Consider the following 57034-nt stretch of genomic DNA (forward strand, 5'->3'; position numbering starts at 1 on the left):
TCCTTTTCTACTTATTATTCACATAACCTTTTCATATTACAATATTTTTTGTAAAAATTGTTGCGCACGTTCACTTTTCGGCGCTGCAAAAAATTCTTCTGGCGCACTATCTTCTACAAGCTTTCCTCCGTCCAAGAAAAGAACACGATCTGCCACTTCTTTTGCAAAGCCCATTTCATGTGTAACGATAGCCATCGTCATTCCTGTCGTAACTAACGATTTCATAACTTCTAACACTTCTTTCACCATCTCTGGATCTAGCGCCGATGTCGGTTCATCAAATAACATAACTTCCGGTTCCATCGCTAACGCTCTTGCAATTGCTACACGTTGCTTTTGTCCTCCCGACAAACGATTCGGATACGTATTTTTTTTATCTACTAATCCAACCTTTTCTAAAAGTTTCTCAGCTTTCTTTTCAGCTTCTTGCTTCGTTACCCCTTTTACATTGATAGGAGCATACGTAATATTTTCTAATACAGTCATATGAGGAAATAAGTGAAAATGCTGAAATACCATACCGACATTTTCACGAACATGCATAACATTCGTTTTCGGATTCGTTACTTCTTCCGTTCCAATCCAAATGTGACCATCCGTTGGTGCTTCTAACATATTCATACAACGTAAAAATGTTGATTTTCCTGATCCAGAAGGTCCTATAATTGCAACTACTTCCCCTTTTTCAATCGTTGTTGTAATTCCTTTTAATACTTCGTTTTTACCAAATGATTTATGAAGGTTTTCAATTTTAATCACTTTTCTTCATTCTCCCTTCAATTGCCTTCCCGACTAATGTAAGAATAATGACTAACATATAATAAATCAGTCCAACAAAAAGTAATGGTTCAAGATATTTAAATGTCTCACCGCCTACGATGTAAGCACGACGCATTAAATCAGTCGCGCCTATTACTGTTACTACAGCTGATTCTTTCGTAAGTGTCGCAAATTCGTTCACAAGCGCTGGTAATATATTTTTTAATGCTTGAGGGAAAATAATATTTCTCATCATTTTTCCGTATGGTATCCCTAAAGCCATTGCTGCTTCTGTTTGTCCTTTATCAACTGCTTGAATACCAGCACGAATTACTTCTGACATGTATGCACCTGAATTCAAGCTAAATGCAAGTACAGCTGCTAAGAATGCTGGTATTTCATAACCAATTATTTGCGGGACACCGAAATAAATAATCATTAATTGCAATACAAGTGGTGTACCACGAAAAATTGATGTATAAAAATCTGCTGCTATATTTAATGCTCGTATTCTAGCAATTTTACAAAGTGCTAATAACGTTCCTAAAATAAATCCTGCTAAAGCTGATACCGCTACAATTTTCAAAGTAACTTCTAAACCTTTTAGTATATATGGTATCGAAGGCGTAATCGCCGAAAAATCTAAGTTCATTCTTTTCATTCCCCTCACAGAAAAGTGAAAGGCAGCTTATTTTCCGCTGCCAAACCATTTCTTCACTAATTTATCCATTTCTCCATTTTCTTGCATTTTTTTAATTACTTTATTAAATTCAGCTGTTTTATCACTGTTTTTCGGAAGGGCAATTGCTGCTCCAACTTCTTCTGGCGCTTCTTTAATTTCAATTCCTTGTAAATCTTTCATTTTCTCTAAATAATTTTTAGCAACTGTGTCTTCTATAATTGCAGCGTCAAAACGACCAGCTTTAATTTCTTGTACGATTTCTGGTATACGGTCACGTCCCTCAACTTGGAAATCTACTTGTTTTTTAAATTCTGCCGCTTTCTCTTCTTGAATAGATCCTGTTTGTACCCCTACTTTTTTCCCTTTTAAATCCTCTACAGATTTAATGTTAGAATCCTTTTTAGAAACAACCATATTTTTCGCAACAAAATAAATATCTGTAAAATCAACATTATTTTTACGCTCTGCAGTTGGCGTCATGCCTGCCATTACGAAATCAACTTTTCCTGAACTAAGAGATGCTAATAAACCACCAAAATCCATATCTTTCACTTTCACTTCATACCCAAGTTCTTTTCCGATATATTTAGCAACATCAACATCAAAACCAATAATTTCATCACTTTTTGAAGCTTCCACGTATTCATATGGTTTATAATCTGCTGAAGTCCCCATTACGAGTACTTTCTTATTTCCTTTTGTTTCTTTCGATTCCCCATTACTACAAGCGCTGAATATACTTACAATTAAAATAAGTGCAAACGATATTGATACTAACTTCTTCATCTTTCTTCCCCCTAATGATGTATATTTAAAAGTTTAATAGAATATTTATTCGATGTTTGTATTGTATCAGCACTTTTATTTTTATGCAATATATAAAATAAAAATAAATAATAAAACAATATAAACGCTATTTGTTATGTATAAAATGATGCATAAAACAACATAACTATGCATATCTCTGAAATTTTAATAATAAATAAAAAAGGCGGCACATCCACTTGATTGTGGATGTGCCGCCTTTTCTCTTATTTTTTATAGTTCTTCACAATTCTCTTCAAAATATGATTGTAGTTTCGCAATAACTTGCATCGGTTCATGACCTTCAATTTCATGACGCTCTACCATCGTTACAATTTTTCCATCTTTTAATAAAGCAAATGATGGAGAAGAAGGTGGGTACCCTTCGAAATATTCACGCGCTCTTGCTGTCGCTTCTTTATCTTGACCTGCAAACACCGTTACAAGGTGGTTAGGACGTTTATCATAATGTACGGAATGCGCAGCAGCAGGACGAGCAATACCACCTGCACAACCACATACAGAGTTTACCATTACAAGTGTTGTTCCATTTCTTTTAAACGCTTCTTCTACCGCTTCTGGCGTCGTCAATTCTGTATATCCAGCAGAGACAATCTCTTCACGCGCTTGGCGGACAACATCATTCATAAAAAAGTTAAAATTAATCACTCTTTTCCCTCCTCTAAAACTACCTATTTGTATCTTACCAGTTAATGTTTATGAAATACAAGTAAGTTTACTTGTATTTAAGTATAGAAAAGGTGTTAGAGCAATTGCTCTAACACCTTTTCTTTAATGACCACGATGTTTTTGCTTTGCTTTTTGTACTTTAATTAAACGTCTTCTTTCTTTTTCAGCTTCTCGCTTCTCCTTAGACTGCACTTTCTTTTCTTGTTTATGCAATTCATAAGATAAACTAATCGCCTCTTGCGCCTTAGTAAAACGTTTAACATTTGTTTCTTTTGCTGCTTGTCGTATGATACGCTTTATGTTTTTAGGACGCTGTTTTTCTTTAACTTCTACACCACATTTTGCAAAATGCTGAAAATGCTCTAAAAGTGAACCATTCACAAACATAAGCACTTCTTCATCTGACGGTTCCGCTCCAAAAATATACCTCGCTCCATACAATTTCCCTTGTTCTTTGCATGTAATAATTCCAACAAAAAATTGGCCATCGTGATATACTGTCAAATCCATTGACAGCCCCTCCTTTAAAAAATTAGAAATACGGGACATCCCGGAGGGGAAGGTTACTGACATGAAATCATGCGTCTGGACTACCAACCAGAACTGTGTTTTTGTATTTCTTTCACTATTATTATATCTTTTTTTCCATAATCTTCATATATTCAGCAATCATTTTTTTATGCGATCCTACAATATAGTCAGGTAGTTCTGTTACTGAAAAGAATTTAAGCTGAACTGCTTCTTCTTTATTCATAACAAAATCCCCTTCGTATTCATCCGTATAATAGGCGGTTGTTACAGATTGAAATTCATCACCGTTTGCTAATTTTGTAAAGTAGTTCGCTCCAGAAAATACATTGATTAGTCGCAAGTTCTTCACTTTTATTCCTGTCTCTTCATATACTTCACGATAAGCTGTTTCTTCTGGTGATTCACTAAGCTCCATTAGCCCGCCAGGTAGCCCCCATTTTCCGTACGGCTCTGTCCGCTGCTGCAATAAAACATATCCATTTTCATTTATAACGAGTACAACAGCACCAACTAAAATTAAAGGGCGATGACCAACTATTTTTCGTAATTCTTCTACATATCCCACCGTATCGCCTCCTTTTTCGTTGTCCACACTATTGTATCATATGTACGAAACGACAAAATGCGTATATTTTTCATTTTTTTAACAAAATATTTATTTTATGTGATTCATCTACTGTAGCTAACATAATGGATTCGACTTCTGTACTCTCCTCTAGAAATTCTCTCGCCCACGCTTCTGTTTTTCCTAATAATGCAAGAACATCTTTCTGAATCCTCCCATCCTTTACTAATACAAAAGAAACTGGAGATTTTCTTCCCGCCACTTTAAGATCAAGCCGCGAAACTGCTTCATATTCTGGATACCGAAATATAGAAACGACACCGTTCGCTTCCCATAATGCTAATTTAATCGTTTGAATATCGCTCACATTTCGCATGCGAAGTTCCGAAAACAAATATTCCACGGTAATTCTCGCCTTTTTCAAATTGCTAAAATCAATGGAACCATTATGTATAAGAATGATAGGTGCTGGCTCTAAAAAGCGTCTCCATCTATCCCATTTCAGCATTAAAACTGAGCTTATAATATGAAGTACAACGAGTATGAACGTTGTAATCATCGAGCCCAGTAACCCTACTTTTTCATCAGACAATGCGTTAGAAATATTCCCACCAAGCAATAACACTAATACAACATCTAAAAAACGAAGTTGTGCGATAGACCTTTGCCCCATTGCTTTCGCAACTAATATTAAAAATATGTATGCTATAATAGCCCGAATAACCCATTCACTATTAGAAAGATGCCGTGCTCCTTCAAAAATATGCATATGCATCACTTTGCACTCCTTACCCGTCTCAAACTGCTATCCTGTTTTAGTTTGCAACGTTTATGAGCATATATGTAAAAAAAGCTGGTTCGTTTAAAAACGAACCAGCTTTTTTTACTTAACTGAAAACATATATTTTTTATAAGTTTTCCGTACCGATAGTATGAGCCCCATCATAATCATATTCGAGAATAAGGAACTTCCCCCATACGATAAGAAAGGTAATGCAATACCTTTTACAGGCATTAATCCAACGATCATACCGATGTTTTGGAATATTTGAACTGTTAATATACCGATCGATCCAGCGCATAATAATGTACCAAATAAATTATCAGCGGAATAACCAATAATAATTGTTCGATATAGTAGTAATAGGAACAAGAAGACAACTAACGCTGCTACGATAAATCCACCTTCTTCGGCAATTGTAGCGAAAATAAAGTCAGTATGCTTCTCTGGGATATAGACGCTTCCTCCCCCAAACCCTTTACCTTCCATTCCTCCACTACCTACAGCTAAAATCGATTGTTGCGTTTGATAACCTTGATCTGCATTTTCAAATGGATTTAACCAACCTACAATACGCGACTGTTGGTGAGGTTTTAGTAAAGTAACTAAATTATTATAGAAAAAATCTTGATACTTAAAGAAAATAAATATTAAAGCAGATAATATGGTCAACGGAATAACTGTACATAATGCTATCAATTTCTTTTGAATACCTGACATAAATAAAATACATGCAATAGCAGCAGCATATAAGAACACCATACCTGTATCAGGTTGACTATATACAACCGCCATAGGTGGAAGTGACACTAGCATAATTTTACCTACTAGCTTTAAATCTGTTTGGAATGTCCTTGCCATATACTGTGCATTATGTTTTACTGCTATACTCGCTACTACAAGTAGCAATGCAATTTTGAAAAACTCAGACGGCTGAATTTGTCCAAATACTGGGAAAACAAACCATCTTTTTGCACCTAATTTTTCAGGTGTAAAACCTGATGGTGGTAATACTTTCAAAAGAATAAGTGAAGCAAACCCAGCAATATAAAGCGGCCAAGATAATTTTTGTAACTGATCTAAATCAATGCTTGCAACAAGAAGTAACAATACAACCCCAATTATGTAGTTAACACCTTGTTTCATAGCAAAGTTTGCAGCTCCATACTGTCCCGTTTGCTGACTGCTATATATAGCAGCTATACTCGTCACACATAGTGCACACAAAATTAAAATTAATTTTACATCTAAACTTTTTAGAAACTCGGTACTTCTTTTCATGACATCCTCCTGAAACATTGTTACGGCAAAAATAAAAAACCAGGAGTCAACATTCTTCATGTTTTGACGACTGATTACACATTATCTATAAAACACTTATATAGAATAACTCTCTTTTTCATACAATACAATATATTATACTACAGTTTCATCAGTAAGATTTGCCAAAAAAATTATTCTTTTCTTATTTTATATCCATATACCATATATCAGCAATGTATTTTCGTAAATTCCTAATACATAATCGTTTATTGTAAGATTACTGGGAAAGGTATTTATACATATAGTAGGATGTAGATGAAGAAATAAGATAATAAAAAGCTCGCATAAGCGAGCTTTTTATTAATATACAGATGTATTATTTTCTGACATGTTTTCCAAAATTTCTTTAACACGTCCTAAGAACTTACCACAAATTAAACCATCAAGTACTCGGTGATCAAGTGATAAACATAAGTTAACCATGTCACGAGCACCGAACATACCGTTATCCATAATTACTGGGCGCTTTACAATTGATTCAACTTGTAAAATAGCCGCTTGTGGGTAATTAATAATACCCATAGATTGAACAGAACCGAATGATCCTGTGTTATTAATTGTAAATGTTCCACCTTGCATTTCGTCTGCTTTTAACGATTTCGTACGTACTTTTCCTGCAAGTTCTGTAATTTCACGAGCGATACCTTTAATTGTTTTCTCGTCCGCTTGCTTAATTACTGGTACAAATAGTTCTTCCTCTGTTGCAACAGCGATAGAAAGGTTAATATCTTTCTTCTGAACAATTTTATCGCCAGCCCACATTGAATTGATTTGAGGATACTCTTTTAACGCTTGTGCTACTGCTTTTACGAAGAAAGCAAAGAACGTTAAGTTAAAGCCTTCACGCTTCTTAAAGTCACCTTTGATTGAGTTACGGTATGACACAAGGTTTGTCACATCTACTTCAATCATCATCCAAGCATGTGGTGCTTCATGTTTACTACGTAACATGTTTGCTGCGATTGCTTTACGCACACCTGTGACTGGAATTTCGATATCTCCAGGCATTGTAGGTACAGAAACTGGTTTCGCAGCTTCTACTTTTTGCGCTACTGGTGCTGCTTTTGGTGCTTCTGGGCGAGCTTCTACTACCGCCGCTACAGCTTCCTCTTTCTTCGCCGCACCTGCTTGCGGAATATTTCCAGATTCCACTAGCTTTAAAATATCTTTACGAGTGATACGGCCGTTTGCTCCCGTACCCTCTACTAGATCTAAATCAACGTTATGCTCACCCGCAAGTTTTAACACAGCTGGTGAAAAACGTGGTTTTCCATCAGTTGGTTGTTTTACTTTCGGTGCTTTTCCAGGCGTAATTGCTGCTGCCTTTGGTTCTTCTTTCGTTTTTTCCTCAACAGCTGTTGCTGCTACTTCGTCTGCGCCTTCTACTTGAATCACACAAACTACTTCACCTACAGCTAACGTATCACCTTCACCAGCGATTAACTCTTTCACAATACCAGTGAAAGAAGATGGTACTTCAGCATTTACTTTATCAGTCATTACTTCTGCAAGCGGATCATACTTGTTTACGTGATCGCCAACATTAACGAGCCATTTACTAATTGTGCCCTCTGTAACGCTCTCCCCGAGCTGAGGCATTGTAATATTTTCTACAGCCATGTATAGTCCCCCCGATTAAAATTCCGCAAGTTCACGCATTGCTTTTTCAACTTTATCTGGATTTACCATAAAGAATTTTTCCATTGTTGGTGCATATGGCATTGCTGGAACGTCTGGACCTGCAAGACGTGCGATTGGCGCATCTAAATCAAATAGACAGTTTTCAGCAATAATTGCTGCCACTTCACTCATAATGCTTCCTTCTTTATTGTCTTCTGTTACAAGAAGAACTTTACCTGTTTTAGAAGCTGCTTCAATGATTGCTTCTTTATCTAATGGATATACAGTACGTAAATCAAGAATGTGTGCAGAGATGCCATCTTGTGCTAACTTTTCAGCTGCTTGAAGAGCAAAATGAACACATAATCCGTACGTGATAACTGTAATATCATCACCTTCACGTTTTACATCTGCTTTTCCGATTGGTAATACGTAGTCATCCTCCGGCACTTCACCTTTAATTAAACGATATGCACGTTTATGTTCGAAGAATAATACTGGATCTTCATCACGAATGGCTGCTTTTAATAAGCCTTTTGCATCATATGGTGTAGAAGGGATAACGATTTTTAAACCTGGCTGGTTTGCAAACATCGCTTCTACAGATTGTGAATGATACAATGCACCGTGAACACCCCCACCAAATGGTGCACGGATTGTAACTGGACAAGTCCAATCATTATTAGAACGATAACGAATTTTTGCTGCCTCAGAAACAATTTGGTTTACTGCTGGCATGATGAAATCAGCAAACTGCATTTCAGCGATTGGACGCATACCATACATTGCTGCACCAATTGCTACCCCAGCAATTGCAGATTCTGCAAGCGGTGCATCAAGCGCACGATCTTCACCAAATTGATCATACAAACCGTGTGTCGCTTTAAACACGCCACCTTTTTTACCAACATCTTCTCCTAAAACGAATACTTTCTCATCGCGTTCCATTTCTTCGCGCATTGCTAATGTAATAGCATCAATATAAGACATTACAGCCATGAAACGTTCCCCCCTATTCTGCGTATACGTGCTTCAATGCATCTTCAGGTGCTGCATACGGAGCATTTTCTGCATATTCTGTTGCTTCATTTACGATATGCATAATTTCGTCTAACATTTGTTTTTCCGATTCCTCAGTTAACACACCAGCTTCTTTTAAATAAGCCGCGAATGTTATAATTGAATCTTTTTTCTTTGCTTCTTCTACTTCTTCTTTATCACGATAAACACGATCATCATCGTCACTAGAATGTGCTGTTAAACGATATGATACTGTTTCAATTAAAGTTGGGCCTTCACCACGACGACCGCGATCTGCTGCTTCTTTTACAGCTTTATATACTGCAAGCGGATCGTTTCCGTCTATTGTATATCCAGGCATACCATAACCAATTGCACGATCTGATACGTTTTTACATGCTAATTGTTTTTCAACCGGAATAGAGATTGCATATTTGTTATTTTCACACATAAAAATAACAGGTAGTTTGTGTACACCAGCAAAGTTTGCCCCTTCATGGAAGTCACCTTGGTTTGAAGAACCTTCTCCAAATGTAACGAACGTTACTAAATCTTTCTTCTCCATTTTTCCAGCTAGTGCAATACCAACTGCATGTGGTACTTGCGTTGTTACTGGAGATGAACCTGTAACAATACGATTTTTCTTTTGACCGAAGTGACCAGGCATTTGACGACCACCAGAGTTTGGATCTCCAGCTTTCGCGAAAGCAGACAACATAAGCTCTTTAGCTGTCATACCAAATGCTAGTACAACACCCATATCACGATAGTATGGTAATGCATAATCTTTCTCTCTATCAAGAGCGAACGCCGCTCCAACTTGTGCAGCCTCTTGTCCTTGACAAGAAATTACGAATGGAATTTTACCAGCGCGGTTTAATAACCACATACGTTCGTCGATTTTACGTGCAAGTAACATCGTACGGAACATTTCTAATACTTGCTCATCACTTAAGCCAAGCTCTTCATGGCGCTTTTCTTTTACTTCTGCCATTTTTCATAACCTCCTAAATCCACATTTTTATGCGTGTAACGCTCTTCCATCTACAGCAAGTGCTGCTTCACCAATCGCCTCAGATAATGATGGATGCGGATGAATTGTATGTGCTACTTCCCAAGGTGTTGCATCAAGTACTCTTGCAAGACCAGCTTCAGAAATCATATCTGTTACATGTGGTCCAATCATATGAACACCAAGAATGTCATTTGTCTCTTCATCAACTACAAGTTTTACGAAACCATCTGATTCTCCGTATACAAGTGCTTTTCCGATTGCGCGGAATGAGAACTTACCTACTTTTAACTTATAGCCTTTTTCTTTCGCTTCTTGTTCTGTTAAGCCAACAGAAGCAACTTCTGGACTGCTATATACGCATTTTGATACCATAGAGTAATCAATTGGTGTAACTTCTTTCCCTGCAATATGTTCTACTGCAGCAATTCCTTCATGAGAAGCAACGTGAGCAAGTTGCAGGCCACCAATTACATCTCCAATTGCGTAAATATGCGATTCTTTCGTTTGATAAAACTCATTTGTTTGAATGTATCCTTTTTCCACAACGATATCTGTGTTCTCTAAGCCAATATTTTGCGTATTCGCTTGTCTTCCTACAGATACAAGCATTTTTTCTGCTTTAAATTCTTTATTTTCGCCGTTGTGTTCAGCTTGGATTGTTACTCCATTATCTTTTACCAATGTTTCTGGTAATACTTTTGCACCAGTTACCACTTTAATACCTTTTTTCTTGAATAGACGTTGCATTTCTTTTGAAACGTCTTGATCTTCTAGTGGTAATATCGTTTTTGCATACTCTAATACTGTAACTTCTACACCGAAGTCAGCAAGCATAGATGCCCACTCAATACCGATTACACCGCCACCAACGATAATAATCGAACTAGGAAGCGTTTCCATTTTTAGGGCATGATCCGAAGACATTACGTATTCTCCATCTAATTCTAAACCTGGTAATGAATTTGGACGAGAACCTGTTGCAACAAGTACATTTTTTGGAATTAACATTTCATTCTCTTCTCCACTTGCAAGTTCAACTGAAATTGTCCCTGGCATAGGAGAGAAAATAGACGGGCCAAGAATACGACCAATACCTTCAAACACATCAATTTTACCTTGTTTCATTAAATGTTGAACGCCTTTATGAAGCTGCGTTACAATCTTCTCTTTACGCTCTTGTACTTTCGCAAAGTTTAGTTCTACATTGCTTGCAATAACTCCGAACTCTTCGCTTTTTTTAGCAGTTGCATATACTTCCGCACTACGTAAAAGAGCTTTACTAGGAATACATCCTTTGTGTAAACAAGTACCACCAAGATTTTCTTTTTCGACTAGTGCTGTTTTTAAACCTAATTGTGATGCACGAATTGCAGCAACATATCCACCAGTACCGCCGCCAACGATGACTAAATCATATTCTTTTGCCATTATCTCAACCCCTAGCTACCGTTTCTTTTTCACGTACAACGTATTCTTTTGGAGCTTCTTCTTCACGTAATACACGAAGTGCTCCTTCTGCTAACGCTTCTAACTCATCTTCGCCTGGATGTACGATAACATCTGCAATCCAGTCCACTCGCTCTTTTATTTCATCGACAAGAATTTTACTGTATGCCAGTCCACCAGTTAATACGATTGCATCGATTTTCCCGTGAAGTACAGCGCTAGCTCCGCCAATCTCTTTTGCAACTTGATATGCCATTGCTTTATAAATAAGAGTTGCTTCAGGATCACCTTTTTCAACCATTTGCTCTACTTTAATCGCATCATTTGTACCGATTAAACTTACAAGTCCACCTTGTCCGACAAGTTTTTTAATCATTTCATCACGGTAATACTCACCAGAGAAACACATTTCTACTAGTTGCCCTACTGGTACTGTACCAGCGCGCTCTGGACTAAATGGTCCTTCTCCGTTTAAACCGTTATTCACATCGATTACTCTTCCTTTTTTATGAGCACCAACTGTAATACCGCCACCCATATGTGTAACTAATAAATTTAAATCCTCGTATTTGTGATTTAACTGTTCAGCTACTTTACGAGCAACTGCTTTTTGATTTAATGCATGGAAGATACTTTTGCGTTCCATACCAGCAATACCACTTATACGAGCAACCGGCTCCATCTCATCTACAACGACAGGATCCACAATGAATGCAGGAATGTTTAATCCAGAAGCAATTTCATATGCTAAAATGCCTCCAAGGTTTGAAGCGTGATGACCGCTAAAGCCATTTTTCAAATCTTCTAACATCGCATCGTTTACTGTATACGTACCGCCTTCGATTGGACGAAGTAATCCACCACGCCCACAAACAGCGTTTAATTTTGAAATGTTAATACCATGAGAATGTAGAACTTCTAAAATCGTTTCTTTTCGAAACTCATATTGGTCGATAATTCTCTTATATTTTCCAATCTGTTCTACGTCATGACGAATCGTTTCTTCTAGAACGGGTCTTTCATTATCAAAAACACCAATTTTTGTGGATGTACTACCTGGGTTAATAACAAGAATTCGATTTACAGACAATGTTGCTACCTCCACTAATAAATTCAAAAGGAAGCGGAAACCTCATAAGAGGTAACCACACCTTTTGTAAAAGTTATATATGAATGATTAGCGACGGCTAATAATATCGTGACCGTTGCGTAAGTAAGTGCTACGAGAATTTTTCAAGCTTGCAATGCGCTCTTCAGCTAGACGATCTGCCGCTACATAAGTTGCTATGCCATCGCGTTTTGAAATTTCGATTACTTTTGCAATCGTGTCATAAATAGACTCAACACGTTTTAGTGCACGTTCTCTATTGTATCCATATAATTCGTCTGCTACGTTAATTACGCCACCTGCATTAATTACATAATCTGGTGCGTATACAATACCCATTTCATGAATGATGTCACCGTGACGATCTTCTTTTAATTGGTTATTTGCAGAACCTGCGATTACTTTTGCTTTAAGTTGTGGAATAGTTTCATCATTAACTGTTGCGCCTAATGCACATGGTGCGTAAATATCGCATTCCACACCGTAAATTTCATTTGGTTCAACTGCTGATGCACCGAATTCTTCTACAGCACGTTGTACAGCTTCTTTATTAATATCTGTAACGATTAATTTTGCTCCTTCAGCGTGTAAATGTTTGCATAGATGATACGCTACGTTACCAACGCCTTGAACAGCAATTACTTTTCCTTCTAAATTGTCAGTACCGAAAGCTTCTTTTGCAGCTGCTTTCATACCACGATAAACACCGTATGCAGTTACTGGAGATGGGTTACCAGAAGAACCGAATGATGGTGAGATACCTGTTACAAAGTCAGTTTCTTCGTGGATAATATCCATATCATCTACTGTTGTACCAACATCTTCAGCTGTAATGTATCGTCCGTTTAGTCCTTGGATATAACGTCCTAGTGCACGGAACATTGCTTCGCTCTTATCTTTACGAGGATCACCGATAATTACTGTTTTCGCACCACCTAAGTTTAAACCAGCTGCTGCGTTTTTGTATGTCATCCCTTTTGCAAGACGCAATGCATCTTCAATCGCCGCTTCTTCAGAATCATATGTCCACATTCTTGTTCCTCCAAGAGCCGGTCCAAGTGTTGTATCATGAATTGCAATAATTGCTTTTAAACCAGATTCTTTATCTTGACAAAATACCACTTGCTCATAATCATATTTTTCTAAGTATTCGAAGATTTCTAATGTCATTGTCGTTTCCCCCTAATGTTTTACCCTTTTTGGTTTATTTTGAAGCAGTCGCAACTGCCAATGCTAATGAATATACTTTTGTTTCTGCTGAATCAGCACGAGATGTTAAAACAATCGGTGCTTTTGCGCCAGCAATCATTGCTCCTACTTTTGCATCCGCAAAGTATACGAGTGATTTATATAGCACATTTCCAGCTTCAATCGTTGGGACGAGTAAAATATCTGCCTTACCTGCTACATCACTTACTATGCCTTTATGCTCTGCTGCAATTTGTGATACTGCATTATCTAAAGCAAGTGGTCCATCAACGATACAATCTTTAATTTGTCCGCGGCGATTCATTTGTGTTAACATCGCTGCATCAATTGTCGCCTGCATCGCTGGATTCACAACTTCTACTGCTGCAATTGGTGCCACTTTTGGCAAGTCGATTCCTATTGCCCGGGCAACTTCTACAGTATTTTGTATAATAGCAGCTTTTTGTGTTACATCAGGTGCGATGTTCATCGCTGCATCTGTAACGAAAATAAGACGATCATAATTTGGAACTTCAAATGCTGCTACATGTGAAAGTACGCTACCTTTACGTAGGCCCCACTCTTTGTTTAACACAGCCTTCAAAATATTCGCTGTTGGGATGTTACCCTTCATAAGCACGTCTGCCTCACCATTTCTCACAGCTTTAACAGAAAGTTCTGCAGCCTCTGCATTAGACATTGCTGCAATCACTTCAACATGTTCTGAAGTTTGTAAACCATGTTCTTGTAGCATCCCCATTATTTTTTCTTGATTTCCATATAGACGAAATTGAGCTAGCTGTAATTTAATTGCTTTCGCTACAGCTTCAATTACTTCATGATCTTCAGCTACTGCTACAGCTACAGTTTTTTTAGGCTTTCCCGCTGCTTGATCAATTAAGTATTCTAACTTCATATTTTGTAATCAACCCTTTCCGTCGTCCCTCGTCTATTTATAAAGCAAATACCGTGCCAACTTTTAAAAGTGGTCTTACCAATAATGAAAACGCATTCAAAATGCAGTAAAATCAATACTTTGGAAAATAACGAAATATTCTGTCTTATTTTGTCGCTTTTTGTATACCATGCAATAAATTGCACGGTGCGCAATTTATTGCATGCTATTTTTTGCATGGTCATACTTTTCTAGCTTATAATATAAATTTCGAACGGAAATTCCTAACGCTTTTGCAGTTTGTGTTTTATTCCCATCAAATCTCTCCAAATATTCATGAATAATATTCCCTTCAAACTCTGTTACTAAATGTTCAAGTGGCTTTTCTTCTAATTCAGGTAATAAATGAGATTGCTTTGACTCCACCTGCTCTTCATTATGTAATGGTGGTAAATGTTGTACATCAATATAGATCTCGTTATAATTCATAAAAATAATCGCTCGTCCTAAAATATTTTCAAGTTCTCTCACATTTCCTGGCCATTCGTATGATTGTAAATATAAAATAGCTGAATCAGTGAGCCCTTCTACATTACGACCATAATCTTGATTAATTTTTTGAATCAACCTGTCCGCAATTTTCGGTATATCTCCTTTACGTTGACGAAGAGATGGAATTTGAATTGGAATTTTATTTAATCGATAATATAAATCCTCCCTAAACTTCCCTTCTAGAATAGCCTTTTCTAAATTCACATGTGTCGCTGCAATTACTCGAACATTAATGGGTATCGCTTTCGTCCCACCAACTTTTACAATTTCTTTTTCCTGCAATACACGAAGGAGTTTCGCTTGTGTATTTGCAGATAACTCCCCTATTTCATCTAAAAAAATACTACCGTTATTCGCTTCCTCAAAGAACCCACGTTTCCCGCCTCTTTTCGCTCCAGAAAACGCCCCTTCCTCATAACCAAATAATTCACTTTCTAACAACGTCTCCGAAATGGCCGCACAGTTTACACGGACGAATTTATTGTATTTTCGATTACTTCCATTATGGATTGCATGTGCAAACAATTCTTTACCAGTCCCAGATTCACCGCGTAACAGTACCGTTGCTGGTGTATTCGCTCCTAGCTTCGCCTGTTCGATAGCTGCCGTTGTTTCATCTGAATTTCCGACAATATCATCAAATGAATATTTTGCTTCTAATGTGCGAATAATTTGCCTTGCTCTATTCAATTCATTTGTTAACTTTTGAATTTCCGACACGTCACGGATAACGCCAACGCTTCCTTTCAATATTCCATCCACAATAACTGGCGCTACGTTTACAATTACATCGCGCTTTTTTTGCCCAATCTTCATATGTATTCCGCGCACCGCACGACGCGTTCGAAGTACTTTCATATGCATACTTTCGCCTTCTACAATATCAGTTGTAGCAGGCTTCCCAATAATATCTTCTTCTGTTAGACCCGTTAATTTCGTATATGCCGGGTTAATGACTAAACCTCTTCCTTTTTCATCCACAACCGAAATCGCTTCTTCAGATGAGTTGATAATTGCCTCTAATAGTGTTTGAATTTCTTTTAAGTCTGTAACTTCTTCCGCTAAATCTACAACTTCTGTTATATCTTTAAAAATTGCAAATGCCCCTTGTACCTCTCCGCCTTCTTTTAATATCGGTATACGCGTTGTAATAATTTTCTTTCCATTCTCTAATGTTAGTTCATAATTTACTTCTATTTGTTTCGTACGTATAATGCGAAGTAATTTACTAGTGGGAATGACTTCTAAAATATATTTTCCTATCGCCTCTTCTTTTTTATATCCGATAATACGCTCCGCACTTTTATTAAAAAGACGAACTTGTCCCTCTCGATCAATTACGATCATGCCGTCATGCGTAGAATTTAAAATTAATTCTCCTTGTTGCGTTTGTTCCTCTAACCGCCCAATTAACCCTTCCTTCTCATGCGCTAATCCTGTAACAATTTTTGCAATATCACCTGGTATAAGAAGAGTGTCTTTTTTCTTTTTTTCCAATAAAACTTTATGTACATCATCTTCACCTGTCATATCAAATATTACATCGATATGCATAGAAAGAAATGGAGTTACACTTTCTCCAATTGCAATTCCATATTCCTTAGCAATTTGTAATCCTTTTGCCAACGGATTTATATCAATAATCCCTATAATTTGAAATATATTCGAACTATGTAACAGATTCAGCAGTGCGCTCCCGCCTTCACCTGCACCAACAATTAATACTTTTTGTTTCATATATTACACTTCCTCTCGAAGTAACTCTGCAAATTTTTTCACACCCTTATCTTACTCGTTCAGCACCCTCTTGACAAACCCCCTTTCCGTATAACATCATTAAAATATACGAAATAATCTGAAAAGGAGAGTTATGTATGCAGCGTTACGTTGCTCTACTATTAGCACTCATCCCTATTTCATTAGCTGTGTTTGGTATAAAGTTAATGAGAGATACTGTATTCGGGATTCTATTTCCACCAATCTCTATACTGTGGTTACAATTTTTAATCGGTGCTCTCTGCTTCGGGCTCGGGTTTTATATCTTCGGTGGCTTCGTCTTGCACCGAGACCGTAAACGAAATAAAGTACAAGCTCGCTTTAGAAGATAGGAAGGCCCCACTATTTATAAATAAAAAAATGAGACCGTTACACGCGGTCTCATTTTTTTATTGGCAACAACGTTCTTGCCGTTTCAGGGTAATCAGTAATAATCGCCGATATATTCATATCAAAATATTTACGCATAAGCGTTTCTTCATTAATTGTATAAGGGCGAACCTCTACACCACTTTCCATCGTTAGTTCGGCAATAGCATCTTGAAGATAACGATAATTCGGATGTACTGCTGTAGCTCCCATTTTTTTTGCGTATGCCCACGGACTATGCAAACCTTCGCGATATAAAATAGCTGTTTGAATATCAGGAGCCATCATATGGCACCGTTTCATACTGTAGTGATTAAACGAAGAAAATACAACGCGATCCTCTAAACTAAATTTCCGTACAAGCGTTATAACTTCTTCCTCTAAACCTCTGTATGGAATTTTATTATTTTTAAGTTCAATATTAAGTAGCAAACTCGTTCGTTCAAGCCATTCTAATACCTCTTCTAAAAGTGGTATTTTACAAAACCCTACTTTATCACCAAATTTATAACTTGCATCTAACTTGCATAAATCCTCATATACATAATTCCGAACCGCACCTTTTCCATTTGTTGTCCGGTCCACCGTTTCATCATGAATGACGACAACTTTTCCATCTTTCGTTAATTGAACATCAAGTTCAATTCCATCCGCTCTAAAAGACTCAGCCGCTTCAAATGAAATCATTGTATTTTCTGGGTACGTTCCAGCCGCACCACGATGTGCAAATATAAGAGTCATCCTCACTCCCCCAATCTTATGCTATACTATACGAAAAAGGAGGTACTTCTATGAGACCATTACAAATTTCTCCAGATACTGCAGTCCGCTTATCAAAAGCACTAGGTGTTCCACTTGAACAACTCATGCATATGCCGCAGCACATTTTAATTCAAAAGCTAGTTGAATTAGAAAAACAAAATAAAGACGAAGAGTAATACAGTCCTGTTTTGCAGGGCTTTTTATTGCCCTCCATTATACCATGGATACTTTCCCTACTAAAATTCTTTAATAGATGTACTTCGGTGCAATTTAGCCGTTCCTTCATCATTTAATAATGAATCATATCTTTTCTTTTTTGTTACAAGTCATAAAGAAAGCAGACTATTTATTTATAAGTCCCCATTGCATCCTTAAAACACGATAATACAAAACTAGAAAGCCTTTATATTATTTTTTATTGAACGTGCGGAGCATCCCCTGATTCGTATAGTTCTTTCGCCTTTTCCTCCCCGAATGTAGTTAAAATATAATGTTGCTCTTCTAACGCATCCATTGCTCTAGTTGCTTTACAAACGCTATCTTCTTGAGCATCCGAGAAATAATTGTGATCTTCTACAATTTTACTAAAATCTTTTTTCACCCATCTATCAGCAATTGCTAAAAGCTCATTTTTCTTCGCAAAGCTACTCTTATTTATGATTTCTTTTAACTTTTTAGCATTATTTTGAACCATTGGGATAGAGCCCGATTTTCGTTCTGCCACCACTTTTTGATGAGTCATGTGATGCATCGCTATAATGACTTCGCTTTCAGTAGAATTTTCAGTAACATACACATCAACAAAGACTCCATCCACCTCTCTACCTACTATCGTTTGGTCTTCTTTTTTGTCTATTTGAGCACTCACCTCTTTATCTGCTGGATTATCGGCAAGTTCTAACATTCCAAATGTAACTGCTACAGCGAGAACTCCCATAGCTGCTACTATTCCTAACCAAGTTAAAATTTTATTTTTCATTCCCCTTCTCCCTATCTATACCTATTTAATTACCTTATAAAAAACTCACTTATATGTAATATTACTAAAAATAGGTTTTATTTTCCATGGTATGAAATAATCTCTTTTTCTCAACAAAATAAAAAGACCAACGAATCATAAAATTCATTGGTCATTGAGTGAAAAGTTTATTGGTTTTAAAATTGATATTAAGTATAGATTTCAAGAATTTGTCGGCTTAGCTAAAGAGTAAACCCTTACTATCTTTACTCTCAGCTAGCTTTATGTTCAAGTCTCAGCTTATCCGCAACCATTGCGATAAACTCAGAGTTCGTAGGTTTTGCTTTTGACATGGATACTGTATAACCGAATAAGGACGAAATAGAATCAATATTCCCACGGCTCCAAGCTACTTCAATCGCGTGACGAATTGCTCGCTCCACACGGCTTGCTGTGGTATTATATTTCTTTGCGATATCTGGATACAATACTTTCGTAATCGATCCTAATAATTCGATATCGTTGTATACCATGGAGATTGCTTCTCGTAAATACATATATCCTTTAATATGAGCGGGTACACCAATTTCATGAATGATACTCGTAATACTCGCATCTAAATTTTTCGGTTTTCCATCTACTGTTGTTGCTGATCGGAATGATGGTAGTGGACGTTTAATCATAGCATTTGCTTTACCACTCACTTGACGAATATGACTCGTTAAATTCTCCATATCAAATGGTTTTAATATGAAATATGAGGCACCTAAGTCAACTGCTTTTTTCGTCACATCTTCTTGCCCGAATGCTGTCAACATAATTACGCTAGGCTGTTTTAACCTTTCAATATGTCGCATTTTTTCCAATACAGCTAAACCATCTAAGTGTGGCATAATAATGTCTAAAACGAGTACATCAGGTTGCTTATCTGTTAATAAGTTTAAACACTCTTGACCATTATAAGCAGTACCGATTACTTCCATATCATCTTGAGCAGCTACATAGCTCTCTAACATTGATACTAGTTCTTTATTATCATCCACAAGACATACTTTAATTTTCTCCACAGCTTTTCCTCCCTTACCGAATCGATTCTCCGACATGTGTATCCTTCTAGGCTACATGAATTGTTCGACAATTGTGTGAAAATTCCCTTTTAAAGTTTCTTACTTTCCGATAAAATCACAAAAAAATATGTTTATCGCTCATTTATTCCCTTTCGCAACACATTCCATCATAGAAATACAACGAAACGTTCAACCCTTTTCTTTTATTTTACAACAAAAAACACCTCTTGCGGAGCTTTTACAAAATTTCAACGAATTTTTCAACAGAAAAAGCGAGCTAATATGTATTAGCTCGCTTTTTTCTCTTGATCATAAATATTAATTCCAGCTTGATGTAACATCCATTCAATATGAACACCATATCCTGATGTTGGATCATTTACAAATACATGTGTAACAGCACCAATTACTTTTCCATTTTGTACAATTGGACTTCCACTCATTCCTTGTACGATACCGCCCGTTTTCGCTAATAGACGTTTATCTGTTACTTTTATTACCATACCCTTTGTAGCTGGGAATTTTTGCTGCACTGTACTAACGACTTCAATATCAAACGCTTCTACTTTATCTTGATCAATAACTGTTAATATTTTTGCCGGTCCTTCTTTTACTTGATGAGATAATGCGATAGGCATTGCTTTATCCATTATACCGTTTTTCATATTCGTATTTAATTTTCCAAAAATACCATATGGACTATTAATTGTAATATTGCCAATCACTTCACGATCTGGTGAAAATCTTGCTAATTTCTCGCCTGGATTCCCATGACTGCCTCTTTCAATTGATGTAACTGTCGAGCGCATAATTTGTCCATCTTCGACTTGAATCGGCTTTTTTGTATCATTATCAGAAATAACATGACCAAGCGCCCCGTATTTCATAGAATCCGGATGAACAAATGTCATCGTTCCAATTCCAGCTGCCGAATCACGGATATACAAGCCAATTCGATAAGACGCTTCACCATTGTCTTTTTGCGGCGTTAGCTTCGTGCGAATATATTTTCCATCTCTTAGCAATACAAGATTAAGCGGTTCACCTGTTTCTCCACTATTATGAATAAACGGTGCTACATCACTCATTCTTTCAATGGTTTTACCATTAATTTCAGTAATCATATCTCCAATTTGTACACCTGCTGTTTCACCAGGAGATATTTTACCTTTTTCAGTTTGAATTAAATGATGGCCTACAACAAGTACACCTTTTGTATTTAATTTCACACCAATTGATTGTCCACCTGGAATCACTTTAAAATCTTTTAACACTTTCACATTTACTTTTTTCACTGGAAAACCCGCAAGCTGAAATACCATATCAGCTTCACCATTTTGATGAGAATTTACCATAAGTCCTTGTTTTTGTTCATTCGAACTCACTGTAAATACATGACGATTTGTGGATGAAGCTTTGAAAACTGGTAATGATGATATTTCTGATTGTTGTCCTTCAAAAACAACAAGTTGTTTCGGTGATGAAATAAACGTTCGAAGCGGTTTAAAACATCCAATAAAAACTAAAGAAACAAGGAGACAAAGACCTATTATTTTTCGAAATTTTTCTAATTTCAACTTGTTCACTCTCCTCGCTCCTACCCCACATTCAGCCTCTTGGCTTCACTTTTTAATCTCTCCTTGCAATGCTTTATTTATAACCGGAAGAATTAAGAAATCGTCATTTGAGAAAAAAAGCTATCCATTACTGGATAGCCTCTGCTGTCTGTTTAAAATGATGCGCTTGCGTAAGTAATTCTTTCGCATGCTCCGTCGTTAAATCTGTGATTTCCACACCAGAAATCATTCGAGCTATTTCTGTTACTTTATCCTCCATAGTTAAAACAGTAACTGATGTAATTGTCCGATCATTCGCTACTTGTTTTCGAATAAATAAATGCGAATCTGCCATTGAAGCTACTTGAGGTAAGTGCGTAATACAAAGTACTTGCGAGTTTACTGATACTCGATAAATTTTTTCAGCAATAGCCTGTGCGACCCGGCCACTTACACCCGTATCCACTTCATCAAAAATAACAGATGCAACCCCTTGATGCTTAGAAAAAATGCTTTTTAAAGCTAAAATGATACGAGATAACTCTCCGCCAGAAGCAACCTTTGAAAGTGGTTTTAGCGGCTCTCCTGGGTTCGTCGAAATATAAAATTCCACATGATCGTAACCATCTGCCGTAAGTCTTACCGGTGCACCTTCCACAAGGGGTTCTTCTGCATTTCCTTCTCTCTTCATAATTCTCACTTCAAATTTCGTTTTTTCCATATATAATTCTTTTAATTCCTGATGAATTGCATTTGTAAGGTGTTCTGCAAGCTCATGACGCATATTACTTAACAACGTTGCTTCTTTCAGAATAACACTTTCTAATTCCTTCAACTGTTTCTTCGTCGTTTCAATATGAACGTCTTTATTTTCAATTGTAAATATTTCTTGTTCAATTTTATCTGCATACGCTAAAATCTCTTCTACAGTATTTCCATATTTTCTCTTTAGCATACGAATTTCATTCAAACGTGTTTCGATTTCATCTAAACGATTTGGATCATATTCCATCATATCGAGCTTTTCTCTCAGTTGATATGCAACCTCTTCTAATAAGTAATAGCTATTTGCAATTGAATCATGATTCTCTTGATACATTTCATCTAAATGTGTAATACTTTCCATTTGTCCCATTGCGCTTCTTACATTATCTAATCCTTGTCCGTCAGCACTCAATGAACGATATGCATCACCTAATGCTTTATAAATCTTTTCAAAATTAGAAATTTGCAATCGTTCCTCAGTTAATTCATTTTCTTCATCCATCTTTAAATCGGCTTTGCGAATTTCTTCATGCTGAAATTGAATTAAATCTAAGCGATGTGCCATCTGTTGTTCATTTTCACTTAACGATTTCAATTGTTTTTTTAATTTTTCATAGTCAGCGTATACGTTTTGATATATGTCTAGTTGTTTAACGATTCGATCCCCATCAAAGTGATCAAGCATAAACAGATGTCGTTCTTCATTCATTAAATCTTGCGTTTCATGCTGTCCATGAATATCAACAAGTGTTTTCCCAATTTCTTTTAATATGCTAAGTGTAACAAGCTTCCCATTTACACGACATACACTCTTCCCGTTCGCAGCAATATCACGCTTTAAAATAATCATGCCATCTTCTATTTCTATATCTAACTCTTCTGCCTTTTCAATACATGGATGCTTATCATCTTCAACATAAAACAGCCCTTCAATCTCAGCCTTTTCTGTTCCATATCGAACAAATTCTGCTGACCCACGGCCACCTACAAGTAAACTAATCGCATCAATAATAATCGATTTTCCGGCCCCTGTTTCACCGCTTAAAACCGTTAAACCTTTTTGAAAAGAAATATTTAATGCTTCAATAATAGCAAAGTTTCTAATCGATAATTCCGATAACAATGCCCCATTCACCTCGTTATAAAATAATCCCTTACTAAAGGATTTTCTCATTTCTTCATTCAAATAATCATGCTATATATTTGTATGTATATACTCTTCTAACCCGCTTCATTGTACCAAACATTTGTTTTACGGGTCAATCCATCTATTTTCTAACTTTATGCAAACAAAATATTATATTACAATTGAAAAATCATATTTTTGACCAATAAAAATATCTTGTTCACTTCCCACTTTACGATGGAAAGCAAACAAGATTTTTTGTTACAACATATTTAAGAAACGATCAGAGACAACACCTGTATCGTCAGGTGTACGGCAAATAATTAAGCAAGTATCATCACCACAGATGGTTCCGATGATCTCATCCCACTCTAAATGATCAATAAGTGCTCCAAGTGAATGAGCGTTACCAGGCAATGTTTTTAGCACAAGCATATGTCCTGCCGTGTCTAATTTTACAAATGAATCCACTAGATTTCGTTTTAATTTTTGTAACGGGTTAAATCGTTGATCTGCTGGCAAGCTATATTTATAGCGCCCATCATGTAATGGCACCTTCACTAAGTGCAGTTCTTTAATATCGCGCGATACTGTTGCTTGCGTTACATTAAATCCCTCATTACGTAAAATATCAACTAATTCATCTTGTGTTTCAATTTCTTTGTTTGCAATAATTTCCCTGATTTTAATATGGCGCTGACCTTTATTCATACATTTGCACCTCACACTATCTCTTACCATAGTTTAAACATTGGTATACTTCACTTATTTATGTTAACTTATAATTCGTTTCTTGTACACAATTGTTTTTACAATCATTATACAATTACAGCAAAAAGAGGAACAACATATGTTATTCCCCTTTCCCTTTTTGTTTTAGAACGTCATGCGCTTCTGTAACAACTTGCTCTATAGAAATCGGAGAATGATTTTCGCCATTCTCACGTTCACCATGCCATTTCAGATGAATTAAAAATTCAATATTACCATCCCCACCCGTAATTGGTGAGAATGTTAAACCTTCCACATCATAGCCCTCTTTTAAAGCAAACTCGACAATCATCTCTACAACAGCTTCATGTACTTTTCTATCACGAACGATACCTTTTTTCCCAACTTGCTCTCTTCCAGCTTCAAACTGCGGTTTAATTAACGCTGCTACATCTCCGTTAGGCATAAGCATTGTTTTTAAAACTGGCAGTATAAGCTTTAATGATATAAATGAAACATCAATACTTGCAAATTGAGGTAAACCACGTTCTAAGTCTGCTGGTGTCACGTAACGGAAGTTTGTTCGTTCCATTACAACAACACGCTCATCTTGACGTAATTTCCACGCTAGCTGATTGTATCCTACATCTAATGCATAAGATAATTTCGCTCCATTTTGAAGCGCGCAATCTGTAAAGCCACCAGTTGATGAACCAATATCTATCATAACTTTATCTTGTAAATCAAGATGAAATGTCTCTAATGCCTTTTCAAGTTTATAACCACCACGACTTACATACGGCATAACTTGTCCCTTCACCGTAATCTCAGTATCTTGCGAGATTTTCTCTCCTGGCTTATCAAGTCTCATCTCATTTGCATATACGAGTCCGGCCATAATGGCGCGCTTTGCTTTCTCACGCGTTTCTATAAGTCCTCGCTCTACTAATAGTACATCTACTCTTTCTTTTTTTACGCTCATTTGTTACGCCCTTTTTTGTTTTGATGGAATCATTGTATGAATACGGTCTACAACAGCATCTGTCGTTAAACCAATTTCTTCTAATAATTTTGTTACACTTCCGTGCTCTATGAAGCGGTCTGGAATACCCATTCGTTCAACTAATGCACTATGGTAACCATTTTCAGATGCAAATTCAACTACTCCTGTTCCAAAACCACCGATTAAACAAGCTTCTTCAATCGTTAAAATCGGTATATTCTTCCCTAGAAGATCATGTAAATATGCTTCATCCATTGGTTTAATAAAGCGAGCATTCACTACTTTCACTGAAACCCCAGCTTTTTCAAGACGCTCAGCTGCTTCCATTGCCATTGGTATTGTCGTACCAAACGTTAAAATAGCTGCTTGTGTACCCTCTTTTAACGTCTCCCACGTACCGATTGGAATCGCCTTTAATTCTTCATCCATATGAACGCCAAGTCCATTACCACGAGCATAACGCAATGCGATTGGTCCATCTTCATATTGCATCGCCGTATAAACTAAATGTTGCCCTTCATTTTCATCTTTCGGCATCATAAGCACCATATTCGGCAAGTGACGTAAGAATGAGATATCAAATACGCCTTGATGCGTTTCACCATCTGCTCCTACTAATCCCGAGCGATCTATTCCGATGAAAACATTTAAATTTTGGCGGCATATATCATGAACAACTTGGTCATATGCTCTTTGTAAAAATGTCGAATAAATTGCTAAGAATGGCTTCATTCCTTGCGTTGCCATACCTGCTGCCATTGTTGTAGCGTGCTGTTCTGCAATACCTACATCAATCATACGATCTGGGAATTCTTTTTGGAATTTCTCAAGTTTTGATCCAACAGGCATTGCAGGTGTAATTGCTACGATACGCTCATCCGCTCTCGCTAGCTTAAGTACTGTTTCACTAACGACAGCACTCCATGCTGGTGCAACTTCTTTTGGCTTAACGAAGTCACCTGATTCAATTTTATAAGGTCCTGTTCCATGCCAAGTTCCAATAACGTCACTCTCAGCCGGTTTATAACCTTTTCCTTTTTTCGTAATAACGTGAACAAGTACTGGGCCTTTTGTTTTCTTTGCATATTGCAACGTTTCGAATAACTTTTCATAATCATGCCCATCGACTGGACCTAAATATGTAAAGCCTAACTCTTCGAAAAAGACACCAGATACTAGTAAATATTTAAGACTATCTTTTATTTTCTCTGCTGTCGCAGCCACTTTCCCGCCAACTGCTGGGATTTTCTTTAATATATACTCTAATTCATCTTTTACCCAGTGATATTTTCCTGCGGTACGTAAACGACCGAGTACATTATGAAGCGCACCAACGTTTGGTGCAATTGACATTTCATTATCATTCAAAATAACAATCATGTCTGTTTTTTCATGTCCAATATGGTTCAATGCCTCTAAGGCCATTCCACCTGTTAAAGCACCATCTCCAATAATTGGTATAACATATTCTTTCGTTTTCTTTAAATCACGTGCCAGAGCCATTCCCATTGCAGCCGATAACGAAGTCGAGCTATGACCAGTTTCCCATACATCATGCTCACTCTCGCAACGTTTCGGGAAACCACATAGACCTTGATATTGCCTTAATGTACCAAACTCTTTCGCGCGTCCAGTTAAAATTTTATGTACATAGGATTGATGTCCTACATCCCATAAAAATTTATCTTGCGGGCTATCAAATAATTTGTGCAGAGCAATTGTGAGTTCTACTACACCTAAATTAGGTGCAATATGTCCACCTGTTTGAGAGAGCTCTTCAATTAAAAACTTACGAATATCCTCACTCAATCCCTCTAGTTCACTGATAGACATATCTTTCAAAAAACTAGGGTTTTGAATTTGCGTTAGATCCACATGGATCACTCACTTTCATTTCATAATCTGTCAACATGTCAAATATTATAAAAAACATTTACACAAAACAAGAAATTCTCTTTTCTATTTTTCGTCTTGTCCCGCTATTAACCAGTCTATTGCGCCTTAATCCTATTATAAACCATATTTCTTTAGGCGATGAAAAAAATAGCCGCTAACACGAAGTGATAACGGCAATGTAATCTACATATATTTTTGCCAATAACAAGAAAAGAAAAACCTTTTCCTACATTTATATCATAAAATGATGAATGACTCAACAAATGAAAACGCTGTTATATTAGTTATTACGTTTTGCAATCAAATCGCAAATAGATAGTAAATATTCATCTTGTAATTGCAAGGAGCTAATTGCACCTTTTGCTTCTGCAATTGTTTCTTCTAAAATATCCTTTGCTCTATCTACAGTAAACAACGTCGTATATGTGCTCTTTTCATTAGAAAGATCGCTACCAATCGGTTTTCCAATCTCTTCTTCGGTGCCTTCGACATCTAAAATATCGTCTCGAATTTGGAAAGCTAGACCGATATATTTAGCAAACGTAAGCAACTTTTCTTCTTGCTCTTCTGTCGCATCAGAAAGTATCGCACCCGCAAGTACAGCAAATTCAAGCAGTTTTCCGGTCTTATGTTTATGGATGTACTCCAATTCATCAATCGTAAGGCGTTTCCCTTCAGCTTCCATATCTGCCACTTGTCCGCCAACCATTCCTTCTGGTCCTGCTGCTTTTGCAAGTTCAAGTACAAGTCTTACTTTTTTTTCTGCAGAAATTTCTTTTTGCTCATATGCCATAATAACTTGAAAAGCATACGTCAATAAGCCATCTCCTGCTAAAACTGCCATCGCTTCACCAAATACTTTGTGATTTGTGGGCTTTCCTCTTCTTAAATCATCATCATCCATACAAGGTAAATCGTCATGAACTAACGAATATGTATGAATCATTTCAAGAGCACAAGCTGCACCTACTCCAAGATTTCTTTCTTTCCCAAACGCTTGTAATGTTGCAAACAAAAGTAACGGGCGGAGACGTTTTCCACCCGCTTCTAAAGAATATGCCATCGCTTCACGAAGTACATTTGGACATTGTAATTCATTTGCATAGCTTACAAGTTTCTCTTCTACGAAAGTTTTACTTTCCTTCAAAAAAGTATCAAAAGCAATCGTCACTATGCTTCATCTCCTAAAGCAGTAAACGGTTCAAGCTCTCCATCTTCCCCAAGAATAACTGCCATTTGTTCTTGTACATTCTTCAACTTCTCATCACAAAGCTTAGATAATTCCATACCCTCTTTAAAATAAGAAATCGCTTCTTCTAAAGGTACGTCACCTTGTTCTAGCTTAGAAACAAGATGCTCAAGTTGCGAAATTGCCTCTTCAAAGCTTAATTTATTTTCCATTATTCAATTCACGCTCCTCTATGCCTGATACGCTACAATCTAGTATTCCATCTTGTAATTGAACTGAAACAGCATCTCCAAGGCTTACATCTTTCACACTTTTTAACACTTGCTTCTCTTCATCATATACAAGCCCGTACCCTCTCATCATTACTTTAAGCGGACTTAACGCTTCAAGTTTTTGAGCAGCTCTTACAAAGGCAAATTCTTTCGTTTGAAGTAACGTTTGCATTTCACGTTGTAATTGCTTTTGCAACGTTTCAACAGCTACCTTCGTTTGAATAATTTTTTGAGATGGGTGGTGCTTCTCTAAATAAAATGAAAGTTGCTTTAACTGATTCACCTTTTTATCAATATAGCGCTCTTTCGCTAAAACAAGCTGTTCTAGCGCTCTATCTAATTGCTCTTCCTTTTGCTCATATACTTGTCTTGGATAACGGAACGCATACGATTTTTGCAACACTTGTAGTTTTTCTTCTTTTTTATGTACTAACTCTTTCATTGCTCTTTGCAATCTCAGAGTTCTTTGTAATACCTTTTCTTGTAACTCTATAATATTAGGTGCTGCTAGCTCAGCTGCTGCAGTCGGTGTTGGCGCGCGTAAATCTGCAACAAAATCTGCGATTGTAAAATCCGTTTCATGGCCTACTGCCGAAATAATAGGAATTTCACTCTTAAAGATTGCTCTTGCAACCATTTCCTCATTGAAAGCCCATAATTCCTCAATAGAACCTCCACCACGACCAACGATTAGTACATCTATCTCTCCCATTTCATTCGCTGTACGAATCGCTTGTACAATCGAGGGAGCCGCTGACTCCCCTTGTACAAGTACCGGAAATACAATAACATTCCCAATTGGATAACGACGTTTAATCGTTGTTATAATATCACGAATCGCTGCTCCTGTTGGCGACGTAATCACACCTATCGTTTTAGCGTAAGGAGGAATTGCTTTTTTATAAACTTGAGAAAAAAGTCCTTCTTCTTCTAAGCGAACTTTTAACTGTTCGTACGCTAAATGTAAATTTCCGACTCCGTCAGGCTGCATGTCTTGAATATAAATTTGATAAGAACCACTCGCCTCGTAAACAGAGATTTTCCCCTTCACGAGTACCTTCATCCCATTTTCAGGTTTGAATTTAATATTACGATTATGACCCGCAAACATAACCGCTGCGATTCTTGCATTTTCATCTTTCAATGTAAAATACATGTGGCCACGGCTATGATTTTTAAAGTTGGAAATTTCACCTTTTAACCAAACAGACTGCAAATGCGGATCATATTCTATTTTTGTTTTTATATAGCGTGTTAACGCTGTAACGGTTAAATATTGCTTCTCCATTTCTCTCTCCTCATAGCCGACTCAAATTATTTACAAACGACACCTGCACGTTTGGCAGATTCAACAGTATTATGAAGAAGCATTGTGATTGTCATTGGACCAACACCCTTTGGCACAGGTGTAATGTAACCCGCAACATCTAACACGTTGTCAAAGTCAACATCACCACAAAGTTTTCCTGTTTCTAAACGGTTAACACCAACGTCAATTACAACCGCTCCTTCTTTAATATAATCCGCTGTTATCATTTTAGGTCGTCCAACAGCTACGATTAAAATATCAGCTAACTTCGATAACTCTTTCATATTTTGCGTCTTAGAATGACAATATGTGACAGTTGCATTTTCATTTAAAAACAATTGCCCCACTGGTTTACCGACAATATTACTTCTTCCAATTACTACTACATGTTTTCCAGAAATATCAAGATTTGTTTCTTTTACTAATTCTACAATACCATGCGGTGTACATGGAAGGAATGTATCTTGTCCCGTCATCATACGTCCCACGCTGATTGGGTGAAATCCGTCTACATCCTTTTCTGGTGAAATTCTTTCAATGATAGCTTTTTCTTCAATATGTTTTGGTAAAGGTAATTGCACTAATATGCCATTAATACGGTCATCGCCATTTAAGCGATCGATTTCAGCAAGCAAACGTTCCTCAGTAATTGTTTCAGGAAGTTCAATTAGCTCTGAGTAAATCCCTACTTGTTCACAGCCTTTTTCTTTTCCTTTCACATAAGAACGAGATGCTGGATCTTCTCCAACTAAAATAACTGCTAATCCTGGTACAATACCTTGCTCTTTCAACTTCACAACTTCTTCTGTTAATTGTGCTCGTTTTTTCTCCGCAACTTCATTTCCTTTGATGATTACTGCTACCATTTTAAGATTCCCCCTTAAAGAATTTACAGTGTATCTTTTATATTAGATAAAACGCCGTTAATAAAACGACGAGATTCCTCATCCCCAAATGTTTTGGCAATTTCAATTGCTTCGTTAATTGTTACGTTGTGTGGAATTTCTTCCATGTATTTCATTTCATACACAGCTACACGTAAAATACTGCGATCAACAATGCTAATACGCTCAAGCTTCCACTTTTTTAAGTTTTGACGAATCGCTTCATCGATTGCTTCTTTATTTTCTACAAAACCTACTACAAGTGACTCTAGAAACTCATTTGTTTCTTCGCCTTCATCTAGCGTGTTTTCCACTGCTACTTTCGGTTCTAATTCACCTGTAATATCCATTTGGTATAATGCTTGCATTGCTCTTTCTCTAGCCGTCCTACGTTTCATTGTAACTCTCCTTTATGCTTCAAGTCTTTCCTTATACTTTGTTATATTATTATAATTTATAAGCCGTCAATTCACTTACTCTTACAGTTTTCATTGATTTTCCAACCTTATAATACAATGATAATAACACAATTTATCGTTTCACACACGGGTTACAAGGCTGAAAAATAATAAAAAGATTAACTTCAAGTTCCATATCTTATCACAATGTACGTTTTTTGGAAAAACGACACATTTTCTTGTTTATTTCTTATTTTTTGAAATAGTATAATAATTAGAGGGTTGTAATTTGTGAAGAAATGAAACGATAAAAAAGATGCCTATGTTACTAGGCACCTTTTCATTCTTACACTGGTTCGATTTCTGTTTTTTGTGTTTCGAATGTTACGCCAACGATGTGAACATTCACTTCTTTTGGCTCAAGTCCTGTCATCGTAAAGAGTGCTTGGCGAATATTGTCTTGAATCTTTTGTGCAACAACTGGAATTGCTACACCAAAATACATTACAACATAAAGGTCAACGATAATATCTTCGTTTGCTAATTCAACCTTTACACCTTTACCATGATTTTTCTTACCTAACTTCTCAACAACATCTGTAGCAAAATTACCGCGCATTGCCGCTACACCTTCTACTTCAGCAGCTGCAATACCTGCAATTACTTCAATTACTTCTGGTGCAATTTCTACTTTACCAAGAGTTGTATCTTGACCCATATCTAACATATGTTCAGCCATGAAAAAAACCTCCTTTAATGTATCACTGCGTCACAAGTTCATGCTCTTCCAAAAATTTCGTATTAAACTCACCTTTTACAAAATCAGGATGATCTAGCAATTGCAAATGGAACGGGATTGTTGTATGTACGCCTTCAATGACAAATTCACTAAGTGCGCGCTTCATTTTTGCAATTGCCTCTTCACGTGTTTTTCCGTGAACAATTAATTTAGCAACCATCGAATCATAGAAAGGTGGGATTGAATATCCCGGATATACAGCTGAATCGACGCGAATACCAAATCCTCCTGGTGGTAAGTACATTTCTACTTTACCTGGAGATGGCATAAATTTTTTGGCAGGGTTTTCCGCATTAATTCGACATTCAATTGCCCAACCATTAAATTGTACTTCTTCTTGCTGTAACGATAACTTTTCTCCTGAAGCAACAAGAATTTGTTCTTTAATTAAGTCCATTCCCGTTACCATTTCAGTAACCGGATGCTCAACCTGAATTCTCGTATTCATCTCCATGAAATAAAAGGTTTTCGTTTTATATTCATAAATAAACTCAACCGTACCAGCACCTGTATAATCAACCGCTACCGCCGCTTTAACTGCCGCTTCACCCATCTGCTTGCGAATATCTTCATCAAGTGCAGGTGATGGACTTTCTTCTAATAGTTTTTGCAAACGGCGCTGAATTGTACAATCACGCTCTCCTAAATGAATGGCATTTCCGTGTGTATCTGCCATTATTTGAATCTCAACATGGCGGAAATCTTCAACGTACTTTTCTAAGTATACACCAGGGTTCCCAAAAGCGGTACTAGCTTCTTGCTGTGTAATTTGAATTCCTTTTATAAGCTCTTCTTCATGGCGTGCAACACGAATACCTTTTCCGCCGCCACCTGCAGTCGCTTTAATAATAACTGGATATCCAATTTGATTAGCAAGCTCGATCGCTTCTTCGGTATTTTTAATAATCCCTTGTGAACCTGGTACAATCGGAACCCCTGCTTCTTTCATTGTATCACGAGCAACGTCTTTTGTGCCCATCTTTGAAATAGCTTCTGGACTTGGACCGATAAAAATCAAGTTACATTCACGGCATAACTCTGCGAAATCTGCATTCTCTGCTAAAAATCCGTATCCCGGATGAATAGCATCGCAGCCTGTTAACTTCGCAACGCTAATAATGTTCGTCAAATTTAAATAGCTTTCTTTCGAAATCGTTGGTCCTACACAATACGCCTCGTCTGCAATCTGTACGTGAAGTGACTCTTTATCTGCTTCTGAATAAATTGCAACTGTTTCAATATCCATTTCTTTACAAGCACGAATAATTCGTACAGCAATTTCCCCACGATTGGCTATTAATACTTTTTTTATCATCACAAAGACTCCCTTATTACGCTTTTACAAGAAATAGCGGTTGTCCATACTCAACAAGCTGTCCGTTATTAACAAGAATTTCAACAATTTCGCCCTCTACATCAGCATCAATTTCGTTAAATAACTTCATAGCCTCGACAATACATACGATAGAATCTTTCGATACTCTATCCCCAACACTTACATATGGAGGTGTATCAGGTGAAGAAGAAGAATAGAATGTACCTACCATTGGTGAGGTGATCTTATGTAGGTTTTCATCTTGAACAGTTTTCTTCTCTTCTTGTTTTGGCGCTTCTGCTTGCGCTGCTGCTACTGTCGTTTCAACTTCAACAGGCGCTACTGGTTGCATAGCTTGTTTTGCTGCAGGTGCTTGCACAGCAACAACTTCATTACCACGCTTTTTCATTTTGATTGTTGTACCGTCTTTTTTGTATTCAAATTCATCAATATTAGAGCTATCAATTAATTTAATTAATTCACGAACTTCTTGAATTTTAAACATGTAAAATCCACTCCCATACTCTTGTTTGTCCCGTTTTTACAGATTCTCGTCACGAAAACTAGATTGACTGTAAAAATACGATGTATTCTATTAGAAAATATATTTCATTAACTAATAGAAATATTTACTATTTCCATCTTACGATAAATTTTTTAAACATTCCAATTTATATTTCTTTATAATAAATCGAAACTCCTGTAAAAATATTATTCCAATAAAAATTTAATACCTAGTAATAATACCAAGTTTCACATGAAATTGGCAAGACCACTTCTTAAAAAACATTCACTACTTTAGCAAAACGTTACACAGCAAACATGCCATTCCCTCTCCACTCTTCACTACACCTATAGTCAATAACATATTTTTACCAAATATTATTTTTTTGTTTACACGCCGTTCATCATTCCTTCATATAAGAATAGTATGTTCAAAGTGTAGAAAATATATTGTGTCGAGGTGTGGAAATATGATATGGCTCATTCTCTTTTTACCTGCTGTAATCGTTTGGGCATGTGTTCTTTGCATCCACGTCAAATCCGGAAAAAGTAATCATCAGTACCATGAACCATTAATCTTTTACTCGCAACGTGTTTCTCCATTCCGAGTTGAACATAGTAAAAATAACTACAAAGACGAAATAGAAAAAAGCTATCGAAAATGATAGCTTTTTTCTATTCACACATTTACTTACATACTCTATTTTACTATTTGCATACCCTTTGCTTAGTAAAAGATAATAATCCGCAGGGAAATCCCTGCGGATTAAAGTTTCACTTATTTCGCTGGTGGATCAAATTTCACACCTACATCTTTTGATCCGCCTTCACTTCTTACAAGTTGAATAATTTTATTTGCTTCTTTCTGTGAATGTTTTGCCGCTTTAACCGTTACTCTAATGTCAGTACCATCAGCTCTTACAAGAGCATCTGGATATCCTCCTTGAGATTTAATTACTGTCTCAAGTAATTCTTGCTTCGTTTCCATTGTCGTAATGGCATCAAAATTTTCTTTTGCTTTATTCTTTTCTGTTGCTGAAGCTTTTGTTGAACTCATCACTTCTTGTAATTTTGCTTTTTGTTCACTACGCTGATCTTCCATTTGCATACGTAAAGCTGTGAAATTCTCATCACTTGATTGAACTGATACATTGCCCTCTTTTTTACTTGTTTCTTTTTTTGCATTTTCTTTTTTGTCTGTTTCTTTATTTGTTGTTTCCTTGCTTGTATTTTCTTTTTTCGGAGTTTCTTTAGGCGCTTCGTTTGTTACTGCTTTATCAGTACCTTGTTTTTCTTGTCCAATCTTTTCACCTGTTGCCGGCGATGCTGTATTCATTTTGTCAGGAGTTGTCACGTAATACACAGATAGTACAACAACTAAACTTAACATCGTTAATAACCAAACTGTTTGTTTTTTTAACACTTTATTTCCTCCCTATCAATTTTTCGGTGAAACTGAAACGCGATGGGCCGGTACATCTAGCAGCCTTATCACAGCTTCTTTTACCATTGCTTTAACTTGTATATTATCCACTCCCTTTGCTACGACAAGAACACCACGTACTTTCGGCTTCTCTGTTCGTAAAACAACAGGAGTTTCTTTATCCCCTTCACGTATAATGACAGTCTTTTCATCAAGAGACTCGTCCTCTACTTCTCTCTTACCGCCTGTTTTATCTGTTTCACCTGTTGTTTGTGAGCGTTTCACTGTATTTTTTTCTAAAATTTTTTCTTCAGATGAATCTAAATTCACTTTAATCGTTACGTCTTTTACTCCTGCTATTTCTTCTAAAGCAGTTTTTAATTCTTGTTCATACGCTTTTTCATATTTTTCTACATTTGACATACTATCATTACTTTTTTGTCCGAAAGTTGGTACGTCTTTTTCTTGATTTTGAGTTTTTTGTTCTTTAAATACAGGTACTTCTTCTTTTTTACTTGAAAAGAGACTACTAGAAAACATAAGCAAAATTCCAAGTATGAGTAGGACAAGTAAAAACTTAGGTGTTACCTTTTTACCCTTCTCGTTGCTTTCTTTTTGATCCCCATTCAATAAGTTTCGAAAAAATGAGAACTTCGAATTTTTATCTTTATTGTCCATTTACTCTACCTGTCCTCCCTTCCATTTGAACTTGGATTTGTTTACCCTCTAGTTGCCACCTGCTTGAAAAGAAATCTTTCATTTCTACATTCGTTTCTTCCACTTTTTTTGGCGGCTCTTTCGTGTTAATTTCAATTGGCTTTACTGTTTCGATTGCATCATTTTTACTACGTTCTTTTTCTTTCAACGTCACAACAACAGATTGAATATCTTTCGCTGACTTTACTTCTTCTGTATTTTCTGCTGCGACTATTTGTATTTCAGAGACAGTCATACCATACTTTTTCTCAAACTCTTTTCCTACTTCTTTTTTCATTTTGGTAGCCATCTCTTCTAAACTATATGCACGTGTTAGAGCTTGTATTTCTTTTTTCTTCGAATCTATTGAATTTTTTACAGATCCTTCTGCTACGTACTTTTCTTCATTAAAATTTGCAATTACTTCATTTACATCTGTCTGCAATAGTTTAAAAAGGGGCGTTAAAATTAATACAACTAACAAAAGACTTACAACGAATTTAACGTATTTTTGCAAATTCGAATTTGGAAGAATAAGATGAAGCATTGTTGCTAAGAGCAAAAAAACGATAATATTTCTGATCCACTCTGTAACAAATTGCATACTCTTCACCTCCTACCGCATCATAAGTGTAATATTCCCCGCAGCAATAATAATTGTAATACTTAAAAAGAACATAAATGATACGATAGCTAAGCAAGCAAATACGTAAATGATGCTTCGTCCAATAATGTCTAAACATTGAATAATTGCTCCGCCGCCAACCGGTTGCAATACTGCTGCTGCGAATTTATAAATAAATGCAATACAGAAAATTTGAATCGCTGGAAAAGCAACAATTAAGCATAAAATGACGAGCCCAATAATTCCGACTGTGTTTTTCAATAATCCTGATGCGCTAATAACAGTATCTGCCGCTTCTGTAAACATCCTTCCAACTACTGGAATGAAGTTTCCTGTTACAAATTTAGCAGTTTTCACAGCTATTCCATCAGCAACAGCTGTTGCTGTCCCTTGTACAGATAATACTCCTAAAAAAATTGTTAAAAAGACACCGATAATCCCTACGCTAACGTTTTGCAGAAGCTTGGATAATTTCGTCACTTTATATTGATCACTCATTGTACTTACAATACTTAATATCGTTGCCAGTAATAAAAGTGGTAGAACGATATAATTCATAAGAAGCCCACTCGTATTCATTAAGAAAATGATAACCGGATGAAAAAATGATACAGATACAACCCCGCCCCCAGTTGCTATAAGCGCCAGCAAAATTGGCAATAACGCTAATATGAAATCTACCATTGTTTGTATCGTTTCTCTTGCATATGTCATAACGACATAAAAACTATTTAAAGCAAAAATAATAAGTACCATATACACAACAGCATCAGCAATTTTACTTACGCTACTTTTTGAAAAAGCGGATTGCAGTGATTGCAACAATGCACTAAAGATTGTGAGCATAATAAGTGTGCCAAGCAGTTTTCCATTAGCAGCAAGCTCATGAAATAAATATTTTAATAACCCTATCATCCACTCTTTTAGAGAGAATTCTTTTTCTCCCTTTACAAACTCCATAAAGCTCCCTTTTTGACTCTCTGGCAAATAGCCTCCATATTTTGTAACAAGCCCGTCCCAAAATTGCTTCACATCTTCAATTCCGAGCTTATCCAATTGTTGATCAACGACGTTTGTTTCTACAGGAGAAGCTTGTACAACAACCGGTAAAGAAAAGAAAAGGAAGCAAGCAAATAGCAGCTTAGCTCCAAACCTCCTCAACATTCACTCCCCCTTATCCCGTCGGTAAAAATCCGAGAATAGTTTCAATTACAACCGTCAAAATAGGAATCGCCATAACGAGAATTAAGATTTTCCCAGCAAGTTCAATTTTCGAAGCGATGGCACCTTGACCAGCATCTTTTGTAATTTGGGCTCCAAACTCAGCAATATAAGCAATTCCAATAATCTTTAGTAACGTTTCCACGTAGACGTTACTAACTTTCGCTTCACTTGCTACTCTCTCAATCATTTGTAAAATAGAATGAATTTGATCGATTAAAATAAGAAACATCACGCTACCTACGAACACAATAAATAAAGATGTAATACTAGATTTATGCTGATTCAAAACAGCAGCTAAAAACGTAGCAACGAGGCCTAATCCGACAATTTGTATAATTTCGATTCGAACCGCCTCCTTTACTGGAAGAGAAAGACACTTTTAATCTTGTCAAATAGCGTGTTAATTAAAAATGCAACATGAAATAAAATGACGACAAAACCGACAAGGATAACCCAATTTGCAATATCCTCCCGCTTTAATTCTTTTAGTACAGTATGAATGAAAGCTAAAACAATGCCGATTCCGGCGATTTGAAATATTAATCCAACATCAATGGACATCGCCTTTCTCCCCCCTATAGCAGTAAAATTACAATAAGTAGCCCTGCTAGTACCCCTAAGCTCTTAATCATTTTTTCGTATTGCAGTTGTAGCGCTTTCGCTTCTCCTTCTTCTCTCTCCAAATGTGTAATACATAAGCGAATATGTTTTTGTTGTGATTCACGATCATGTTGTCCGAGCGTTTCACCAAATTGCTGCAGTATTTCATACTCAGTTTGTTGAAATGCAGTTAACTTCCAGTTCTCTTTCAAACTATCTATCCACGCTTCTCTTACTGTTTGTTCCCCGCTTTGTAGTCTTCTGGCGAAACTTTGAAATATCCAATTTAATGGCTTTGGCATTTGTTTAACTAATCGCTCGGCAGCCTCAGATAAAGGTGTGTGTCCATACATAATTTCTGCTTCTAATGATTGAAGTGCTGATTTTAATAATCTAAGTTGCCTCGGCCTCTCACTATATCTTTTAGCGTATGAAAACCCGAAAAAGGTGCTGACCGCAACGATTAACACTGCACCGAATATTTTCACCATACGCCCTCAGCCTTTCTACTTGATAACACTGGTTTTCCATATTTATCTTTCACCTGCATGACCGTTCCTGGACCCCTCGCTTTTGACAACTCCACAAACCTATCAAATATACCAAGCTCTAGCACTGCCTTTAGCGATGGACGTCTCACAACATCCTCATAGGAAAATCCGTGTGCACTTATAAAAAGCTGAACACCTGCATGCACTGCCTCCATAATTGCTTCACTATCTTCTTTACGGCCAATTTCATCTACGATCAAAATATCAGGACTCATAGAACGAATCATCATCATCATTCCTTCTGCCTTTGGACACGCGTCTAACACATCGACTCGGGTACCAAAATCATATTGCGGGATCCCTTTCACACAGCCAGCAATTTCTGACCGTTCATCAACGATCCCCACTTTACAAGAAGGAATTTCCGAAGCACTTACTCCTTGACTCATGCAACGAGCTACATCTCTTAAAAGTGTCGTTTTTCCCGTTTGCGGAGGGCCAATTACCATCGTGTTTAACCATCTTTTTTCATACAAATATGGCAAAAGCGGTTCAGCAATCCCTATTTTTTGACGAGCAATACGAATATTAAAGGAAGAGACATCACGAATCATTTTCACTGCGCTTTTTTCTGTAATGACTTTTCCCGCTAATCCGATTCTATGCCCCCCGCGAAGTGTCACATACCCACGTTTTAATTCCTCTTCCATCGTATAAATTGAGAATTGACTTAACTTATTCAGTAAGTAAATAGCATCCTCTGCAGTAGTGATATAGTCATAAAAAAACACCTTTCCGTGTGCAATACACTCTAGCGGTCTTCCAATTCGAACACGAATTTCCTCTAAAGCATCGTATTGCTTACATTCTTCAATTAAGTACTTCATCGTTTTTGGTAAAACTTCTAATACCTCTTTCATCGGCTTCTCCCCACTATACTCGACTTACTATTTCAGTAATGCGATAAAAATACAGCAAATTCCAAGCGCTAGAAAAAAGAGCTTCAAGAAAGAAATTTCACTTGCTACACTCGCTATCCCAATTGTCATTGTTAAAATTAATACGGTAGGTCCAACAAACGCTAACATACCATTTATAAACAACGCTTTCTTCGCATCATTCACATAAAGCATAAGCAAAGCAGCAAATATCTCCGCACTACCTGAAAATAATCGAAGTGCTCCCATAACAAGCACGGATGTTTCCATTGCCGCTAGCCACTGTTTCATTCTTCCACCTTCTCCCGTAACAGTTACTAACTTCGTATTCTTAAAAAGAATATATTTGTACAACCATATGCAGAGGTTGTCTATTTCAGAAGTAAAAACATAATTTTTCTCTAAAGCCCGAATTAGAATCTGAATATTCATATTATTTTATGGTATATTATGGTACATTTAGTTTAAAAGGGGTATAAACCATGCAGCACGTTACTTTATTACCACTCGATTTACGCTATACAAATGTGATTTTCGAGCTATCAAGTGATCCACATATAAAAAATGCATTAGGGATAACGGTAGAAAACATCGAAGACACAAAAGCATTTCTTCTTTTCGCAATAGAAGAAGAACATCAAAAGAAATCCTTATCGAGAATGATTGTGAATGAAGAGAATGAAATAATTGGCCTCACCACACTTAAACATATTAATGATGAGAAGAAGCAATCTCACATTGGTAGTTGGCTCGGCTATCCGTACTGGGGAAAAGGCTATAACGAGGCTGCTAAAAAAGAAATCTTTAAAATCGCCTTTTTAGACTTACAACTTTCCTACGTATTTGCTGGTGCTAAAACGAATAATACCCGCTCGTTAAAAGCACAAGAAAAACTACCTTATATTTCATTGCATGTGGAAAACAAGTTTCCAGACGAATACGCTGCACTAGAGAAAGAAGTAAAGTCAACTTGCTCTTTGCATGTCGTGTCACGTGAAAATTTTTTAAACTGGTTGAGATTACAGAATGAGGGGGAAAAATATGAAGACATTGAAAATTAGTTTAACCGTTGTAGTAGAATTAGCTCTTATTTATCTTTTTTCCTTATTGGTCGGTTGGTCATTTATAGAGACATTTTTCCTTGGTAGTTTAGCAATATTTGCAATTATGTGGTTAATTATTATGAGTAACCATAGAAATAATATTACAGATCACGCAATAAGTAAAACATTAACTGGTGTTGAGACTGGCGAAATAAAACCATTTCAAATTGTTTTGACTCCATCTATTATGGGTACTCTTTCACTTGTTTTAGTCAGTTTTATTATAACAGCTATTTACTATCTACCCTATTTCCTATAAAAAAAGCACTCGTGAATTATCACGAGTGCTTTTCTACTATGCACGAGAAACGTATTTACCTTCACCAGTGTTGATGATAAGCATTTCGCCTTCGTTAATGAAGATTGGTACCTGTACAACAAGACCAGTTTCTAATGTAGCTGGTTTTGTTACGTTAGAAGCAGTATCACCTTTAATACCAGGCTCTGTTTCTGTAACTTGTAATTCAACTGTGTTTGGAAGTTCAACACCAAGTACTTCGCCTTGATAAGTCATGATTGCTACTTCCATGTTTTCTTTTAGGAATTTAAGCTCGCGCTCGATTTGTTTTTCACCAAGCTCGATTTGCTCATAAGTTCCGTTATCCATAAATACGTGAGCCTCACCACTTGCGTATAAGTATTGCATACGACGGTTTTCGATGTGTGCTTTTTCTACTTTCTCACCTGCACGGAATGTTTTCTCCTGAACAGATCCTGTGCGAATGTTACGTAGTTTAGAACGAACGAATGCAGCACCTTTACCTGGCTTTACGTGTTGGAAATCAAGTACTTGCCAAAGGGCATTGTCCACTGAAATTGTTAAACCTGTACGAAAATCGTTTACTGAAATCATGTAAAAAAATCCTCCTGTGTATTACAAAATAATAAGTTCTTTTGGTGATTTCGTAATTACTTCATTACCTTCACTTGTCACAATGATATCATCTTCAATACGTACGCCGCCAATACCTGGAATATAAATACCTGGTTCTACTGTTACAGCCATACCGGGTTCAAGTACTGTATCAGAACGGAACGCTAAACCTGGCGCTTCATGGATTTCAAGACCTATTCCATGACCAGTAGAGTGTCCAAAGTATTCACCATATCCTTTTTCCGTTATGTAATCACGCGTTAGCGCATCAGCCTCGCGACCTGTTAAACCAGCTTTAATACCGTTCACACCACGTAGTTGTGCTTCTAAAACGATATTATAAATTTCTTTTAATTTATCAGATGGTTCACCGACTGCAATCGTACGAGTAATATCAGAGCAATATCCTTTGTAATAAGCGCCGAAGTCTAATGTAACGAAATCTCCTGTTTCTATCACTTTTTCAGATGCCACGCCGTGCGGTAATGCCGAACGAAGACCTGAAGCAACGATAATATCAAACGAAGAAGATGTTGCTCCTTGTTTTCTCATGAAAAATTCAAGTTCATTTGACACTTCAATTTCAGATACTCCCGGGCGAATGAATGATAGAATATGCTCAAAGGCAGCATCTGCAATCTGTGCAGCTTCCTTTAATATCTTAATCTCTGAATCAGTCTTTATCAAGCGTAACTTTTCTACAAGTCCAGAAGTTGGGATAAATTCAGCATCAATCGCTTCCTTATGCGCTGAATAAGAACTATATGTAAGAGTATCTTGCTCAAAACCAAGCTTTTGAATTCCAAGCTCTTTCACTTGCTTTGCCACTTCATCAATGATTAATCCTGCGTGCTGTACAATCTCATATCCAACCGCTTGTTTACTTGCCTGCTCGACGTAACGGAAATCTGTAATAAATTGCGCACGATCTTTTGAAATAAGAACTACACCTGCTGTTCCTGTGAAGTTAGCCATATATCTACGACTATGTTCATTTGTTAACAAAATACCGTCAATGCCAGCCTCACCAAATGCACTTCGTAATCTTTCAATTTTCTCCATTACTTTATGCCTCCCTCAATTTCTCCATTAATGCAAATAACGCTAACTTATAGCCATAAAAACCAAATCCAACAATTTGTCCTGCACAAACAGCTGCCGTCACAGATTCGTGACGGAACGATTCACGCTGATGAATGTTAGAAATATGTACTTCAATAACAGGAATCGAAATGCTCGCAATGGCATCACGAATCGCATAGCTATAATGCGTAAATGCTCCCGGATTTAAAATGATCCCTTCATATATATCTTCCGCTTCATGAATAATGTCGATAATGGCACCTTCATGATTCGATTGGAAACATTCTAACTCCACTCCCATTGTTTCCGCTTCTTGCTTCATATCTGCTTCAAGTGTCGCTAGCGTGCCCTTTCCATATACATTTACCTCACGAACACCGAGGCGATTTAGGTTAGGACCGTTTACGAGGAGTAACTTTTTCATATTCTTAAAACTCCTTAATATTAAATATCTATACAATATTTTAACATAGGAGTTACTTATTTGAATAGTTCGTCTTCTCTCGCCCTTCTTGTTCTACTTTATTGCTATTTACTGCGTAAGAAACAGAATATGCTATAAACACACCATACAATATAAAAATACATATTGTCGTTACAATTGTCTCTTTTGGTAAATGGAGCGCACTTTTAATAACAGGAGCCATTAAACCCATCCCCAAAAACAGTAATGTCCACCAAAATAATCCATAAATAATTCCCACAATAATCCCTTCAAACTTCGCAAAAAATGCTTTATACAAAAAGGCAATCAAAATTGAAAGAAGTCCCATACAAACTATTCCTGACACATTCCCCCATACACCTTCCTTCCAACTTCCAAACGCAAATGGTAAAAGGAAATAATTCGGTCCCGCCTCCGTGAATGAAAATATATGAAGGAAATACCATATCCCGCCCCAAAAGATTCCACCAAACAAACCGATTTGTACAAAATTCCTTGTTCCTAATTGTTCTTGACTCACATCGACACCTCCGCTCAATAGTATGCCCGAAACTATTTTGAAGCATGTTTAAATCCTGCGAAATTTGTCTATAAAAAGAATAAGAAATGTCCGACTCTCATAACATTTTCCCTTGTCATCTACTTGTATTTGCCGATAAAATAAAGGAAACTCGGTGATTGTCTTATTTCAAAACGACAGAACCCAGTATGACAATTGCCTCTTTTTCTACATAAGAGAGAAACAAATACAGGTTGGTGTTAACATGGCAGAAGAGTCAAAACAAATATATGGCGGGCAAGCGGTCATAGAAGGAGTTATGTTTGGCGGTAGAGAATATACTGTTACAGCGGTTCGTCGTAAAGATAAATCGATTGAATTTTATCGATTACCACGCGTTCGTAATAAAGTATTATCTATCCTAAAAAAAATTCCATTTTTACGAGGTATTGCCGCTATTGTGGATGCAAGTGCGAATGGAGCAAAGCATTTAAACTTCGCTTCAGAACGATTTGACGTCCACCCAGAAGATGATGAACAAATTGCAAATAAAAAAGAAGAACAATCAAAATTAACGATGGTATTAGGAGTTGCAGCTGTTGGCGTTTTATCTTTCATATTCGGTAAAGTCATCTTCACAGCAGTTCCTGCACTATTAGCTGAATTAACGAGACCGATTTTCCCATCTCATACTGGGCAAATCATTGTCGAAAGTGTCATTAAGCTCATGCTATTATTGAGCTATATATACTTTATTTCTTTAACCCCACTTATTAAGCGGGTATTTCAGTATCACGGTGCAGAGCATAAGGTAATCAATGCTTATGAGAATAACCTTCCTCTGACTGTAGAATACGTTCAAAAGCAAACTCGCCTCCATTATAGATGCGGCAGTAGCTTTATTATATTTACAGTCATTATTGGAATGTTCGTTTATTTTCTAGTCCCTACAGATCCTCTTTGGGCACGAGTTATAAACCGAATTTTATTAATTCCAGTTGTACTTGGTATTTCTTTTGAAGTATTGCAATTTACAAATCGATTAAGAGATATTCCCGTATTACGCGTACTTGGATATCCTGGGTTATGGCTACAACTATTAACAACGAAAGAACCAACAGATGACCAAGTGGAAGTAGCAATTGCATCGTTTGAAGAATTATTACGTTTAGAGAACAAACAATAATTATTTAAAAATGGTGTTCAACTCCTTTCCTCATCGTTAATATACTAATTTTAATATACGTTTTTAGGAGGTGTCCCTTATGAACGGTCGTTCGTTTACTTTCGCTATATTTGTGCTTATTATTGGATTGGCAATATTCGGCCTTGTTTCATCTGTTATTACAAATCCCATGGGTGTATTAAGAAATATCGGGTACATGTTACTTGTTGTCGGTATCTTTTACTTGCTATACAAGATGTTTACAAATTCCAGTGGTTCCGCAAATTCGCAAAGCTCATATAAGCGTGCGGCAAAACAATCGAACCGCAAACATGGGAAACAAAATGTAGCACCCCTAGGCAATTCTTTCTTTAAGTCAAATACTTCTAATGACAAAAGTAAAAAAGGGAATTCTTCCACTTTGAAACGAAAAAGAAAACAGTCTCATTTAACTGTCATTGAAGGCAAAAAAAGTAAAAAGAAAGACCGTGCTTCCTTTTAGGAAATACGGTCTTTTTTTATACTTTGAAGCACTTCTTTTAAACTTTTCTCTCTCATACTTTCAATTCGAAGATGATGATTTTTAAATGGTAAATTCCGTGTCACATCATTAGGTACAACAACGCACGTTAATCCCGCTGCAACTGCTGCTCTCAATCCATTTAATGAATCTTCAAATACAACAGCTTCAGATGGCTTAATTCCTAATTCTTCTATTGCAACTCGATAAAGAGCTGGATCTGGTTTTACCTTCTCAACATCTTCTCTCGTTTTAATTACTTCAAAATATTCTCGAATCTGTAGCTCTTCTAAAAAATGAATAACCCATTCTCTAGACGAACTAGAAGCTAGTGCGATTTTTAATCCCATTTCTTTCGCTTCTTCTAAATATTCTTTTACCCCGTCACGAGCTTCTGGTATTTTCATTTTCTCTTTATGTAAAGTTGCCACTTTTTCTTTTAATACACTTTTGTTAAACTTCTCTTTTAATTGATCATTTAAATATGCATAAAGTACCTCATCTGTTGTTCCAATGCATTTCGCAAATTCCTCTAAAGGTAGTTCCCCGCCGTATTCACGAACAGCATCTCTGAAAGAGTGAAACCATATCGTTTCTGTGTCCACAATTAATCCATCAAAATCAAAAATAATTGCTTTCATAATTCTCCCATCCTTTTCGAATTGAAATAAAAAAGGAAACGCCATCCGTTCCCCTTAATTACTTTTCTCTTCATTTGCTTTTTGAACACCACGAAGTGTTTCCACTCGAACCTCATCTTGTTCAAAGTATTGTACTAAATCACCGATACGGTCAATTGATTCCCAACTTAAATGATGTTCAATTCCTTCTACATCATTATAAATTTTGCTTTCATCCACACCGATAATGCGCATAAACTGTTCTAACAATTCATGTCGATATACGAGACGTTCCCCGATTTTTTTACCTTTTGATGTTAATACAAGCCCTCTATATTTTTCATAAATTAGATATTCGTCTTTGTCTAATTTTTGTACCATTTTTGTTACAGAGGATGGATGTACACTAAGCGCTTCAGCAATATCAGATACACGGGCATAACCCTTTTCATCAATCAACAAATAAATTTGTTCAATATAATCTTCCATACTAGGGGTAGGCATCGGTTTCCTCCATCCAATTTCATTTTGCTTATTCCGTACGAAGCAATCAATAAAATGATACACCAGAAAGAATAACGTGACAAGGTGGAAACGAGCCTAAATCTGCAAAAGTGAAAAGAACCTGTATTCAAATACAAGTTCCTTTCATGTAAAATATTGAATTTCTGCGTCAGGAAAAAAGTGATGAATATATCCTCGAATCGTTTCCTCCAATACTTCTGCTTCATCTTTTTTATATACATATTTCCCAATTCCATATCGTCCCCATTTATACTTTCGCTTCTCTTCATCCATTTCAAGCTTCGTATTTGGATAACGCTCTTGAATAACCTTTTTCGCTGGTTTCGTAAAACGATGCTGAATTAATTCAAACGTTAAATTTGGTATCGTCATATCTTTCAGCGCATTGTACAGTCGCTCAAATAGTTCACGATATCCTTCTTCCCATCCTTCATGCATATAAAGTGGCGCGACTATAAAACCAAGTGGATAACCTGCACCTGCTACTTTACGTGCCGCCTCAATTCGCTCCTCAAATGGCGATGTCCCTGGTTCAAAATTTTTAATTACATATCGTGAATTTATACTAAACCTGAAACGAGTTTTCCCATTATGCTTTGCATCTAATAAATGATCAACGTGCGAATATTTCGTGACGAAACGTAAGCGCCCATATTCACTTTCTCCAATGAATTCAATCGCCCGCTTTAATGCATGTGTTAAATGATCAATCCCAACAATGTCTGATGTACACGCTGCTTCAAATCTTGTTATTTCAGGTGCCCTTTCATCCATATATTGCTTTGCCTTCTCAAATATTTCATCAAGATTGACATACACACGAACGTAAGGCTTACTCCCAAGTGTTGTTTGCAAATAACAATAATGACAATGTCCCATACACCCTGTTGCGAGCGGAATTGCATATTCAGCTGACGGTTTTGACGTATCAAACTTTAGCGTCTTCCTTACTCCAACGACAAGCGTAGCCTTTGCATTACGATACTTTTGCAAATCATTTTCTCCTGGCAAATTTCTAATTTGATTATGTGATGTCGTTTCACGAATTTCTAATCCCATCTTCGTAAACTTCTCATAAAGCTCTTTTCCAAGTGGATATTCAAGTGCCTTTGGTTCAAAGTAAACGAGTTTTGGCATAAATGGTTTCATGTGCTTCCCTCCCTCTCGTTAGTATGGGAAACGTTGAAAAATTAACACGCATTAAAGTTTTCCACTTCAGTAACTTGCGTTGCAAGTTACTGAATGTTATAATTTAGATAACAGCTACCTTGCAACGCAAGTTACCTGAGTAAAAGGTGGTGAAATCATGCACAGCCAAATGTTAAAAGGTGTGCTCGAAGGTTGCATCCTATACATCATTTCACAAGAAGAAGTGTACGGATATGAACTGAGCACAAAATTAAATAAACACGGATTTACATTCGTAAGCGAAGGAAGCATATATCCGTTATTGTTACGTATGCAAAAAGAAAAATTGATTGAAGGAACATTAAAAGCCTCCTCACTCGGTCCAAAACGAAAATATTATCACGTAACCGATAAAGGATTAGAGCAGCTTGAAGAATTTAAACAAAGCTGGGGAATGGTTTCAACTACGGTAAATAACTTATTACAGGGGGAGTGATAGGGATGAATGCACAAGACATGATTGAATTGAATAATAAAAAACGTGAGCTTCTAACTTCCGAAAACGAGGCTGCTTATGGTGATATGTTAGTATATCTTCGAATATCAAACGTACCCGAGCAACAAATGGAGGAACTGTTACTAGAAATATTAGATCACCTCATCGAAGCACAAGGAGAAAATAAAAACGCTTATGACATCTTTGGAGATAATTTACAATCTTATTGCGATGAACTTATATCAGCTTTACCAACTCAAACAAAGTTAGAAAAAACCTCTTTAATTGGATTTTCTATTAGCTTACTTCTTGCTATACAGTTTGGCATAAATGCAATTATTTCATTTTTTATGTTTCTATTTGAAAAAAACAATACATTATCAAGTCCGCCTTTTAGCATCCTTGGAACTACTTTGTCTGTTTCAATAATTATACTAGGTATACTATTTCTTTTATATTTATTAAAGCGTTACTCCTTTGATCAGAAAATGAATTGGAAAAGAAGAATTCTATTTGGATTCGCATTTGCTACTCCATTTTGTTCCGCTGTATTCTTAAATATTTATTTCCAAAAGCAACCTTATCTCATTTATCATCTAAATTTCTGGCAAAATGCTTTAATTGCTATCTTATTTTTTATTTTATATAAATTACTATATAAAAAATCAAATTTTTAACAGCCCTTCAAAAGGCTGTTTTTTCTTCTGTCTAATTTTACAAATTGAAAAATTTCATAAAGAAAATAAGAAAAATGCAAAATAATTAAAGTTAATTGTTGACGTGATGCTTTTATTATCGGTATCATAAATCTTCGTGAGCAATTATTTTTCGTTATACGATTTTTTTATTATTACTGAATTTTTGAGAGGAGAAATTAGATGTCAGTTAAGAAGAAAACGCAAGTACGCACCGGCAAAATGGTACGTGAACTAATGTTAGCAGACGAAGATGTAAATGCTTCGCTAATTATGGTATATAGTGAAAACGGTGTAAACGCAGAAATTAAAATCGAGGGCTTAACGCCGAAATGTAACGAAGAATTATTTTTGAGCGGAAACGTGGATTGGAACAAGAGTGTTATTTATAAAATTGTTGATTTCACTGGAAACGCTGAAGTTGGTAAAGTTACATTAACAGCGATGAACAAAAACAATGTTTCTCTAGAAATTGAACGCGTTATGTGGAGTAAAGAAAATAAAGAAGCTGCCGAGCAAGAAGAAACACAGGTAGAAGCAGCACCAAAAAAAGAAGTAGTTGTAGAAGCTCCAAAAGCAATTACACCTGCTCCTAAGCCTGTTACGCGTGTGGAAACACCTGCTATGGCACCTAAACCTACTCCGGTACCGAAGCCAGTAAGCGTAGAAGCAGCTGTAGAACTAGCTACTCCAGCGCCTGTAAAAAAAGCAGTCCCTACTCCAGTTACAAAGCAAGAGACAGCACCGGTTGCTCCTGCAAAACCGAAGCAGCCTGCTTTGACTGAAACAAATTCAAAACTACAAGAAAATTATGTTAAACTCGTGAAAAAGACAATTGAAGTTTGTCAAGATTACGAGCTTGGCATCGACATAGATGATTCTATTGAAAGCTTAAAAGAAGAACTACAAAGCCAAGGTATTAGCGTTACATTTGACAAAGAAATTATGGACGTTGTAAGTCGCCTTCGTTCTTTACAAGATAAAGGAATCAAAGTAGAAAAAGTACTTAATTTACTATAAAAAAATAAGAGGTGGCAATTGCCATCTCTTATTTTTTATAATTCCACTCATTACTTTCATACTTTTCTTTCGCTAACGTTTGAACTTCATGTAACTGTTCTTCTGTTAATTCATATGGAACAAGTTCTACATCCAATCCTTTTTCAAAACCAACTTCAAACGCTTTAATTAACTGTTCTATCGTAAATGTACGGTCTGTTAATTCATTAATTGCTACTGCTTTAGAAGAGAACATACTCTTCATACGTTCCTTCACACGTTCATTTGGGAATAAAAATAGATCATATAGTTCATCTAAATCAATTTCTAATGGAATCGATCCATGCTGTAAAATAACACCTTTTTGACGTGTTTGAGCACTACCAGCAATTTTTCTTCCTTCCACTACAATTTCATACCAAGATGGTGCATCAAAACATACACCTGAACGTGGATTTTTCAAATTTTCACGATCTGCTTCTGTTTTTGGAACTGCATAATATGCTTCTAACCCTAATGCCTTAAAACCATCTAATAAGCCTTGCGAAATAACACGATATGCTTCTGTAACTGTTTTCGGCATTTTCGGATGATCTTCAGACACAATAACACTATACGTTAACTCTTTGTCATGTAGTACACCCCTGCCGCCTGTTTGACGACGAACGAATCCATATTTCTTTTCGTTAACTACATCCATATTAATATCTTTCTCAACACGTTGAAAATATCCAACTGTTAATGTTGGTACTTCCCATTCATAAAAACGAATTGTTGGTGGCATTTTCTTTTCACTTTGCCAATTTAACAAACATTCATCTAACGCCATATTAAATGCCGGTGAACATTGACCAGAGTTAATATAACACCATTTTTCTTTTCCCATCCTGCACCTCATATAACCAATTATTTTTCACATTCTCTAGTCTACCAAATTCGACAAAATTTGTGAAAGAATACGAAATTTCTTCTTATATGCAAATGAATCTGTTGCATAAATACATATGGGCATTATAATATTGAAAGTAGGATAAGAAAAAAGGGAGCGATAGAATCGTGTCAACAACTTGGATTATTTTATTAGCCGTAATCGTAGCATTTATCGGCTACACTGTATGGATGTACTTCTATCAGAAAAAATTAATTAAAACTCTTACAGAAGAAGAATTTCGCGCTGGCTACCGTAAAGCACAGCTTATCGATATTCGTGAAGCAGACGAATATAACGCAGGGCATATTTTAGGTGCACGTAACATTCCGTTATCACAAATTCGCCTTCGCCATAAAGAACTTCGTCAAGATCAACCTGTTTACTTATATTGCCAAAGCGGATTCCGTACAGGTCGTGCAGCGCAATACTTAAAAAAACAAGGCTACAAAGATTTCTACCAATTACAAGGTGGATTTAAATCTTGGACAGGCAAAATTAAAAAGAAATAATAACATACAAAAAACTAGCTGAATAAATCAGCTAGTTTTTTCATTTCATCTTATTCGCAATGTATAATAAATTCTGCTTGATTACCTTTTCATCGTTCTCTTCTACATTCCGATACAGCAGCTGATATTCAATTCCTTTCTCTTTCCATATAAGCGTAGCAAATTCGTCACCACGTTCATAATCATCTTTATTTTTAAAATAAGCAGACGTTCCATTATTCAGTTTCATTTGTTCTTGAAATCGCTTCTCTTCCATAAGATCCGGAAAACTATAAGGAAAGTTCGCGACATTTAACTCAATATACTCATTTCTACCTGGCTCCTTCTGTTTATATTTAATCGTTAAGACAGCGTTCTTTTTCCCAAGCGTTCTTACTTCACCCTTCACATCACTTGTAATGTCGTACGGTAAAAACGTTGGAACTTTAAACTTCACCGGAAAATATTTTGGAAGTTCCTTTAGCGGAATAGGATCCGTAACACGATCCATAGCTCCTCCTGTTGTTCCCACAAAGTGTTTTTCTTCTTGCATCGTTTGCTGAAACGAACACGAACTAAGTACAAAACTAGAAAACACGAAACAAATGATTCTTTTTTTCAATTTGTTTCCGCCCTTTCATACCGCTCTCTTAACGAACGAAGCGTTGATATGCTCTTCATATTCGCTTTGTCATCAAACTCCACCTTTGAAAACTTTCTACGTTATTCTCACACATTTTGACAACACTTTTTGCAAACAAAAAAGACCCCCTATCATTCTTACGCCCAAGTGAAAAGGTTACGCGAATAAAAAGAAGTCTTATTAATACCATAGTTTGTGAAAAGCTTTTCAGGTCAAGATTTTTTCTTTCTTATTATTTTCCCTTTATAATAAGTGAAAGAGGTGATACATATGGCCAATATAAAACAAATTGCTAAAACTGCTGGTGTATCGATATCAACTGTTTCTCGTGTCCTGAATAATCACCCTTACGTAAAAGAAGAAAAGCGTAAGCGTGTTCTAGATGCTGTTGAAGAATTAAACTACGCAAAAAATATAAATGCTGTCCATTTAATAAGAGGGAAAACATATACAATTGGCGTTATGCTTCCTTTCATTAACCTCCCCTACTTCAGTACCATTATTGAAGGAATCGGTAACGAAGCATTATTAGCTGGATATCACATTAATTTATGCCAAACAAATTACGATAGCCTTGAAGAAATTCGTGTTCTTGAAATGATGAAAATGAAACAATTTGATGGGATGATTATTTGCTCCCGAACGAGCTCTTGGGAACAAATCGAACCTTTCGCAAAATTTGCCCCTATTATTTCATGTGAAAAAATGAAGCACCCCCTCATTTCATCCATCTACGTAGATCATTATGAAGGTTTCCGTCTCGGTACTGCCTATTTACTAAGTAAAGGCCATGAAAAAATCGGAATTTGTTTAGCAAGAAAAACAAGTGTAAATTCCATGGAGCGCGAAAAAGCGTTCGCCGATACCCTTCGTAACGAAGGGAAAACGTTGCATCCTGAATGGATTTTCCACCAATGCTATACAATGCAGGACGGAGCACAAATACTCCATCGTATTTTAAATATGAAAAATCGTCCAACTGCTATTTTTACAGCGAACGATCAAGTTGCAGCTGGTTTATTAACAGAGGCTCGAAAACATGGCATTCGAGTACCTGAAGACCTTGCTATCCTCGGATTTGATAATCATGAAATTTCAAAGGCATTAGAAATTTCCACAATTGAACATCCCGGTCTCGCAATGGGCTCACATGCTTTTTCTTTATTCCATAAGCAGATCCAAAGCGAGCAAATTGTCGGCAGTGCAAAAGAACTTTCATTCCATTTAATTGAGCGAGAGACTGTCTAAAAAGAGCGTTACCTATAACGCTCTTTTTCAGCTCTTCACCTATTGACATTATATTTTTCATCTCATATAATGAACCTAACGAACGGTAGGTAGGGGATGAAAATGACAGCAAACCGCATTAAAGCTGTAGCACTTTCTCATTTCGCACGCTACGGCTATGAAGGAACTTCATTGGCAAATATTGCTCAAGAAGTTGGGATTAAAAAACCATCGATTTACGCACACTTTAAAGGAAAAGAAGAGCTATATTTCATATGCTTAGAATCTGCTCTCCAAAAAGATTTGCAGAGCTTCACAGGCGATATTGAAAGCTTTTCCAATTCGTCTACTGAAGAATTGCTTTTAAAATTATTAAAAGGCTATGCAAAACGCTTTGGTGAAAGTGAAGAATCAATGTTTTGGTTACGAACTTCTTATTTTCCGCCTGATGCATTTCGCGAACAAATTATTAATAAAGCAAATGTACACATTGAAAACGTCGGAAAACTTTTATTCCCTGTATTTAAAAGAGCAAGCGAACAAGATGAGCTGCATAACATTGAAGTAAAAGACGCCTTAGAGGCTTTTCTATGCTTACTCGACGGTCTTATGGTTGAACTACTATACGCAGGTTTAAATCGTTTTGAGACACGTTTAGACGCTTCTTGGAAAGTATTTTGGCGCGGACTTTCAAACTGACGGATTGCTCCTTTGCAATGCGTCGTTTTTAAGCCCTTTACCTAACGACTGGTAGGAAGGAGAAATGACATATGGCATGGATTTATGTAATCATCGCTGGTATTATTGAAATCTTTTGGGTGATTGGACTAAAAAAAGCAGAGGCACCACTTGAATGGGCTGGTGTTGCTCTATTAATTACAATTAGTTTCGTCTTATTATTTAGAGCTTATAAAGATTTACCTGTCGGCACTGTATACGCAGTCTTTACAGGAATTGGAGCTGGTGGAATTGTTCTTACAGAGATTTTCATCTTCGGAGAACCTTTCTCTATCGTAAAAGTTTTATTAATCGGTTTAATCTTCTTCGGAGTAATTGGTTTAAAACGAGTAACAGAAGAAAAAGAAGCGAAGGAGGCCGCATAAAATGGCTTGGGTATTTTTAATTCTAGCTGGTATTTGTGAAATTATTGGTGTACTCTTTATGAAAGTAGCCACTGAAAAGAAAGGCTGGGCACCAAAAGTTATTTTAATCGCTAACTTCGGCGTAAGCTTCTTCTTCTTATCTCTTGCGATGAACACATTACCGATGGGAACTGCTTACGCAATTTGGACTGGAATCGGAACTGCTGGAAGTGCACTTCTAGGCATTCTCATTTTCCGAGAATCAGCGGATTGGCGTCGTCTTGCTTTCTTAAGCTGCATTCTATGCGGCGCTGTTGGCTTAAAACTATTAAGCTAACGTGAGGTGAATGTCATGTGGAAAGAAAAAGGAAAGAAAATATTAGCATGGATCACACTTGGTATCGTCATTCTATTACAAATAAGTTTTCATATAATAGAATGGTTGTTTCATAAAGTAGTATCCATTCTTACCTTCCTTCCTAGCATGGCACTTGAAATTGCATCTATTGCTTGGTCAATTATTGCCTCCATTGCAATCGTCATTATATGGAGTATCGCCAAGCTATGGAATAAGTTATTTAAAAAGGACAGTACTTCTGAAAAAGAGTAACTGTCCTTTTTTGTATTCATTCAGATTTTCTATAAAAGTTAGATGCAATAAGACAAAGAAGACCAACTATGACAATACTTATACCAATTCCTTTATGCAAATTAGGAAACGGTGATGGTATGTCTGAATAAAAACTTGCTAATATGAGACCGATTGAAACAAAAAGTACCCCTATTCTATATAACCATTTTCTTTTGTTCATCATTCTCCCCTCCTAAAATTTTTCATACACTCCTTTCTTTTGGACATACTACCTAAAAAAGGAGTGAATAATATGCAAAATTCTATACATAAGCAAATCCTATTTTTATTTTTCCTATTTCTTATCCTCATCATCGTTTTCAGCTTTATATTACATACTCCGAAAGATGTACCAAATAGCGTTTCTTTTTATAAACTACTGCTCTCGTATTGTCGTTATTGAAGAAGGTGCCTTTTTTAAGGCACCTTTTAAAATTCTCTTTTTTCATATATTTTTACTGAAGCGAAGATAGATGCTATGAACATGCATATTGAACCAATGAATAACAAGCTGTTATATAGCTGAATTTGTTCTAGGTTGATTCCAAAGAAAATAGAAGAAACAGCCATAGGTGCTATTAGTATAAAAATCGCAATAAAAATAGTTTTCTTATACCCTAGCCAAAAGGATAGCGGTAAAACCAAACTTAAATACACTAAAATAAAGCTAATACTAGCAACTATTGTCGTTTCAATAAATTCAAATAAGTTAACCCCACTCTTCATTCCCATCGTGAAACAACCGACCGTTACACTTATAAAAAGAATAATAATTGCTACTATATATTTCGCATACACAATTTGTTTTCTCAATATTGGTAAACTATTTACTATAACTTCACTCTCATTTTTACTATCTGCTTCAAATGTTTTTACTGTTGCCCCAATTGTAATAATTACTGACATAATGATGAATAAATTTTCCGTATCTGTTAAGGCCATATAAAAGAAAACAGGATACAGTATGTACCAAATTAAAAATTTCCATTGAATGATGAAATCTTTTAAAATTAGTTGCTTGATCATGTATTACACCTCCTAATATGCAAATGTCCCTTCTATAACTCTGCCTCCTGAAACATTTTCATTGAGAGGAACATTGATATGAATATACTCACTAATACTCCGATACCAAGAAGACCCATTGCTAGTGTAGCCTCTTGAGAGTGGAGTACTTTTAGCATAATTATTTTATCACCAAAAATATTGCACATAAGGCCAATCATACCCATTAAAGGAAAAAACATAATCACATTCAAGGCAGTAATAGCTTTATATCCCCCAATGTAATTAACAGGTATCGTTACTACACAATAAATCAAAGTTGCTACTATTGCTGAAAACACTGCATATCCAGGCATGACTATATCCCTGCCCAATAAAATATTTCCTAATATTAAGACTATAAAAGTTACACTCAAACCAGCCATAATAAATAATGTGCTTGAAATATATTTAGCTATAATTATCTCTTTTCTCGTTATAGGCAAGCTCACTAATACTTTTTCCGCTTTACTTTTCTCTTCATAATAAAAAGAAATATATATAATCGTACTACATGTTATAAATAATCCTATTGCAATCCCCATTGGTTCGACGGAATCCTTAAAAATAGATAAAATGGGTATTAAAAAATAGAAAGGAAACATCTTCTTCTGTAAGAAAAACTCCTTCAAAATCAATTGTTGCATATAGATTCTCCTCTCTATAAATCACGTGCTCCGTAAATTTTAATTGTAAGAAACATAGAAGCGATATAAATACTAACTAATGTAATGAATCCAACTATAACTACACCAAGATGTAATGGATTCACAATCCAATCAATAAATGATGTCGTAGCGCTTTCTCCGTCACCAATAAACATTCCAATAATAACACCTATCCCAGCGGCTCCACCTGTAAATATTCCACGTACTACTTTTGATTTTGTCCCATAATAACTCGGGAATAATGCTGTAATATAAACTAAAGAATATACAGCACCTCTGACTACTACATACCAAGGAATTTCAATATACAAATTTGGATGATACACTCCAATATCACCAATGACGGCGATACCTCTTATAAGAAAAACAACTAGCATAGTAGAAATCATGCCACCTACAATGAATATTACACCCGAAATATATTTAGCAATAATGATATCCTTTCGTCCAACAGGTAAACTATTTATAATAACATCACTTTTATTTTTTTCATCCATCGCTATTAGTATCATAGAAGATGATATCGTTATGAG

At 36.3% G+C, this 57034-nt stretch carries 70 protein-coding genes (1 of these 70 running past the window's edge); 16 read left to right on the forward strand and 54 right to left on the reverse strand.

The window, feature by feature from the left end; all coding sequences use genetic code 11:
• Window positions 1–36 precede the first annotated feature (36 nt).
• The 16 genes from ACS2FK_RS02405 to ACS2FK_RS02480 form a co-directional block, all read right to left on the reverse strand.
• Entirely contained in the window at window positions 37–759 is a 723-nt protein-coding gene (locus ACS2FK_RS02405) for an amino acid ABC transporter ATP-binding protein (RefSeq protein ID WP_000590203.1), read from the reverse strand.
• Window positions 752–1411, reverse strand: coding sequence for an amino acid ABC transporter permease (locus tag ACS2FK_RS02410; RefSeq protein WP_001046915.1), 660 nt, complete (start codon window positions 1409–1411; stop codon window positions 752–754). Before ACS2FK_RS02410 ends, ACS2FK_RS02405 begins: the two co-directional genes overlap by 8 nt.
• Before the next feature lie 36 nt (window positions 1412–1447).
• Window positions 1448–2227, reverse strand: coding sequence for a transporter substrate-binding domain-containing protein (locus tag ACS2FK_RS02415; RefSeq protein ID WP_000737678.1), 780 nt, complete (start codon window positions 2225–2227; stop codon window positions 1448–1450).
• 252 nt (window positions 2228–2479) lie between these two features.
• On the reverse strand, window positions 2480–2893 hold the full coding sequence (locus tag ACS2FK_RS02420) for a BrxA/BrxB family bacilliredoxin (protein WP_001979317.1): 414 nt from the start codon (window positions 2891–2893) through the stop codon (window positions 2480–2482).
• 144 nt (window positions 2894–3037) lie between these two features.
• The gene (locus tag ACS2FK_RS02425; RefSeq protein WP_000366603.1) at window positions 3038–3445 is read right to left on the reverse strand and encodes a YjdF family protein; all 408 of its coding nucleotides are present in this window, start codon (window positions 3443–3445) and stop codon (window positions 3038–3040) included.
• Window positions 3446–3566: 121 nt separating this feature from the next.
• On the reverse strand, window positions 3567–4031 hold the full coding sequence (locus ACS2FK_RS02430; protein ID WP_000542551.1) for an NUDIX hydrolase: 465 nt from the start codon (window positions 4029–4031) through the stop codon (window positions 3567–3569).
• Window positions 4032–4101: 70 nt separating this feature from the next.
• A complete protein-coding gene (locus ACS2FK_RS02435) occupies window positions 4102–4806 on the reverse strand; it encodes a DUF421 domain-containing protein (RefSeq protein ID WP_000550963.1) in 705 nt (234 codons plus the stop codon).
• A 108-nt stretch (window positions 4807–4914) separates the two neighbouring features.
• Window positions 4915–6093 carry an FtsW/RodA/SpoVE family cell cycle protein gene (locus ACS2FK_RS02440; protein WP_000831181.1) on the reverse strand — a complete coding sequence of 393 codons (1179 nt, stop codon included), beginning with the start codon at window positions 6091–6093 and terminating at the stop codon, window positions 4915–4917.
• Between the two features lie 342 nt (window positions 6094–6435).
• Window positions 6436–7755, reverse strand: a complete 1320-nt coding sequence (locus ACS2FK_RS02445) for a dihydrolipoamide acetyltransferase family protein (protein WP_023522987.1) — start codon at window positions 7753–7755, stop codon at window positions 6436–6438.
• A gap of 15 nt (window positions 7756–7770) precedes the next feature.
• Window positions 7771–8754, reverse strand: a complete 984-nt coding sequence (gene bfmBAB, locus ACS2FK_RS02450; protein WP_000290071.1) for a 3-methyl-2-oxobutanoate dehydrogenase subunit beta — start codon at window positions 8752–8754, stop codon at window positions 7771–7773.
• A 13-nt stretch (window positions 8755–8767) separates the two neighbouring features.
• Window positions 8768–9769, reverse strand: a complete 1002-nt coding sequence (bfmBAA, locus tag ACS2FK_RS02455) for a 3-methyl-2-oxobutanoate dehydrogenase subunit alpha (RefSeq protein ID WP_000852551.1) — start codon at window positions 9767–9769, stop codon at window positions 8768–8770.
• Window positions 9770–9796: 27 nt separating this feature from the next.
• The gene (gene lpdA, locus ACS2FK_RS02460; protein ID WP_001051295.1) at window positions 9797–11218 is read right to left on the reverse strand and encodes a dihydrolipoyl dehydrogenase; all 1422 of its coding nucleotides are present in this window, start codon (window positions 11216–11218) and stop codon (window positions 9797–9799) included.
• A 4-nt stretch (window positions 11219–11222) separates the two neighbouring features.
• Window positions 11223–12326: a butyrate kinase gene (buk, locus tag ACS2FK_RS02465; RefSeq protein WP_000115781.1), complete on the reverse strand. Its 1104-nt coding sequence runs from the start codon at window positions 12324–12326 to the stop codon at window positions 11223–11225.
• A gap of 87 nt (window positions 12327–12413) precedes the next feature.
• On the reverse strand, window positions 12414–13514 hold the full coding sequence (locus tag ACS2FK_RS02470) for a leucine dehydrogenase (protein ID WP_000171355.1): 1101 nt from the start codon (window positions 13512–13514) through the stop codon (window positions 12414–12416).
• Between the two features lie 34 nt (window positions 13515–13548).
• Complete coding sequence (gene yqiS, locus ACS2FK_RS02475) at window positions 13549–14448, reverse strand: phosphate butyryltransferase (RefSeq protein ID WP_023522989.1); 900 nt, start codon at window positions 14446–14448, stop codon at window positions 13549–13551.
• 195 nt (window positions 14449–14643) lie between these two features.
• Window positions 14644–16716, reverse strand: coding sequence for a sigma-54 interaction domain-containing protein (locus tag ACS2FK_RS02480; RefSeq protein WP_023522991.1), 2073 nt, complete (start codon window positions 16714–16716; stop codon window positions 14644–14646).
• A gap of 137 nt (window positions 16717–16853) precedes the next feature.
• Here ACS2FK_RS02480 and ACS2FK_RS02485 point away from each other — a divergent pair, with 137 nt between their 5' ends.
• On the forward strand, window positions 16854–17087 hold the full coding sequence (locus ACS2FK_RS02485; RefSeq protein ID WP_001190211.1) for a DUF2627 domain-containing protein: 234 nt from the start codon (window positions 16854–16856) through the stop codon (window positions 17085–17087).
• A gap of 49 nt (window positions 17088–17136) precedes the next feature.
• Here ACS2FK_RS02485 and ACS2FK_RS02490 read toward each other — a convergent pair whose 3' ends face one another.
• Complete coding sequence (locus ACS2FK_RS02490; protein ID WP_000172589.1) at window positions 17137–17865, reverse strand: glycerophosphodiester phosphodiesterase; 729 nt, start codon at window positions 17863–17865, stop codon at window positions 17137–17139.
• Between the two features lie 50 nt (window positions 17866–17915).
• Here ACS2FK_RS02490 and ACS2FK_RS02495 point away from each other — a divergent pair, with 50 nt between their 5' ends.
• The gene (locus ACS2FK_RS02495; RefSeq protein WP_001247671.1) at window positions 17916–18062 is read left to right on the forward strand and encodes a YycC family protein; all 147 of its coding nucleotides are present in this window, start codon (window positions 17916–17918) and stop codon (window positions 18060–18062) included.
• 239 nt (window positions 18063–18301) lie between these two features.
• Here the strand turns inward: ACS2FK_RS02495 and ACS2FK_RS02500 are convergent, their stop codons facing one another.
• The 15 genes from ACS2FK_RS02500 to accB form a co-directional block, all read right to left on the reverse strand.
• Entirely contained in the window at window positions 18302–18865 is a 564-nt protein-coding gene (locus tag ACS2FK_RS02500; protein ID WP_000790987.1) for a PRK06770 family protein, read from the reverse strand.
• Window positions 18866–19116: 251 nt separating this feature from the next.
• Window positions 19117–19911, reverse strand: coding sequence for a sporulation transcription factor Spo0A (spo0A, locus tag ACS2FK_RS02505; RefSeq protein ID WP_011110369.1), 795 nt, complete (start codon window positions 19909–19911; stop codon window positions 19117–19119).
• 287 nt (window positions 19912–20198) lie between these two features.
• Window positions 20199–21497 carry a SpoIVB peptidase gene (spoIVB, locus tag ACS2FK_RS02510; protein WP_063548618.1) on the reverse strand — a complete coding sequence of 433 codons (1299 nt, stop codon included), beginning with the start codon at window positions 21495–21497 and terminating at the stop codon, window positions 20199–20201.
• Window positions 21498–21615: 118 nt separating this feature from the next.
• Window positions 21616–23355, reverse strand: a complete 1740-nt coding sequence (gene recN / locus ACS2FK_RS02515) for a DNA repair protein RecN (protein WP_000947734.1) — start codon at window positions 23353–23355, stop codon at window positions 21616–21618.
• A 264-nt stretch (window positions 23356–23619) separates the two neighbouring features.
• On the reverse strand, window positions 23620–24069 hold the full coding sequence (argR, locus tag ACS2FK_RS02520) for an arginine repressor ArgR (protein ID WP_001032580.1): 450 nt from the start codon (window positions 24067–24069) through the stop codon (window positions 23620–23622).
• A 142-nt stretch (window positions 24070–24211) separates the two neighbouring features.
• On the reverse strand, window positions 24212–25051 hold the full coding sequence (locus tag ACS2FK_RS02525; protein ID WP_000111874.1) for a TlyA family RNA methyltransferase: 840 nt from the start codon (window positions 25049–25051) through the stop codon (window positions 24212–24214).
• 3 nt (window positions 25052–25054) lie between these two features.
• A complete protein-coding gene (dxs, locus tag ACS2FK_RS02530; protein WP_000366452.1) occupies window positions 25055–26947 on the reverse strand; it encodes a 1-deoxy-D-xylulose-5-phosphate synthase in 1893 nt (630 codons plus the stop codon).
• Window positions 26948–27248: 301 nt separating this feature from the next.
• The gene (gene ispA / locus ACS2FK_RS02535; protein ID WP_000150374.1) at window positions 27249–28139 is read right to left on the reverse strand and encodes a (2E,6E)-farnesyl diphosphate synthase; all 891 of its coding nucleotides are present in this window, start codon (window positions 28137–28139) and stop codon (window positions 27249–27251) included.
• A complete protein-coding gene (gene xseB / locus ACS2FK_RS02540; RefSeq protein ID WP_000428423.1) occupies window positions 28139–28369 on the reverse strand; it encodes an exodeoxyribonuclease VII small subunit in 231 nt (76 codons plus the stop codon). Before xseB ends, ispA begins: the two co-directional genes overlap by 1 nt.
• Window positions 28359–29717 (reverse strand): exodeoxyribonuclease VII large subunit, encoded by a 1359-nt coding sequence (gene xseA / locus ACS2FK_RS02545; protein ID WP_000415244.1) that lies wholly within the window; start codon window positions 29715–29717, stop codon window positions 28359–28361. Before xseA ends, xseB begins: the two co-directional genes overlap by 11 nt.
• Before the next feature lie 26 nt (window positions 29718–29743).
• On the reverse strand, window positions 29744–30604 hold the full coding sequence (gene folD / locus ACS2FK_RS02550; RefSeq protein ID WP_000226732.1) for a bifunctional methylenetetrahydrofolate dehydrogenase/methenyltetrahydrofolate cyclohydrolase FolD: 861 nt from the start codon (window positions 30602–30604) through the stop codon (window positions 29744–29746).
• Window positions 30605–30627: 23 nt separating this feature from the next.
• Entirely contained in the window at window positions 30628–31020 is a 393-nt protein-coding gene (gene nusB, locus ACS2FK_RS02555) for a N utilization substance protein NusB (protein ID WP_000830247.1), read from the reverse strand.
• A gap of 346 nt (window positions 31021–31366) precedes the next feature.
• Complete coding sequence (locus ACS2FK_RS02560) at window positions 31367–31759, reverse strand: Asp23/Gls24 family envelope stress response protein (protein ID WP_000807630.1); 393 nt, start codon at window positions 31757–31759, stop codon at window positions 31367–31369.
• A 22-nt stretch (window positions 31760–31781) separates the two neighbouring features.
• Window positions 31782–33134: an acetyl-CoA carboxylase biotin carboxylase subunit gene (gene accC, locus ACS2FK_RS02565; protein WP_000592870.1), complete on the reverse strand. Its 1353-nt coding sequence runs from the start codon at window positions 33132–33134 to the stop codon at window positions 31782–31784.
• A gap of 16 nt (window positions 33135–33150) precedes the next feature.
• Window positions 33151–33639 carry an acetyl-CoA carboxylase biotin carboxyl carrier protein gene (gene accB / locus ACS2FK_RS02570; RefSeq protein WP_000472863.1) on the reverse strand — a complete coding sequence of 163 codons (489 nt, stop codon included), beginning with the start codon at window positions 33637–33639 and terminating at the stop codon, window positions 33151–33153.
• 469 nt (window positions 33640–34108) lie between these two features.
• Here accB and ACS2FK_RS02575 point away from each other — a divergent pair, with 469 nt between their 5' ends.
• Complete coding sequence (locus tag ACS2FK_RS02575) at window positions 34109–34303, forward strand: hypothetical protein (RefSeq protein ID WP_002000935.1); 195 nt, start codon at window positions 34109–34111, stop codon at window positions 34301–34303.
• A 113-nt stretch (window positions 34304–34416) separates the two neighbouring features.
• Here ACS2FK_RS02575 and ACS2FK_RS02580 read toward each other — a convergent pair whose 3' ends face one another.
• From ACS2FK_RS02580 to ACS2FK_RS02620, 9 genes are read right to left on the reverse strand one after another with little or no spacing between them, the layout of a single operon-like run.
• Window positions 34417–35061, reverse strand: a complete 645-nt coding sequence (locus ACS2FK_RS02580; RefSeq protein ID WP_000914710.1) for a SpoIIIAH-like family protein — start codon at window positions 35059–35061, stop codon at window positions 34417–34419.
• 15 nt (window positions 35062–35076) lie between these two features.
• Window positions 35077–35739: a stage III sporulation protein AG gene (gene spoIIIAG / locus ACS2FK_RS02585; protein WP_000368890.1), complete on the reverse strand. Its 663-nt coding sequence runs from the start codon at window positions 35737–35739 to the stop codon at window positions 35077–35079.
• Window positions 35729–36361, reverse strand: coding sequence for a stage III sporulation protein AF (spoIIIAF, locus tag ACS2FK_RS02590; RefSeq protein ID WP_001161037.1), 633 nt, complete (start codon window positions 36359–36361; stop codon window positions 35729–35731). Before spoIIIAF ends, spoIIIAG begins: the two co-directional genes overlap by 11 nt.
• Before the next feature lie 12 nt (window positions 36362–36373).
• Window positions 36374–37546, reverse strand: a complete 1173-nt coding sequence (spoIIIAE, locus tag ACS2FK_RS02595) for a stage III sporulation protein AE (protein WP_000946113.1) — start codon at window positions 37544–37546, stop codon at window positions 36374–36376.
• A 10-nt stretch (window positions 37547–37556) separates the two neighbouring features.
• The gene (spoIIIAD, locus tag ACS2FK_RS02600; RefSeq protein ID WP_077393170.1) at window positions 37557–37940 is read right to left on the reverse strand and encodes a stage III sporulation protein AD; all 384 of its coding nucleotides are present in this window, start codon (window positions 37938–37940) and stop codon (window positions 37557–37559) included.
• Window positions 37941–37963: 23 nt separating this feature from the next.
• Window positions 37964–38167: a stage III sporulation protein AC gene (gene spoIIIAC / locus ACS2FK_RS02605; RefSeq protein ID WP_000020914.1), complete on the reverse strand. Its 204-nt coding sequence runs from the start codon at window positions 38165–38167 to the stop codon at window positions 37964–37966.
• A gap of 14 nt (window positions 38168–38181) precedes the next feature.
• Window positions 38182–38697, reverse strand: a complete 516-nt coding sequence (spoIIIAB, locus tag ACS2FK_RS02610) for a stage III sporulation protein SpoIIIAB (protein WP_000238703.1) — start codon at window positions 38695–38697, stop codon at window positions 38182–38184.
• Window positions 38691–39617 carry a stage III sporulation protein AA gene (gene spoIIIAA, locus ACS2FK_RS02615; RefSeq protein ID WP_000665907.1) on the reverse strand — a complete coding sequence of 309 codons (927 nt, stop codon included), beginning with the start codon at window positions 39615–39617 and terminating at the stop codon, window positions 38691–38693. The genes spoIIIAB and spoIIIAA overlap by 7 nt, the downstream gene beginning before the upstream one ends.
• Window positions 39618–39644: 27 nt before the next feature.
• Complete coding sequence (locus tag ACS2FK_RS02620; RefSeq protein WP_000816050.1) at window positions 39645–39926, reverse strand: YqhV family protein; 282 nt, start codon at window positions 39924–39926, stop codon at window positions 39645–39647.
• 191 nt (window positions 39927–40117) lie between these two features.
• Between ACS2FK_RS02620 and ACS2FK_RS02625 the strand changes: the two genes are divergently transcribed.
• Window positions 40118–40696 carry a GNAT family N-acetyltransferase gene (locus ACS2FK_RS02625; protein WP_023522996.1) on the forward strand — a complete coding sequence of 193 codons (579 nt, stop codon included), beginning with the start codon at window positions 40118–40120 and terminating at the stop codon, window positions 40694–40696.
• Window positions 40677–40997 carry a hypothetical protein gene (locus ACS2FK_RS02630; RefSeq protein ID WP_063548620.1) on the forward strand — a complete coding sequence of 107 codons (321 nt, stop codon included), beginning with the start codon at window positions 40677–40679 and terminating at the stop codon, window positions 40995–40997. The genes ACS2FK_RS02625 and ACS2FK_RS02630 overlap by 20 nt, the downstream gene beginning before the upstream one ends.
• Before the next feature lie 36 nt (window positions 40998–41033).
• Here the strand turns inward: ACS2FK_RS02630 and efp are convergent, their stop codons facing one another.
• Genes efp through ACS2FK_RS02650 form a run of 4 tightly spaced genes read right to left on the reverse strand, consistent with a single transcriptional unit; the run spans window position 41034 to window position 43660 of the window.
• Window positions 41034–41591 carry an elongation factor P gene (gene efp / locus ACS2FK_RS02635; protein ID WP_000626513.1) on the reverse strand — a complete coding sequence of 186 codons (558 nt, stop codon included), beginning with the start codon at window positions 41589–41591 and terminating at the stop codon, window positions 41034–41036.
• A gap of 21 nt (window positions 41592–41612) precedes the next feature.
• Window positions 41613–42674 carry a Xaa-Pro dipeptidase gene (pepQ, locus tag ACS2FK_RS02640; protein ID WP_000411057.1) on the reverse strand — a complete coding sequence of 354 codons (1062 nt, stop codon included), beginning with the start codon at window positions 42672–42674 and terminating at the stop codon, window positions 41613–41615.
• A gap of 4 nt (window positions 42675–42678) precedes the next feature.
• Entirely contained in the window at window positions 42679–43119 is a 441-nt protein-coding gene (gene aroQ / locus ACS2FK_RS02645) for a type II 3-dehydroquinate dehydratase (RefSeq protein ID WP_000735140.1), read from the reverse strand.
• A 52-nt stretch (window positions 43120–43171) separates the two neighbouring features.
• A complete protein-coding gene (locus ACS2FK_RS02650; protein ID WP_063548622.1) occupies window positions 43172–43660 on the reverse strand; it encodes a YqhR family membrane protein in 489 nt (162 codons plus the stop codon).
• A 244-nt stretch (window positions 43661–43904) separates the two neighbouring features.
• Between ACS2FK_RS02650 and ACS2FK_RS02655 the strand changes: the two genes are divergently transcribed.
• On the forward strand, window positions 43905–44825 hold the full coding sequence (locus tag ACS2FK_RS02655; RefSeq protein WP_063548624.1) for a DUF1385 domain-containing protein: 921 nt from the start codon (window positions 43905–43907) through the stop codon (window positions 44823–44825).
• Window positions 44826–44904: 79 nt separating this feature from the next.
• Window positions 44905–45306 (forward strand): SA1362 family protein, encoded by a 402-nt coding sequence (locus ACS2FK_RS02660; protein ID WP_001014463.1) that lies wholly within the window; start codon window positions 44905–44907, stop codon window positions 45304–45306.
• Here ACS2FK_RS02660 and ACS2FK_RS02665 read toward each other — a convergent pair.
• From ACS2FK_RS02665 to splB, 3 genes are all read right to left on the reverse strand, one after another.
• Window positions 45303–45965, reverse strand: a complete 663-nt coding sequence (locus ACS2FK_RS02665) for an HAD family hydrolase (RefSeq protein ID WP_053565474.1) — start codon at window positions 45963–45965, stop codon at window positions 45303–45305. The genes ACS2FK_RS02660 and ACS2FK_RS02665 overlap by 4 nt on opposite strands.
• 54 nt (window positions 45966–46019) lie before the next feature.
• A complete protein-coding gene (gene mntR / locus ACS2FK_RS02670) occupies window positions 46020–46448 on the reverse strand; it encodes a transcriptional regulator MntR (RefSeq protein WP_001143080.1) in 429 nt (142 codons plus the stop codon).
• A gap of 144 nt (window positions 46449–46592) precedes the next feature.
• Window positions 46593–47618: a spore photoproduct lyase gene (gene splB / locus ACS2FK_RS02675; RefSeq protein ID WP_000802109.1), complete on the reverse strand. Its 1026-nt coding sequence runs from the start codon at window positions 47616–47618 to the stop codon at window positions 46593–46595.
• A 157-nt stretch (window positions 47619–47775) separates the two neighbouring features.
• On the opposite strand from splB, the gene ACS2FK_RS02680 reads away from it, so the two are divergent.
• The 3 genes from ACS2FK_RS02680 to ACS2FK_RS02690 all read left to right on the forward strand — a co-directional run bounded on the left by ACS2FK_RS02680 (window position 47776) and on the right by ACS2FK_RS02690 (window position 49808).
• Entirely contained in the window at window positions 47776–48093 is a 318-nt protein-coding gene (locus ACS2FK_RS02680) for a PadR family transcriptional regulator (protein WP_000556083.1), read from the forward strand.
• A 5-nt stretch (window positions 48094–48098) separates the two neighbouring features.
• Window positions 48099–48770, forward strand: a complete 672-nt coding sequence (locus ACS2FK_RS02685) for a DUF1129 family protein (RefSeq protein ID WP_000993586.1) — start codon at window positions 48099–48101, stop codon at window positions 48768–48770.
• Between the two features lie 201 nt (window positions 48771–48971).
• The gene (locus ACS2FK_RS02690) at window positions 48972–49808 is read left to right on the forward strand and encodes a hypothetical protein (protein WP_000111894.1); all 837 of its coding nucleotides are present in this window, start codon (window positions 48972–48974) and stop codon (window positions 49806–49808) included.
• A gap of 28 nt (window positions 49809–49836) precedes the next feature.
• On the opposite strand, the gene ACS2FK_RS02695 is transcribed toward ACS2FK_RS02690, so the two are convergent.
• A complete protein-coding gene (locus tag ACS2FK_RS02695; protein ID WP_063548626.1) occupies window positions 49837–50673 on the reverse strand; it encodes a lipoate--protein ligase family protein in 837 nt (278 codons plus the stop codon).
• Between the two features lie 170 nt (window positions 50674–50843).
• Here ACS2FK_RS02695 and ACS2FK_RS02700 point away from each other — a divergent pair, with 170 nt between their 5' ends.
• Complete coding sequence (locus ACS2FK_RS02700; RefSeq protein WP_000108653.1) at window positions 50844–51227, forward strand: rhodanese-like domain-containing protein; 384 nt, start codon at window positions 50844–50846, stop codon at window positions 51225–51227.
• A 40-nt stretch (window positions 51228–51267) separates the two neighbouring features.
• Here the strand turns inward: ACS2FK_RS02700 and ACS2FK_RS02705 are convergent, their stop codons facing one another.
• Window positions 51268–51804 carry a hypothetical protein gene (locus tag ACS2FK_RS02705; RefSeq protein ID WP_033695179.1) on the reverse strand — a complete coding sequence of 179 codons (537 nt, stop codon included), beginning with the start codon at window positions 51802–51804 and terminating at the stop codon, window positions 51268–51270.
• A gap of 315 nt (window positions 51805–52119) precedes the next feature.
• Between ACS2FK_RS02705 and ACS2FK_RS02710 the strand changes: the two genes are divergently transcribed.
• The 5 genes from ACS2FK_RS02710 to ACS2FK_RS02730 all read left to right on the forward strand — a co-directional run bounded on the left by ACS2FK_RS02710 (window position 52120) and on the right by ACS2FK_RS02730 (window position 54768).
• On the forward strand, window positions 52120–53097 hold the full coding sequence (locus ACS2FK_RS02710) for a LacI family DNA-binding transcriptional regulator (protein ID WP_001273986.1): 978 nt from the start codon (window positions 52120–52122) through the stop codon (window positions 53095–53097).
• 96 nt (window positions 53098–53193) lie between these two features.
• Complete coding sequence (locus ACS2FK_RS02715; RefSeq protein ID WP_002005730.1) at window positions 53194–53775, forward strand: TetR/AcrR family transcriptional regulator; 582 nt, start codon at window positions 53194–53196, stop codon at window positions 53773–53775.
• A gap of 71 nt (window positions 53776–53846) precedes the next feature.
• Window positions 53847–54179, forward strand: coding sequence for a DMT family transporter (locus tag ACS2FK_RS02720; protein WP_000312339.1), 333 nt, complete (start codon window positions 53847–53849; stop codon window positions 54177–54179).
• 1 nt (window position 54180) lies between these two features.
• Window positions 54181–54495, forward strand: coding sequence for a DMT family transporter (locus ACS2FK_RS02725; protein WP_000312623.1), 315 nt, complete (start codon window positions 54181–54183; stop codon window positions 54493–54495).
• Window positions 54496–54510: 15 nt separating this feature from the next.
• The gene (locus ACS2FK_RS02730) at window positions 54511–54768 is read left to right on the forward strand and encodes a DUF3975 family protein (protein ID WP_000265371.1); all 258 of its coding nucleotides are present in this window, start codon (window positions 54511–54513) and stop codon (window positions 54766–54768) included.
• A 16-nt stretch (window positions 54769–54784) separates the two neighbouring features.
• Here ACS2FK_RS02730 and ACS2FK_RS02735 read toward each other — a convergent pair whose 3' ends face one another.
• The 4 genes from ACS2FK_RS02735 to ACS2FK_RS02750 all read right to left on the reverse strand — a co-directional run.
• A complete protein-coding gene (locus ACS2FK_RS02735) occupies window positions 54785–54973 on the reverse strand; it encodes a hypothetical protein (RefSeq protein ID WP_003271658.1) in 189 nt (62 codons plus the stop codon).
• Between the two features lie 245 nt (window positions 54974–55218).
• Window positions 55219–55815, reverse strand: coding sequence for an ABC-2 transporter permease (locus tag ACS2FK_RS02740; RefSeq protein ID WP_063548628.1), 597 nt, complete (start codon window positions 55813–55815; stop codon window positions 55219–55221).
• Between the two features lie 32 nt (window positions 55816–55847).
• Window positions 55848–56480: an ABC-2 transporter permease gene (locus ACS2FK_RS02745; protein WP_063548630.1), complete on the reverse strand. Its 633-nt coding sequence runs from the start codon at window positions 56478–56480 to the stop codon at window positions 55848–55850.
• Window positions 56481–56494: 14 nt separating this feature from the next.
• A protein-coding gene (locus ACS2FK_RS02750; RefSeq protein WP_063548632.1) for an ABC-2 transporter permease crosses the window boundary here: on the reverse strand, window positions 56495–57034 show its 3' portion. 126 nt of this gene lie beyond the right edge of the window; only the last 540 of its 666 coding nucleotides appear in the window; the start codon falls outside the window, past its right edge; it ends in the stop codon at window positions 56495–56497.

It is taken from the genome of Bacillus cereus group sp. BceL220 (assembly GCF_051776965.1).
Classification (GTDB): domain Bacteria; phylum Bacillota; class Bacilli; order Bacillales; family Bacillaceae_G; genus Bacillus_A; species Bacillus_A cereus.

Bases quoted from the DNA above. Each gene is read 5' to 3' on its own strand.
- ACS2FK_RS02410 (WP_001046915.1), bottom strand. From the start codon at position 1,411: ATGAACTTAGATTTTTCGGCGATTACGCCTTCGATACCATATATACTA.
- ACS2FK_RS02415 (WP_000737678.1), bottom strand. From the start codon at position 2,227: ATGAAGAAGTTAGTATCAATATCGTTTGCACTTATTTTAATTGTAAGT.
- ACS2FK_RS02420 (WP_001979317.1), bottom strand. From the start codon at position 2,893: ATGAATGATGTTGTCCGCCAAGCGCGTGAAGAGATTGTCTCTGCTGGA.
- ACS2FK_RS02425 (WP_000366603.1), bottom strand. From the start codon at position 3,445: ATGGATTTGACAGTATATCACGATGGCCAATTTTTTGTTGGAATTATT.
- ACS2FK_RS02435 (WP_000550963.1), bottom strand. From the start codon at position 4,806: ATGCATATGCATATTTTTGAAGGAGCACGGCATCTTTCTAATAGTGAA.
- ACS2FK_RS02440 (WP_000831181.1), bottom strand. From the start codon at position 6,093: ATGAAAAGAAGTACCGAGTTTCTAAAAAGTTTAGATGTAAAATTAATT.
- ACS2FK_RS02445 (WP_023522987.1), bottom strand. From the start codon at position 7,755: ATGGCTGTAGAAAATATTACAATGCCTCAGCTCGGGGAGAGCGTTACA.
- bfmBAB (WP_000290071.1), bottom strand. From the start codon at position 8,754: ATGGCTGTAATGTCTTATATTGATGCTATTACATTAGCAATGCGCGAA.
- bfmBAA (WP_000852551.1), bottom strand. From the start codon at position 9,769: ATGGCAGAAGTAAAAGAAAAGCGCCATGAAGAGCTTGGCTTAAGTGAT.
- lpdA (WP_001051295.1), bottom strand. From the start codon at position 11,218: ATGGCAAAAGAATATGATTTAGTCATCGTTGGCGGCGGTACTGGTGGA.
- ACS2FK_RS02470 (WP_000171355.1), bottom strand. From the start codon at position 13,514: ATGACATTAGAAATCTTCGAATACTTAGAAAAATATGATTATGAGCAA.
- yqiS (WP_023522989.1), bottom strand. From the start codon at position 14,448: ATGAAGTTAGAATACTTAATTGATCAAGCAGCGGGAAAGCCTAAAAAA.
- ACS2FK_RS02480 (WP_023522991.1), bottom strand. From the start codon at position 16,716: ATGAAACAAAAAGTATTAATTGTTGGTGCAGGTGAAGGCGGGAGCGCA.
- ACS2FK_RS02485 (WP_001190211.1), top strand. From the start codon at position 16,854: ATGCAGCGTTACGTTGCTCTACTATTAGCACTCATCCCTATTTCATTA.
- ACS2FK_RS02490 (WP_000172589.1), bottom strand. From the start codon at position 17,865: ATGACTCTTATATTTGCACATCGTGGTGCGGCTGGAACGTACCCAGAA.
- ACS2FK_RS02495 (WP_001247671.1), top strand. From the start codon at position 17,916: ATGAGACCATTACAAATTTCTCCAGATACTGCAGTCCGCTTATCAAAA.
- ACS2FK_RS02500 (WP_000790987.1), bottom strand. From the start codon at position 18,865: ATGAAAAATAAAATTTTAACTTGGTTAGGAATAGTAGCAGCTATGGGA.
- argR (WP_001032580.1), bottom strand. From the start codon at position 24,069: ATGAATAAAGGTCAGCGCCATATTAAAATCAGGGAAATTATTGCAAAC.
- ACS2FK_RS02525 (WP_000111874.1), bottom strand. From the start codon at position 25,051: ATGAGCGTAAAAAAAGAAAGAGTAGATGTACTATTAGTAGAGCGAGGA.
- xseB (WP_000428423.1), bottom strand. From the start codon at position 28,369: ATGGAAAATAAATTAAGCTTTGAAGAGGCAATTTCGCAACTTGAGCAT.
- xseA (WP_000415244.1), bottom strand. From the start codon at position 29,717: ATGGAGAAGCAATATTTAACCGTTACAGCGTTAACACGCTATATAAAA.
- folD (WP_000226732.1), bottom strand. From the start codon at position 30,604: ATGGTAGCAGTAATCATCAAAGGAAATGAAGTTGCGGAGAAAAAACGA.
- nusB (WP_000830247.1), bottom strand. From the start codon at position 31,020: ATGAAACGTAGGACGGCTAGAGAAAGAGCAATGCAAGCATTATACCAA.
- ACS2FK_RS02560 (WP_000807630.1), bottom strand. From the start codon at position 31,759: ATGGCTGAACATATGTTAGATATGGGTCAAGATACAACTCTTGGTAAA.
- accC (WP_000592870.1), bottom strand. From the start codon at position 33,134: ATGATAAAAAAAGTATTAATAGCCAATCGTGGGGAAATTGCTGTACGA.
- accB (WP_000472863.1), bottom strand. From the start codon at position 33,639: ATGTTTAAAATTCAAGAAGTTCGTGAATTAATTAAATTAATTGATAGC.
- ACS2FK_RS02575 (WP_002000935.1), top strand. From the start codon at position 34,109: ATGATATGGCTCATTCTCTTTTTACCTGCTGTAATCGTTTGGGCATGT.
- spoIIIAG (WP_000368890.1), bottom strand. From the start codon at position 35,739: ATGGACAATAAAGATAAAAATTCGAAGTTCTCATTTTTTCGAAACTTA.
- spoIIIAF (WP_001161037.1), bottom strand. From the start codon at position 36,361: ATGCAATTTGTTACAGAGTGGATCAGAAATATTATCGTTTTTTTGCTC.
- spoIIIAE (WP_000946113.1), bottom strand. From the start codon at position 37,546: ATGTTGAGGAGGTTTGGAGCTAAGCTGCTATTTGCTTGCTTCCTTTTC.
- spoIIIAC (WP_000020914.1), bottom strand. From the start codon at position 38,167: ATGTCCATTGATGTTGGATTAATATTTCAAATCGCCGGAATCGGCATT.
- spoIIIAB (WP_000238703.1), bottom strand. From the start codon at position 38,697: ATGGTGAAAATATTCGGTGCAGTGTTAATCGTTGCGGTCAGCACCTTT.
- spoIIIAA (WP_000665907.1), bottom strand. From the start codon at position 39,617: ATGAAAGAGGTATTAGAAGTTTTACCAAAAACGATGAAGTACTTAATT.
- ACS2FK_RS02620 (WP_000816050.1), bottom strand. From the start codon at position 39,926: ATGAAACAGTGGCTAGCGGCAATGGAAACATCCGTGCTTGTTATGGGA.
- ACS2FK_RS02625 (WP_023522996.1), top strand. From the start codon at position 40,118: ATGCAGCACGTTACTTTATTACCACTCGATTTACGCTATACAAATGTG.
- ACS2FK_RS02630 (WP_063548620.1), top strand. From the start codon at position 40,677: ATGAAGACATTGAAAATTAGTTTAACCGTTGTAGTAGAATTAGCTCTT.
- efp (WP_000626513.1), bottom strand. From the start codon at position 41,591: ATGATTTCAGTAAACGATTTTCGTACAGGTTTAACAATTTCAGTGGAC.
- pepQ (WP_000411057.1), bottom strand. From the start codon at position 42,674: ATGGAGAAAATTGAAAGATTACGAAGTGCATTTGGTGAGGCTGGCATT.
- aroQ (WP_000735140.1), bottom strand. From the start codon at position 43,119: ATGAAAAAGTTACTCCTCGTAAACGGTCCTAACCTAAATCGCCTCGGT.
- ACS2FK_RS02655 (WP_063548624.1), top strand. From the start codon at position 43,905: ATGGCAGAAGAGTCAAAACAAATATATGGCGGGCAAGCGGTCATAGAA.
- ACS2FK_RS02660 (WP_001014463.1), top strand. From the start codon at position 44,905: ATGAACGGTCGTTCGTTTACTTTCGCTATATTTGTGCTTATTATTGGA.
- ACS2FK_RS02665 (WP_053565474.1), bottom strand. From the start codon at position 45,965: ATGAAAGCAATTATTTTTGATTTTGATGGATTAATTGTGGACACAGAA.
- mntR (WP_001143080.1), bottom strand. From the start codon at position 46,448: ATGCCTACCCCTAGTATGGAAGATTATATTGAACAAATTTATTTGTTG.
- splB (WP_000802109.1), bottom strand. From the start codon at position 47,618: ATGAAACCATTTATGCCAAAACTCGTTTACTTTGAACCAAAGGCACTT.
- ACS2FK_RS02680 (WP_000556083.1), top strand. From the start codon at position 47,776: ATGCACAGCCAAATGTTAAAAGGTGTGCTCGAAGGTTGCATCCTATAC.
- ACS2FK_RS02685 (WP_000993586.1), top strand. From the start codon at position 48,099: ATGAATGCACAAGACATGATTGAATTGAATAATAAAAAACGTGAGCTT.
- ACS2FK_RS02690 (WP_000111894.1), top strand. From the start codon at position 48,972: ATGTCAGTTAAGAAGAAAACGCAAGTACGCACCGGCAAAATGGTACGT.
- ACS2FK_RS02695 (WP_063548626.1), bottom strand. From the start codon at position 50,673: ATGGGAAAAGAAAAATGGTGTTATATTAACTCTGGTCAATGTTCACCG.
- ACS2FK_RS02710 (WP_001273986.1), top strand. From the start codon at position 52,120: ATGGCCAATATAAAACAAATTGCTAAAACTGCTGGTGTATCGATATCA.
- ACS2FK_RS02715 (WP_002005730.1), top strand. From the start codon at position 53,194: ATGAAAATGACAGCAAACCGCATTAAAGCTGTAGCACTTTCTCATTTC.
- ACS2FK_RS02720 (WP_000312339.1), top strand. From the start codon at position 53,847: ATGGCATGGATTTATGTAATCATCGCTGGTATTATTGAAATCTTTTGG.
- ACS2FK_RS02725 (WP_000312623.1), top strand. From the start codon at position 54,181: ATGGCTTGGGTATTTTTAATTCTAGCTGGTATTTGTGAAATTATTGGT.
- ACS2FK_RS02730 (WP_000265371.1), top strand. From the start codon at position 54,511: ATGTGGAAAGAAAAAGGAAAGAAAATATTAGCATGGATCACACTTGGT.
- ACS2FK_RS02735 (WP_003271658.1), bottom strand. From the start codon at position 54,973: ATGATGAACAAAAGAAAATGGTTATATAGAATAGGGGTACTTTTTGTT.
- ACS2FK_RS02740 (WP_063548628.1), bottom strand. From the start codon at position 55,815: ATGATCAAGCAACTAATTTTAAAAGATTTCATCATTCAATGGAAATTT.
- ACS2FK_RS02745 (WP_063548630.1), bottom strand. From the start codon at position 56,480: ATGCAACAATTGATTTTGAAGGAGTTTTTCTTACAGAAGAAGATGTTT.